This window comes from Variovorax sp. MHTC-1, assembly GCF_003984645.1.
In the GTDB taxonomy this organism is placed as follows: Bacteria; Pseudomonadota; Gammaproteobacteria; order Burkholderiales; family Burkholderiaceae_C; genus Variovorax.
This window is the reverse complement of record NZ_RWKI01000003.1, coordinates 328,921-383,061: the sequence shown is the minus strand read 5'-3', so window position 1 is coordinate 383,061 and position 54,141 is coordinate 328,921. Positions and strand designations below refer to the sequence as shown.

58 protein-coding genes, 2 tRNA genes and 1 pseudogene (1 of these 61 only partly in view) are annotated in these 54,141 nt (G+C 65.5%); 25 read left to right on the top strand and 36 right to left on the bottom strand.

The annotated features are described in order from the left end of the window. Positions 1-135: 135 nt before the first annotated feature. The 6 genes from rplI to ppsA all read right to left on the bottom strand — a co-directional run bounded on the left by rplI (position 136) and on the right by ppsA (position 4,790). The gene (rplI, locus tag EJI01_RS07640; RefSeq protein WP_126836496.1) at positions 136-588 is read right to left on the bottom strand and encodes a 50S ribosomal protein L9; all 453 of its coding nucleotides are present in this window, start codon (positions 586-588) and stop codon (positions 136-138) included. A 13-nt stretch (positions 589-601) separates the two neighbouring features. Further along, the gene (rpsR, locus tag EJI01_RS07635; protein WP_007830781.1) at positions 602-883 is read right to left on the bottom strand and encodes a 30S ribosomal protein S18; all 282 of its coding nucleotides are present in this window, start codon (positions 881-883) and stop codon (positions 602-604) included. Between the two features lie 21 nt (positions 884-904). Then, the gene (priB, locus tag EJI01_RS07630) at positions 905-1,207 is read right to left on the bottom strand and encodes a primosomal replication protein N (protein WP_260602366.1); all 303 of its coding nucleotides are present in this window, start codon (positions 1,205-1,207) and stop codon (positions 905-907) included. A 4-nt stretch (positions 1,208-1,211) separates the two neighbouring features. Next, complete coding sequence (gene rpsF, locus EJI01_RS07625) at positions 1,212-1,586, bottom strand: 30S ribosomal protein S6 (protein WP_093109828.1); 375 nt, start codon at positions 1,584-1,586, stop codon at positions 1,212-1,214. Positions 1,587-1,707: 121 nt separating this feature from the next. Then, a complete protein-coding gene (locus EJI01_RS07620; RefSeq protein WP_126836591.1) occupies positions 1,708-2,187 on the bottom strand; it encodes a hypothetical protein in 480 nt (159 codons plus the stop codon). A 209-nt stretch (positions 2,188-2,396) separates the two neighbouring features. Then, positions 2,397-4,790, bottom strand: a complete 2,394-nt coding sequence (gene ppsA, locus EJI01_RS07615) for a phosphoenolpyruvate synthase (protein ID WP_126836495.1) — start codon at positions 4,788-4,790, stop codon at positions 2,397-2,399. Between the two features lie 193 nt (positions 4,791-4,983). On the opposite strand from ppsA, the gene EJI01_RS07610 reads away from it, so the two are divergent. Next, positions 4,984-5,805, top strand: coding sequence for a pyruvate, water dikinase regulatory protein (locus EJI01_RS07610; protein ID WP_093109831.1), 822 nt, complete (start codon positions 4,984-4,986; stop codon positions 5,803-5,805). Positions 5,806-5,826: 21 nt separating this feature from the next. Here EJI01_RS07610 and ahpF read toward each other — a convergent pair whose 3' ends face one another. Then, the gene (gene ahpF, locus EJI01_RS07605; RefSeq protein ID WP_126836494.1) at positions 5,827-7,404 is read right to left on the bottom strand and encodes an alkyl hydroperoxide reductase subunit F; all 1,578 of its coding nucleotides are present in this window, start codon (positions 7,402-7,404) and stop codon (positions 5,827-5,829) included. Positions 7,405-7,485: 81 nt separating this feature from the next. Continuing rightward, a complete protein-coding gene (ahpC, locus tag EJI01_RS07600) occupies positions 7,486-8,058 on the bottom strand; it encodes an alkyl hydroperoxide reductase subunit C (protein WP_126836493.1) in 573 nt (190 codons plus the stop codon). Between the two features lie 242 nt (positions 8,059-8,300). Between ahpC and bfr the strand changes: the two genes are divergently transcribed. The 7 genes and pseudogenes from bfr to hemP all read left to right on the top strand — a co-directional run bounded on the left by bfr (position 8,301) and on the right by hemP (position 11,706). Further along, complete coding sequence (gene bfr, locus EJI01_RS07595; protein WP_126836492.1) at positions 8,301-8,777, top strand: bacterioferritin; 477 nt, start codon at positions 8,301-8,303, stop codon at positions 8,775-8,777. 41 nt (positions 8,778-8,818) lie between these two features. After that, positions 8,819-9,078 (top strand): annotated as a pseudogene (locus EJI01_RS07590) (PKHD-type hydroxylase); the annotation flags it as partial. Positions 9,079-9,181: 103 nt separating this feature from the next. Then, positions 9,182-9,454, top strand: a complete 273-nt coding sequence (locus EJI01_RS07585; RefSeq protein ID WP_126836590.1) for a bacterioferritin-associated ferredoxin — start codon at positions 9,182-9,184, stop codon at positions 9,452-9,454. A gap of 95 nt (positions 9,455-9,549) precedes the next feature. After that, entirely contained in the window at positions 9,550-10,251 is a 702-nt protein-coding gene (locus EJI01_RS07580) for an energy transducer TonB (protein WP_126836589.1), read from the top strand. A gap of 19 nt (positions 10,252-10,270) precedes the next feature. Beyond that, positions 10,271-10,984 (top strand): MotA/TolQ/ExbB proton channel family protein, encoded by a 714-nt coding sequence (locus EJI01_RS07575; protein ID WP_126836491.1) that lies wholly within the window; start codon positions 10,271-10,273, stop codon positions 10,982-10,984. A 5-nt stretch (positions 10,985-10,989) separates the two neighbouring features. Further along, the gene (locus EJI01_RS07570) at positions 10,990-11,403 is read left to right on the top strand and encodes an ExbD/TolR family protein (RefSeq protein WP_126836490.1); all 414 of its coding nucleotides are present in this window, start codon (positions 10,990-10,992) and stop codon (positions 11,401-11,403) included. Positions 11,404-11,496: 93 nt separating this feature from the next. Continuing rightward, on the top strand, positions 11,497-11,706 hold the full coding sequence (gene hemP / locus EJI01_RS07565) for a hemin uptake protein HemP (RefSeq protein WP_126836489.1): 210 nt from the start codon (positions 11,497-11,499) through the stop codon (positions 11,704-11,706). A gap of 179 nt (positions 11,707-11,885) precedes the next feature. Here hemP and EJI01_RS07560 read toward each other — a convergent pair whose 3' ends face one another. Further along, positions 11,886-12,293, bottom strand: coding sequence for a GlcG/HbpS family heme-binding protein (locus EJI01_RS07560; protein ID WP_093109849.1), 408 nt, complete (start codon positions 12,291-12,293; stop codon positions 11,886-11,888). A 177-nt stretch (positions 12,294-12,470) separates the two neighbouring features. On the opposite strand from EJI01_RS07560, the gene EJI01_RS07555 reads away from it, so the two are divergent. After that, a complete protein-coding gene (locus EJI01_RS07555; RefSeq protein ID WP_126836488.1) occupies positions 12,471-13,172 on the top strand; it encodes a Bax inhibitor-1/YccA family protein in 702 nt (233 codons plus the stop codon). Between the two features lie 44 nt (positions 13,173-13,216). Here EJI01_RS07555 and rlmD read toward each other — a convergent pair whose 3' ends face one another. The 5 genes from rlmD to surE are packed head-to-tail and all read right to left on the bottom strand — an operon-like array spanning position 13,217 to position 18,244. After that, positions 13,217-14,653, bottom strand: a complete 1,437-nt coding sequence (rlmD, locus tag EJI01_RS07550) for a 23S rRNA (uracil(1939)-C(5))-methyltransferase RlmD (RefSeq protein WP_126836487.1) — start codon at positions 14,651-14,653, stop codon at positions 13,217-13,219. A gap of 43 nt (positions 14,654-14,696) precedes the next feature. Beyond that, the gene (locus EJI01_RS07545) at positions 14,697-15,737 is read right to left on the bottom strand and encodes a sigma-70 family RNA polymerase sigma factor (RefSeq protein ID WP_126836486.1); all 1,041 of its coding nucleotides are present in this window, start codon (positions 15,735-15,737) and stop codon (positions 14,697-14,699) included. Positions 15,738-15,745: 8 nt separating this feature from the next. Further along, positions 15,746-16,693, bottom strand: a complete 948-nt coding sequence (locus EJI01_RS07540) for a peptidoglycan DD-metalloendopeptidase family protein (RefSeq protein WP_126836485.1) — start codon at positions 16,691-16,693, stop codon at positions 15,746-15,748. Between the two features lie 11 nt (positions 16,694-16,704). Next, entirely contained in the window at positions 16,705-17,478 is a 774-nt protein-coding gene (locus EJI01_RS07535) for a protein-L-isoaspartate(D-aspartate) O-methyltransferase (RefSeq protein WP_126836484.1), read from the bottom strand. Position 17,479: 1 nt separating this feature from the next. Beyond that, entirely contained in the window at positions 17,480-18,244 is a 765-nt protein-coding gene (gene surE, locus EJI01_RS07530) for a 5'/3'-nucleotidase SurE (protein WP_126836483.1), read from the bottom strand. 126 nt (positions 18,245-18,370) lie between these two features. On the opposite strand from surE, the gene EJI01_RS07525 reads away from it, so the two are divergent. Further along, the gene (locus EJI01_RS07525) at positions 18,371-19,357 is read left to right on the top strand and encodes an NADPH:quinone oxidoreductase family protein (protein WP_126836482.1); all 987 of its coding nucleotides are present in this window, start codon (positions 18,371-18,373) and stop codon (positions 19,355-19,357) included. A gap of 63 nt (positions 19,358-19,420) precedes the next feature. On the opposite strand, the gene EJI01_RS07520 is transcribed toward EJI01_RS07525, so the two are convergent. The 7 genes from EJI01_RS07520 to EJI01_RS07490 all read right to left on the bottom strand — a co-directional run bounded on the left by EJI01_RS07520 (position 19,421) and on the right by EJI01_RS07490 (position 24,542). Beyond that, the gene (locus tag EJI01_RS07520; RefSeq protein WP_126836481.1) at positions 19,421-19,759 is read right to left on the bottom strand and encodes an H-NS family nucleoid-associated regulatory protein; all 339 of its coding nucleotides are present in this window, start codon (positions 19,757-19,759) and stop codon (positions 19,421-19,423) included. 117 nt (positions 19,760-19,876) lie between these two features. Then, a tRNA-His gene (locus EJI01_RS07515) sits at positions 19,877-19,952 on the bottom strand. 30 nt (positions 19,953-19,982) lie between these two features. Continuing rightward, positions 19,983-21,896, bottom strand: coding sequence for a SurA N-terminal domain-containing protein (locus EJI01_RS07510; RefSeq protein ID WP_126836480.1), 1,914 nt, complete (start codon positions 21,894-21,896; stop codon positions 19,983-19,985). Positions 21,897-21,970: 74 nt separating this feature from the next. After that, a tRNA-Val gene (locus tag EJI01_RS07505) sits at positions 21,971-22,046 on the bottom strand. A gap of 17 nt (positions 22,047-22,063) precedes the next feature. After that, positions 22,064-22,336, bottom strand: a complete 273-nt coding sequence (locus EJI01_RS07500; protein ID WP_007830705.1) for an HU family DNA-binding protein — start codon at positions 22,334-22,336, stop codon at positions 22,064-22,066. A gap of 227 nt (positions 22,337-22,563) precedes the next feature. Beyond that, positions 22,564-23,649, bottom strand: a complete 1,086-nt coding sequence (locus tag EJI01_RS07495) for a tartrate dehydrogenase (RefSeq protein WP_126836479.1) — start codon at positions 23,647-23,649, stop codon at positions 22,564-22,566. Then, positions 23,646-24,542 (bottom strand): alpha/beta fold hydrolase, encoded by an 897-nt coding sequence (locus EJI01_RS07490; RefSeq protein ID WP_126836478.1) that lies wholly within the window; start codon positions 24,540-24,542, stop codon positions 23,646-23,648. The genes EJI01_RS07495 and EJI01_RS07490 overlap by 4 nt, the downstream gene beginning before the upstream one ends. A gap of 74 nt (positions 24,543-24,616) precedes the next feature. Between EJI01_RS07490 and EJI01_RS07485 the strand changes: the two genes are divergently transcribed. Beyond that, positions 24,617-25,561 carry a LysR family transcriptional regulator gene (locus EJI01_RS07485; protein ID WP_126836477.1) on the top strand — a complete coding sequence of 315 codons (945 nt, stop codon included), beginning with the start codon at positions 24,617-24,619 and terminating at the stop codon, positions 25,559-25,561. 24 nt (positions 25,562-25,585) lie between these two features. Here the strand turns inward: EJI01_RS07485 and EJI01_RS07480 are convergent, their stop codons facing one another. From EJI01_RS07480 to uvrC, 3 genes are read right to left on the bottom strand one after another with little or no spacing between them, the layout of a single operon-like run. Then, complete coding sequence (locus EJI01_RS07480) at positions 25,586-26,467, bottom strand: DMT family transporter (RefSeq protein ID WP_126836476.1); 882 nt, start codon at positions 26,465-26,467, stop codon at positions 25,586-25,588. Beyond that, complete coding sequence (pgsA, locus tag EJI01_RS07475) at positions 26,464-27,030, bottom strand: CDP-diacylglycerol--glycerol-3-phosphate 3-phosphatidyltransferase (protein WP_093109863.1); 567 nt, start codon at positions 27,028-27,030, stop codon at positions 26,464-26,466. Before pgsA ends, EJI01_RS07480 begins: the two co-directional genes overlap by 4 nt. A 43-nt stretch (positions 27,031-27,073) precedes the next feature. Beyond that, complete coding sequence (uvrC, locus tag EJI01_RS07470; RefSeq protein ID WP_126836475.1) at positions 27,074-29,035, bottom strand: excinuclease ABC subunit UvrC; 1,962 nt, start codon at positions 29,033-29,035, stop codon at positions 27,074-27,076. A gap of 17 nt (positions 29,036-29,052) precedes the next feature. Here uvrC and earP point away from each other — a divergent pair, with 17 nt between their 5' ends. From earP to EJI01_RS07450, 4 genes are all read left to right on the top strand, one after another. Beyond that, positions 29,053-30,123 carry an elongation factor P maturation arginine rhamnosyltransferase EarP gene (gene earP / locus EJI01_RS07465; RefSeq protein ID WP_126836474.1) on the top strand — a complete coding sequence of 357 codons (1,071 nt, stop codon included), beginning with the start codon at positions 29,053-29,055 and terminating at the stop codon, positions 30,121-30,123. A 107-nt stretch (positions 30,124-30,230) separates the two neighbouring features. Then, complete coding sequence (gene efp / locus EJI01_RS07460; protein WP_093109866.1) at positions 30,231-30,785, top strand: elongation factor P; 555 nt, start codon at positions 30,231-30,233, stop codon at positions 30,783-30,785. A gap of 60 nt (positions 30,786-30,845) precedes the next feature. Continuing rightward, positions 30,846-31,622: a crotonase/enoyl-CoA hydratase family protein gene (locus EJI01_RS07455; RefSeq protein ID WP_126836473.1), complete on the top strand. Its 777-nt coding sequence runs from the start codon at positions 30,846-30,848 to the stop codon at positions 31,620-31,622. Positions 31,623-31,663: 41 nt separating this feature from the next. Beyond that, complete coding sequence (locus EJI01_RS07450; protein WP_126836472.1) at positions 31,664-32,530, top strand: TIGR00730 family Rossman fold protein; 867 nt, start codon at positions 31,664-31,666, stop codon at positions 32,528-32,530. Here EJI01_RS07450 and EJI01_RS07445 read toward each other — a convergent pair. The 5 genes from EJI01_RS07445 to pncB are packed head-to-tail and all read right to left on the bottom strand — an operon-like array spanning position 32,518 to position 38,699. Beyond that, complete coding sequence (locus tag EJI01_RS07445; RefSeq protein WP_126836471.1) at positions 32,518-33,699, bottom strand: MFS transporter; 1,182 nt, start codon at positions 33,697-33,699, stop codon at positions 32,518-32,520. The genes EJI01_RS07450 and EJI01_RS07445 overlap by 13 nt on opposite strands. Positions 33,700-33,712: 13 nt before the next feature. After that, positions 33,713-35,065, bottom strand: coding sequence for a DNA recombination protein RmuC (rmuC, locus tag EJI01_RS07440; protein WP_126836470.1), 1,353 nt, complete (start codon positions 35,063-35,065; stop codon positions 33,713-33,715). A 6-nt stretch (positions 35,066-35,071) separates the two neighbouring features. Further along, positions 35,072-36,058 (bottom strand): 2-hydroxyacid dehydrogenase, encoded by a 987-nt coding sequence (locus EJI01_RS07435; RefSeq protein WP_126836469.1) that lies wholly within the window; start codon positions 36,056-36,058, stop codon positions 35,072-35,074. Between the two features lie 2 nt (positions 36,059-36,060). Next, positions 36,061-37,473: a sodium:proton antiporter gene (locus tag EJI01_RS07430; RefSeq protein WP_126836468.1), complete on the bottom strand. Its 1,413-nt coding sequence runs from the start codon at positions 37,471-37,473 to the stop codon at positions 36,061-36,063. Continuing rightward, positions 37,470-38,699, bottom strand: coding sequence for a nicotinate phosphoribosyltransferase (pncB, locus tag EJI01_RS07425; RefSeq protein ID WP_126836467.1), 1,230 nt, complete (start codon positions 38,697-38,699; stop codon positions 37,470-37,472). The genes EJI01_RS07430 and pncB overlap by 4 nt, the downstream gene beginning before the upstream one ends. A gap of 186 nt (positions 38,700-38,885) precedes the next feature. Between pncB and EJI01_RS07420 the strand changes: the two genes are divergently transcribed. Then, positions 38,886-39,119: a CsbD family protein gene (locus tag EJI01_RS07420; protein WP_126836466.1), complete on the top strand. Its 234-nt coding sequence runs from the start codon at positions 38,886-38,888 to the stop codon at positions 39,117-39,119. Positions 39,120-39,147: 28 nt separating this feature from the next. Further along, complete coding sequence (locus tag EJI01_RS07415) at positions 39,148-39,555, top strand: hypothetical protein (protein WP_126836465.1); 408 nt, start codon at positions 39,148-39,150, stop codon at positions 39,553-39,555. A gap of 45 nt (positions 39,556-39,600) precedes the next feature. On the opposite strand, the gene EJI01_RS07410 is transcribed toward EJI01_RS07415, so the two are convergent. Together EJI01_RS07410 and EJI01_RS07405 are read right to left on the bottom strand one after the other, a co-directional pair. After that, the gene (locus EJI01_RS07410; protein ID WP_126836464.1) at positions 39,601-40,050 is read right to left on the bottom strand and encodes an acyl-CoA thioesterase; all 450 of its coding nucleotides are present in this window, start codon (positions 40,048-40,050) and stop codon (positions 39,601-39,603) included. Beyond that, complete coding sequence (locus EJI01_RS07405; RefSeq protein ID WP_126836463.1) at positions 40,047-40,988, bottom strand: histone deacetylase; 942 nt, start codon at positions 40,986-40,988, stop codon at positions 40,047-40,049. Before EJI01_RS07405 ends, EJI01_RS07410 begins: the two co-directional genes overlap by 4 nt. Positions 40,989-41,171: 183 nt before the next feature. On the opposite strand from EJI01_RS07405, the gene EJI01_RS07400 reads away from it, so the two are divergent. After that, on the top strand, positions 41,172-41,729 hold the full coding sequence (locus EJI01_RS07400; RefSeq protein ID WP_126836462.1) for a phasin family protein: 558 nt from the start codon (positions 41,172-41,174) through the stop codon (positions 41,727-41,729). Between the two features lie 105 nt (positions 41,730-41,834). Continuing rightward, positions 41,835-42,593, top strand: a complete 759-nt coding sequence (locus EJI01_RS07395; RefSeq protein WP_126836461.1) for a 3-hydroxyacyl-CoA dehydrogenase — start codon at positions 41,835-41,837, stop codon at positions 42,591-42,593. Here the strand turns inward: EJI01_RS07395 and EJI01_RS07390 are convergent. Next, positions 42,541-43,494: a YihY/virulence factor BrkB family protein gene (locus EJI01_RS07390; RefSeq protein WP_126836460.1), complete on the bottom strand. Its 954-nt coding sequence runs from the start codon at positions 43,492-43,494 to the stop codon at positions 42,541-42,543. The two genes, EJI01_RS07395 and EJI01_RS07390, sit on opposite strands and share 53 nt — an antisense overlap. 90 nt (positions 43,495-43,584) lie before the next feature. Between EJI01_RS07390 and dnaG the strand changes: the two genes are divergently transcribed. Next, on the top strand, positions 43,585-45,477 hold the full coding sequence (gene dnaG, locus EJI01_RS07385; RefSeq protein ID WP_126836459.1) for a DNA primase: 1,893 nt from the start codon (positions 43,585-43,587) through the stop codon (positions 45,475-45,477). Positions 45,478-45,590: 113 nt separating this feature from the next. Here dnaG and EJI01_RS29250 read toward each other — a convergent pair whose 3' ends face one another. Then, positions 45,591-45,902, bottom strand: a complete 312-nt coding sequence (locus EJI01_RS29250) for a hypothetical protein (protein ID WP_260602372.1) — start codon at positions 45,900-45,902, stop codon at positions 45,591-45,593. On the opposite strand from EJI01_RS29250, the gene rpoD reads away from it, so the two are divergent. The 4 genes from rpoD to sugE all read left to right on the top strand — a co-directional run bounded on the left by rpoD (position 45,817) and on the right by sugE (position 50,890). Then, positions 45,817-48,069 carry an RNA polymerase sigma factor RpoD gene (gene rpoD, locus EJI01_RS07380; protein ID WP_409513938.1) on the top strand — a complete coding sequence of 751 codons (2,253 nt, stop codon included), beginning with the start codon at positions 45,817-45,819 and terminating at the stop codon, positions 48,067-48,069. The two genes, EJI01_RS29250 and rpoD, sit on opposite strands and share 86 nt — an antisense overlap. Before the next feature lie 100 nt (positions 48,070-48,169). Beyond that, positions 48,170-49,408: a multidrug effflux MFS transporter gene (locus EJI01_RS07375; protein WP_126836457.1), complete on the top strand. Its 1,239-nt coding sequence runs from the start codon at positions 48,170-48,172 to the stop codon at positions 49,406-49,408. A 5-nt stretch (positions 49,409-49,413) separates the two neighbouring features. Next, positions 49,414-50,544: an HPP family protein gene (locus EJI01_RS07370; RefSeq protein ID WP_126836588.1), complete on the top strand. Its 1,131-nt coding sequence runs from the start codon at positions 49,414-49,416 to the stop codon at positions 50,542-50,544. Between the two features lie 25 nt (positions 50,545-50,569). Next, positions 50,570-50,890: a quaternary ammonium compound efflux SMR transporter SugE gene (sugE, locus tag EJI01_RS07365; RefSeq protein WP_126836456.1), complete on the top strand. Its 321-nt coding sequence runs from the start codon at positions 50,570-50,572 to the stop codon at positions 50,888-50,890. Between the two features lie 3 nt (positions 50,891-50,893). On the opposite strand, the gene EJI01_RS07360 is transcribed toward sugE, so the two are convergent. The 3 genes from EJI01_RS07360 to EJI01_RS07350 are packed head-to-tail and all read right to left on the bottom strand — an operon-like array spanning position 50,894 to position 54,020. Continuing rightward, the gene (locus EJI01_RS07360) at positions 50,894-51,871 is read right to left on the bottom strand and encodes a Bug family tripartite tricarboxylate transporter substrate binding protein (RefSeq protein ID WP_126836455.1); all 978 of its coding nucleotides are present in this window, start codon (positions 51,869-51,871) and stop codon (positions 50,894-50,896) included. 31 nt (positions 51,872-51,902) lie between these two features. Continuing rightward, entirely contained in the window at positions 51,903-53,057 is a 1,155-nt protein-coding gene (locus EJI01_RS07355) for a CaiB/BaiF CoA transferase family protein (RefSeq protein WP_126836454.1), read from the bottom strand. Positions 53,058-53,069: 12 nt separating this feature from the next. Then, positions 53,070-54,020 (bottom strand): hydroxymethylglutaryl-CoA lyase, encoded by a 951-nt coding sequence (locus EJI01_RS07350; protein ID WP_126836453.1) that lies wholly within the window; start codon positions 54,018-54,020, stop codon positions 53,070-53,072. Between the two features lie 110 nt (positions 54,021-54,130). Here EJI01_RS07350 and EJI01_RS07345 point away from each other — a divergent pair, with 110 nt between their 5' ends. After that, positions 54,131-54,141, top strand: the 5' end (the start) of a protein-coding gene (locus tag EJI01_RS07345) for a LysR family transcriptional regulator (RefSeq protein ID WP_126836452.1). Its footprint extends 895 nt past the window's final position; only the first 11 of its 906 coding nucleotides appear in the window; it begins with the start codon at positions 54,131-54,133; its stop codon lies off the right edge, out of view.

The window sequence follows — 54,141 nt, the reverse complement described above, 5'->3', positions numbered from 1 at the left end:
ACAAGGCTGTGAATAACTGGTGATCTTCCGGTGCAGCACGCGGGACAACCGCAGGCCCAAAAGAAAAGGCCGCCCGAAGGCGGCCCCACAAGGACAAGATCGCGCAGCGATCTTGTTTTCTCCTTGTTGACAGACTTACGCGCTTTCGCCGTACACAGTGACGGTGATGTCGACCACCACGTCGGTGTGCAATGCAACGCTCACGGTGCTGTCGCCCACGGTCTTGATCGGGCCGTTGGGCATGCGCACTTGCGACTTCGCGACCTTGTAGCCCTGCTTGTTGAGCTCGTCGGCAATGTCGTTGTTGGTAACCGAGCCGAACAGCCGGCCGTCGACGCCGGCCTTCTGCGTCAGCTTGACGGTGGTGCCGCCGAGCTTCTCGCCCTGGGCTTGCGATTCGGCCAGCTTGGCGGCCGCGGCCTTTTCGAGCTCGACGCGCTTGGCTTCGAATTCGGCCTTATTGGCTTCGGTGGCGCGGCGTGCGCGGCCCGAGGGAATCAGGAAGTTGCGCGCGTAGCCGTCCTTGACCTTGACGATCTCGCCGAGCACGCCGAGGTTGACGACCTTGTCCAGAAGAATGACTTGCATGGTGTCTTGCTCCTTAAACGCGGTGTTGGTCGCTGTACGGCACCATCGCGAGGAAGCGTGCGCGCTTGATCGCGGTGTTGAGCTGGCGCTGGTAGATCGCGCGCGTGCCGGTCAGGCGCGCGGGGATGATCTTGCCGTTTTCGCTGATGAAGTCGCGCAGCGTGTCGATGTCCTTGTAGTCGATCTCTTCGACGCCAGCGACGGTGAAACGGCAGAAGCGCTTGCGCTTGAACAGCAGCGACTGCGTGTTGCGCTTCGGGCGCTTGTCTTTGTTGAATTTCTTGAACGTGGCCATTTGGGGACCTCTCTTCGAAAATTAATCTTGCTGAAAATCCTGGATGTGCAGCACTGGGTGTTTGCCGTTGCCCGGTGTCGCAAGGAAGCCCTGAAAACGCCAGAGACTTCCCAACGTCTGCCTCGCGAGCCGCTCGGCCACCGCGCCGAACGCCACGGCCTTGAGTGCCGCCTTGATCTGCCGAGGCTGGGCCGCTTCGGTCACCGTCGACTCGTGTTCGAGGCGCAGATCGATGGCGGGCAGGCCGGCAGGCGTGAAGCGCAAGGTACCGAGTTCGGCGACGCAGGCAGTCAGCACGAGGCTGTTGACTGCGGCAGCGCTCACATCATCAGTTGTTGTTGGCGGCGTACTCCGCCTGCTGGGCCTTGCGGGCCTCTTCGCGCTCGACTGTCTTCATCATCGACGACGGGCCGGTTTCGGCCTTCTTCTTGACCACGGTGAGGTGGCGCAGAACGGCGTCGTTGAACTTGAAGGCGTGCTCGAGTTCGGCCATCACGGCTTGCTCGGCCTCGATGTTCACGCACAGGTAGTGCGCCTTGTTGAGCTTGTTGATCTGGTAGGCCAGCTGACGGCGGCCCCAGTCCTCAACGCGGTGGACCTTGCCGCCGCCGGCCGTGATCAGGCCCTTGTAGCGCTCCAGCATGGCCGGAACTTGCTCGCTTTGATCCGGATGGATCAGCAGAATGATTTCGTAGTGACGCATGGCACTCCTTGTGGATCTTCCGTGGAAGGGATAAAGCCACCTGCAGCGTCGGTCGCAGTGTGGCAAGGCAAAGCCAGCTATTGTAGCAGGGTATCGCCGTCCGAGAAGTGCCTGCGGATCGTCAAAGACCCAGGGCGCGATCGAGTGCGGCCGCCTTCTCCGGCCCCACCGCATCGCGGATCTTGGGCGCCAGCGCCATCAGCTCCTCGTAAGTGGACGTACCCTCGACCGACAGATTGAGCCGGAAACCCCGCAGCCCGAGGCTGCCGGTGAGTTGGGTAGCGATCGGATAAGCGTCCTTGTAGCGCTGCTGGTTCGAGCGCCCGGGAGCCGGATGCGCGGCTTCCTTCAGGACTTCAACGGCCGGCACCGAAACCGCCGGCGCGTTGGCTGCCTCGGCCGTTCCGCCCACATGGCCAAGCAAGCCGAGTTCGACCATCTGCTCGATGTCCTCGCGTGCGATACCCATGCCAGCCTCGAGCACTTCGCTTACCGAGCGTTTGCCGTCGCACAGGATGAATGCCGAGCGTTGGCGCGGCGTGAGCCGGATCGAACGGTCCTTGAGCGCCTGCTGCCCGGCTTCCGTCTTGACAAGAATCATGCTGTTCTCCATCGCGAATTTCCCGAGAGCGATCGAGGTTCTATCTCTGTCCTCTGTCTACGCTTTCGGAGCTGCGCCTCCCTAGGTCATAAGTTTGACACCAAAGATTCATCTGGTTGCAATTACACCCAGCTGACGCGTGAATTGCAGGCCGAACCGTGACGGAATTCGTAGCGCGGCGGGGATAGGGCCCCGCCACGCTCCGGGCTTCAGCGTTGCGCGAGCTGCTGCCAGGTGTCGATCACGCTGTCCGGGTTGAGGGAGATCGACTGGATGCCCTCTTCCGCCAGCCAGAGCGCGAAATCGGGATGATCGCTGGGGCCCTGTCCGCAGATGCCAACGTACTTGCCCTGGGCCTTGCAGGCCTTGATCACGCGGCTCAGCAAAGCCTTGACTGCAGGGTCGCGCTCGTCGAAGTCGGCCGCGAGCAGTTCGAGACCGGAATCGCGGTCCAGACCCAGCGTGAGCTGCGTCAGGTCGTTCGATCCGATCGAGAAGCCGTCGAAATACTTCAGGAACTCCTCGGGCAGGATCGCGTTGCTCGGCACCTCGCACATCATGATCAGCTTGAGTTCGTTCTCGCCCCGCTTCAGGCCATGCTCGCCCAGCAGTCCCGTCACACGCTCGGCCTGGCCCAGCGTGCGAACGAACGGCACCATGATCTGCACGTTGGTCAGGCCCATCTCGTTGCGTACGCGCTTGAGCGCCTCGCATTCCATTGCGAAGGCTTCGCCGAAGTCCGCGCTCAGATAGCGCGCCGCGCCGCGGAAGCCGAGCATCGGGTTCTCTTCTTCCGGCTCGTAGCGGCTGCCGCCGATCAGCTTGCGGTACTCGTTGGACTTGAAGTCGGACAGGCGCACGATCACCTGCTTGGGCCAGAACGCGGCAGCAATGGTGGCGATGCCCTCGGCGACCTTGTCGACGTAGAAGGCGCGCGGCGAGGCGTGGCCGCGTGCGACCGATTCGACGGCCTTCTTGAGGTCGGCGTCGACATTCGGGTAGTCGAGGATCGCCTTGGGATGCACACCGATGTTGTTGTTGATGATGAACTCGAGCCGCGCCAGTCCGACGCCGTGGTTCGGCAGCTGGGCGAAGTCGAAGGCGAGCTGCGGATTGCCCACGTTCATCATGAGCTTGATGTCAATGTCCGGCATTTCGCCGCGCTGGACCTCGGTCACTTCGGTCTCCAGCAGGCCGTCGTAGATGAAGCCGGTGTCGCCCTCGGCGCAGCTCACCGTGACCAGGGTGCCCTCCTTCAGCAAGTCGGTGGCGTCGCCGCAGCCGACCACGGCCGGAATGCCGAGTTCACGCGCGATGATCGCCGCATGGCAGGTGCGGCCGCCGCGGTTGGTGACGATGGCGGCGGCGCGCTTCATCACCGGCTCCCAGTTCGGGTCGGTCATGTCGGTCACCAACACATCGCCGGGCTGGACCTTGTCCATCTCGCTGATGCTGTGGACCAGGCGCACCGGGCCGGTGCCGATCTTCTGCCCGATGGCGCGGCCTTCGGCCAGCACGGCTCCCTTGGCCAGCAGCTTGTAGCGCTGCTCGGCCTTGCCTTGCTGCTGGCTTTTCACGGTTTCGGGACGCGCCTGGAGGATGTAGAGCTGGCCGTCGGTGCCGTCCTTGCCCCATTCGATGTCCATCGGACGGCCGTAGTGCTCCTCGATCACGAGGGCGTACTTCGCAAGTTGCTCGACGTCGGCGTCGCTCAGCGAATAGCGGTTGCGCTGCTCGGTGGGTACGTCTGTGGTCTTCACCAGCTTGCCGCTGGCCGCCTTCTCTTCGGCGCTCGCGAACTCCATCTGGATGAGCTTGGAGCCAAGGTTGCGCCGGATGACCGCGCGCTTGCCGGCCCGGAGGGTGGGCTTGTGCACGTAGAACTCGTCGGGATTCACAGCGCCCTGCACCACCGTCTCACCCAGGCCGTAGCTCGAGGTGATGAAGACCACGTCCTCGAAACCGGACTCGGTATCGATCGTAAACATCACGCCCGCGGCGCCCAGGTCGCTGCGCACCATGCGCTGCACGCCGGCGGACAGTGCCACGACGTCATGGGCGAAGCCCTTATGAACCCGATAGCTGATGGCGCGATCGTTGTAGAGAGAGGCGAATACCTCCTTCATCTTGTGAAGCACGTCGTCGATGCCCACGACGTTGAGGAAAGTCTCCTGCTGGCCCGCGAAGGAGGCGTCGGGCAGGTCTTCCGCCGTGGCCGAGGAACGGACGGCAAAGGAGGCGGCGGAGTTTTCCGCACTGAGCTTGGCGAAGGCTTCGCTGATCGCCTGCTGCAGATCGGCCGGAAAAGGCTGGGCCTCGACCATCGCGCGGATTTCGGCGCCGGCTGCGGCCAATGCGCGCACGTCCTCGGTATTCAGGCTCTTGAGTTTCGCGTTGATCCGATCTGCCAGGCCATCATGGGCAAGGAACTGCCGGAACGCGTGAGCGGTGGTCGCGAACCCGGTAGGCACGCGCACCCCCTGGGGCAGTTGGGAAATCATCTCGCCGAGGCTGGCGTTCTTGCCGCCGACCGACTCGACGTCTGTCATCCTCAGGTTTTCAAACGGTACGACCAGGGCGGTCGCTTCGAAGAGTGCAGACATGGGAAAGCTCCAGAAGTTAAAACCGGGGCAACATGCAGACGGCGCGACGCGATCGTTCTTTTTGCTCTGGGCGCAGGGGCGGTGTGCATGAAAGAAGGCATTGGGGGTGGGGAACGCGAGAGCGCATTCCCGATAATGGGCCGGATTGTAGGCGCCGCCCGCTTCGGCGCGCCGCAGGACAAGGCCGCCAACCATGCACACGCGCACCGTATTCTTCGTTTCCGACGGCACCGGCATCACAGCCGAAACCTTCGGTAACGCCGTTCTTGCCCAGTTCGAGATGAAGCCCCGCCATGTGCGGCTGCCTTTCACCGACACGGTCGACAAGGCCCACCAGGCCGTGCGGCGAATCAACCACACGGCAGAAATCGAAGGCCTGCGCCCGATCGTCTTCACGACGCTGGCCAACATGGACGTGCTCGAGGTGATCGAGACCGGCTGCAAGGGCATGCTGCTCGACATGTTCGGCACCTTCGTGCGGCCGCTCGAGATCGAGCTGGCGATGAAGTCGAACCATCGCATCGGCCGCTTCAGCGACGTGAGCAAGAGCAAGGAATACAACGCGCGGATCCAGGCTATCGACTTCAGCCTGGCGCATGACGACGGCCAGAGCAACCGCGACCTCGACGGTGCCGACGTGATCCTGGTCGGCGTGAGCCGCAGCGGCAAGACGCCGACCTCGCTCTACCTCGCCATGCAGCACGGCCTGAAGGCCGCCAACTACCCGCTGATTCCCGAAGACTTCGATCGCCGGCAGCTGCCGCCGGCCCTGATGCCGCATCGCAAGAAGATCTTCGGGCTCACGATCCAGCCCGAGCGCCTGAGCGAGATTCGCAACGAACGGCGCCCGAACTCGCGCTACGCGAGCATCGAGAACTGCCGCCACGAAGTGAGCGAGGCCGAGGCGATGATGCGGCGCGCCGGCATCCGCTGGCTGTCGACCACCACCAAGTCGATCGAGGAAATCGCGACCACCATCCTGCAGGAGCTGCGGCCCGAGCGGCTGACCTACTGATCGCGATCCTGTTCCTGAATCTCAGGCGGCGACGGCTTCCTCCGCCGGCGCCGAGGTCCGGATCAGATGATCGAAGGCGCTGAGCGCTGCCTTCGCACCATCGCCGGCCGCGATGATGATCTGCTTGAACGGCACGGTCGTCGCATCGCCCGCCGCGAACACGCCGGGCACAGAGGTCTGGCCCTTCGCATCGACCACGATCTCGCCGTGCTTCGAGAGCTCGACCGTGCCCTTGAGCCAGTCGGTGTTGGGCACCAGGCCGATCTGAACGAACACGCCTTCGAGTTCCACCTGGCGGCTCTCGCCCGTCGCGCGATCCTTGTAGACCAGGCCGTTGACCTTCTGCTTGTCGCCGGTGATCTCGGTCGTCTGCGCATAGGTGATGACCTTGACGTTGGCGAGACTCTTCAGCTTGCGCTGCAGCACCGCGTCGGCGCGCAGTTGCGTGTCGTACTCGATCAGCGTTACGTGGCCGACGATGCCGGCGAGGTCGATGGCCGCTTCGACGCCCGAGTTGCCGCCGCCGATCACCGCCACGCGCTTGCCCTTGAAGAGCGGACCGTCGCAGTGCGGGCAATAGGCCACGCCCTTGTTCTTGTACTCGTGCTCCCCGGGCACGTTGATGTTGCGCCATCGCGCGCCGGTCGAGAGCACGACGGAGCGACTCTTGAGCGAGGCGCCGCTCTCGAGCTTGATCTCGATGAACTCCTTGCCCGGCACCAGCGCGGCGGCACGCTGCAGGTTCATGATGTCGACCTCGTAGTTGCGCACGTGCTCCTCGAGCGCCAGCGCGAACTTGGGTCCTTCGGTTTCCTTGATCGAGATGAAGTTCTCGATGCCCATGGTGTCGAGCACTTGGCCGCCGAAGCGCTCGGACGCCACGCCCGTGCGGATGCCCTTGCGCGCCGCATACACGGCGGCCGCCGCGCCGGCCGGCCCGCCGCCGACGATAAGCACGTCGAACGGATCCTTGCCGGCAATCTTCTTCGCCTCGCGCTCGACGCCGCTGGTGTCGATCTTGGCGAGGATTTCTTCCAAGCTCATGCGGCCCTGGCCGAACTCGGTGCCGTTCAGGAACACGGTCGGCACGGCCATGATCTGGCGCTCCTTCACCTCGTCCTGGAACAGCGAGCCGTCGATCATGGTGGCCTTGATGCGCGGGTTCTGGACCGCCATGAGGTTGAGTGCCTGCACGACGTCGGGACAGTTGTGGCAGGTGAGCGAGATGTAGATCTCGAACTCGAAATCGCCCTCGAGCGCGCGAATCTGCTGCAGCACGGCCTCGTCGACCTTGGGCGGATAGCCGCCGACCTGCAGCAGCGCCAGCACCAGCGAGGTGAACTCGTGGCCCATCGGTATGCCGGCGAAGCGCGGGCCATGGCTCTGGCTCGGCCGGTTGATCGAGAACGAAGGCTTGCGATGGTTGTCTTCGCGGCTCTCGATGACCTTCACCAGCGCAGACGAGTCGGCCACGTCCTTCAGCAACGATTGCAGATCGCCCGACGCCTTGCTGTCATCGAGCGAAGCGACGATTTCGATCGGCTGCGTGATGCGGTCGAGATAGCTTTTCAGTTGTGCCTTGGTGCCGGCGTCGAGCATGGTGAACTCACTTTGAAGATGCGAAGGGAACAAAAAAGCCCGGGAGCGAAACGCGCCCGGGCTGCGGCGCGAACGAGCGGCTTAGATCTTGCCGACGAGGTCGAACGAAGGCTTGAGCGTTTCGGCGCCTTCGGTCCACTTGGCCGGGCAGACTTCACCAGGGTGGGCAGCAACGTACTGGGCAGCCTTCACGCGGCGCAGCAATTCGGCAGCATCGCGGCCGATGCCGTTGTCGTGCACTTCGATGGTCTTGATCTTGCCCTCGGGGTCGATCACGAAGGTGCCGCGATAGGCGAGGCCTGCGTCTTCGCCTTCTTCGATGAGGACCTGGAAGGCACGTGCGAGCTGCTGGCTGGGGTCGCCAATGAGCGGGTACTGGACCTTGCCGATGGTTTCCGAGGTGTCGTGCCAGGCCTTGTGGGTGAAATGAGTGTCGGTCGACACGCCGTACACCTCGACGCCGAGCTTCTGGAATTCGGGGTAGTGATCTGCGAGGTCACCCAGTTCCGTCGGGCACACGAAGGTGAAGTCGGCCGGGTAGAACACGACGACGGACCACTTGCCCTTGAAGTTCTCGTTGCTGACCGGGACGAACTTGCCGTTGTGGTACGCGGTGGCCTTGAACGGGATGATTTCGGTGTTGATCAGGGACATTCAGTTTTTCCTTAGGGTGGCTGATGAAAGAAAGTGGCGAGCGATTAGTATAACTACCGATTAAGCCAAATTCATAGCTATGAGCTATGAAAAAAATTGGAATGGCCTATGAGCTCGACGGAGGGCGCCAAATACGAACACCTATCACGATCAAACGCATGCAGACCGTGAGCGCAGGGGTTTGCTTGCGCGTTGTCGCGAGCGGCTCCCACAATTGACGCTTTCAAGAACAAGGAAGAACCATGAAGGGCGACCCTCAAGTCATCGATCATCTCCAGGCGCAGCTCAAGAACGAGCTCACCGCGATCAACCAGTACTTCCTGCATTACCGCATGCTCAAGCACTGGGGCCTGGACAAGCTGGCCAAGAAGGAATACGAGGAGTCGATCGGCGAAATGAAGCACGCCGACAAGCTCATGGATCGCATCTTCATGCTCGACGGCCTGCCGAATCTTCAGGATCTGGCCAAGCTCAACGTCGGCGAAGACGTACCCGAGATCCTGCAGTGCGACCTGATGGCTGAAACCGGCGCACAAGCCACCATCAAGGCCGGCATCGCCCACTGCGAATCGGTGCGCGACTATGTCTCGCGCGACCTGCTGCAGGAGATTCTGGACGACACCGAAGAACATATCGATTTCCTCGAAACCCAGATCGATCTGGTCGACAAGGTCGGGCTGCAGAACTATCTGCAGTCGCAAATGGGCGAGATCGAGTAAGGCGTCTGGCGCCATGCATGCGGGCTGCGGCCCGCTTTTTTTTGCCCGCATCGCGTCTTGCAAATAGTGCCCTGTATCCCTCCAGCAGCCTGCACCGCGTGCATCCGGTGACGCAAGGCGCGCGGATATGCGCCTTCTTCTGGCTCCAGAGCATGGTGCGCGAACGAACCGTCAGCGCGCCTTGCTGTTCGAACTTGATCAGACCATTCAGAAATTGCGGACGCGCCTGGGCGAGTCCGAAGAGTGCGTCGCCCTGACGGGCCACTATCACAATCTGCTGCGGATGTGGGCCGAGGTATAGACGGGGATTCCCACTGCGGGCGCAATAGTTATTGCAAATGCGAGGAATTCGTATTTATAATCAAGCCTCTTACCAACAGCCAGCCAACCGCCGCCTCACCGCCATGATCGTTTGCGTATGTCGCCGAGTGTCAGACCGCGAAATCGCACGCCATGTGCGCGCCGGCATGACCTTCGACGAAGTGCAGTTTGAACTCGGCGTGGCCACCCAGTGCGGCCAATGCGAAGGCTGCGCGCGCGATGTGGTCGCGCAGTGCAGCGCTTCCCATCCAGTTGCCGCGCTCAACCGCGAATCGGAACCGAGGTCGATCCAGCTTGCCAACTCCATCACGGAAAGCAGGGCATGGAACTCTTCTCGACAATCGGCGGCAGCCTGATTCTCGTCACCGGCTCGGTCTGGTGGATTCTTCGTAAGTAGTCGGCGGTTCCGCTGCACCGGGCACCTTTCGCAAGGGCCGGCACTCCATAGTTGATCGTGTCTGACCGCTTTTCCTCGCCTCCTCCCTCCGTTCTGGGCCTCTCGCGCAACGCCGTCATCGCAGGCGGCGTGGTGCTGTTTCACGTCGCGGCCCTGTGGGCGCTGCAAAGTGGTCTGCTCCGCCGCGCTGCCGAGGTGGTCATCCCGGTGGAAATCCTGAGCGAGTTCATCGAGCCGCCCAAGCCGAAAGAAGTACCGCCTCCCCCGCCTCCCCCGCCTCCGCCGCCACCACAGGCGCCCAAGCCACGAATCGCCAAGGCGCCGCCACCGCCGCGCCCCATGGCTATCCGGGAACCGACGCCCGCTCCCAGCGCACCTGTAGGCGTTGTCGAGCCCCCTCCCCCCGCACCGGTCGTTGCGCCCGCGCCGCCGGCGCCTCCCGCACCGCCGCCAGCTCCACCGGCACCGCCCACCGTGCAATTGCCATCGAGCAACGCCGAATATCTGCAAAACCCGAAGCCGGCATATCCCGCCATGAGCAAACGCCTCGGCGAGCAGGGAAAGACCGTTGTGCGGGTGCTTATCGGAGTTGATGGACTTCCCAAGAAGGCCAGCGTGCGCAACTCGAGTGGATATGACCGGCTGGACGAAGCGGCCCGCGCTGCCGTGATGAGTTGGCGCTATGTGCCGGGCAAGAAAAATGGGGTCGTCGAAGAAATGGAGTTCGACGTGCCGATCAGCTGGGTTATCAACTAATTTTCTGGAGTAGCTGCGTATGGATTCTCAATTTGGCCTGATGAACGTATGGGCGCAGGGCGACTTCGTCACCAAGGCCGTCGCCTTGCTGCTGATCGGCATGTCGCTCGCATCGTGGATCGTGATCCTGATCAAGGCGCTGGACGTCATCAAATACAAGCGCCTCGCGAAGCACTCGCAGGACTTCTGGCACAGCGAAGACTTCGCCACTGCGCTCAACAAGCTCGGCAAGGACGACAGCAATCCGTTCCGCGCATTGGCGCTGGAGGGGCGCGAGGCGGCGGCGCATCATCGCAACACGAAGGCCCACCTGCACGATGCGCTCGACGTGAGCGACTGGATCACGCGCGCGCTGCGCAACGGCATCGACGAATTCACCGCGCGCCTTCAGACCGGCCTGGCCATCCTGGCTTCGGTCGGCTCGACGGCGCCTTTCATCGGTCTGTTCGGCACGGTCTGGGGCATCTATCACGCCTTGATGAGCATCGGATCGGCCGGCCAAGCGACTATCGACAAGGTGGCGGGCCCGATCGGCGAAGCGCTGATCATGACGGCGCTGGGCCTGGCGGTCGCCATTCCTGCGGTGCTGGGCTACAACGCGCTGGTGCGCGGCAACAAGTTCGTGCTGACCAAGCTCAACAGCTTTGCGCACGACCTCCATGCCTATTTCGTGACCGGGGCGCGCGTCCAGAGCGGCGTCGAGGCCACCGTCGTCCCGCTCAAGAAAGGCTGAGCACCATGGCTTTCGGAACCCAGGACGAACCCGACGAGGTGATGAATGAGATCAACATGACGCCGCTGGTCGACGTCATGTTGGTGCTCTTGATCATCTTCATCATCACCGTGCCGGTGATGAAGCACGCCGTGAACATCGACCTGCCCCGGGCGAGCAGCGAGCCGGAGCAGACCAAGCCCCAGAACATCCTGTTCACCGTGGCCGCCGACGGCAGCTACTACTGGAACGAGCAGAAGATCAACGACGCCGAACTGAAGACTCGACTGGCGGCGGAAGCGGCAAAGGATCCGCAACCCGAGTTGCATATCCGCGGCGACAAGGAGGTTCGCTACGAGCGCGTCGCTCAGGCGATGTCGGCCGCGCGCGAGACTGGCGTGCGCAAGATAGGCTTCATCACGGAACCCCAGGCGAGGTAGATCTGCTTTGCAAGGCAAAAAGTTCGATCGGGGCGATTGACTTTTTATTGCGAATCATTATCATTCACTCATCGCTTCCAAAAGGGATTTCCAATGCCAGCAGCTCCCAACGCATTCACCGTCCTGAGCCATCCCTCGCTCGACCATTCGGGCGGCGGCCGCGCCGCCGAGGCGCCCCGCCCTGCGGCCCTCTTCGAAAGCACGGAACTTCTCAAGGGCAGCAAGATCGTCGGGATCATGCATAACGGCTCGCTCTACCGCCTGCAAGCCACCAAACTCGGCAAGCTGATCCTGACCAAATAGGATCAGCCCGCCCCTCGCGCAAGTTTCATCGTGGGGCGACTCGAGGAGATTCATCTCCGAAGGGTCGTTTTTTGCTAGCCAACGGTTCGCCGACTAGCCAAGCTTTTTTTTTCACCTTGAACCCCCAAAAAAGAAACGCCGACCCACAGGTCGGCGTCTTTGTTTTGGAAGCTCCGCGATCAGAGGCCGAGCGCGGCGATGCCCGCCTTGGCGATCTGGGCGTCTTCATTCGACTTGACGCCGCTGACGCCGACCGCACCGATCACCTGGCCATCCTTGACGATGGGCACACCACCTTCGAGCAGGCCCTGCACCCCCGGCGCCGTCAGGAACGAAGTGCGGCCGCCGTTGATCATGTCTTCATAGATCCGGCTCTCGCGCCTTCCCATCGCTGCGGTGTGGGCCTTTGCCGGCGCGATGTGCGACGACAGAGCCGCCGCGCCGTCCAGCCGCTGCAGCCAGAGCAGGTTGCCGGCATCGTCGGCGATGGCGATGGTCACGGCCCAGTTGTTCTTGAGCGCTTCGGCCTCGGCCGCGGCGGCAATGGCCTTGACGTCGGCGAGTTCGAGGAAGGACTTGGTCTTCATGGTCTTGCAAAAAGTGAGCTAAGTCCTGGAGCATAGCGCCCGCGGCCACACGCACCCGCCAGCGCCGGAAAGCGCTTTAGGGACATCCCGAAGCGGGTTTTTGTCGCGGGCACCTCTTGCAGCCACCTAGAATGAGCCCCAACTGCAGCATCGCAGCAAACATCAGGAGCTTCAGCAATGAACGACCGCGTCAACACCCTCGACACCACCGTCGGCTACGGCCAGACGCTGCCGCAGGCAGAGCGCCAGCGCGTCCTGCGCAATACCTACTGGCTGCTCGCCCTGAGCCTGCTGCCCACCGTGCTGGGCGCATGGCTGGGCGTGGCCACCGGCATCACCCGATCGCTCAGCGGCGGTCTCGGCCTCATGGTCTTCCTGGGCGGCGCCTTCGGCTTCATATTTGCCATCGAGAAGACCAAGAACTCGGCCGCCGGCGTACCGGTGCTGCTGGCCTTCACCTTCTTCATGGGCCTGATGTTGTCGCGTCTGATCGCGATGGTGCTGGGCTTCAAGAACGGCTCCGAGCTGATCATGACCGCCTTCGGCGGCACTGCCGGCGTGTTCTTTGTCATGGCCTCGCTGGCAACCGTGATCAAGCGCGACCTGTCGGGCATGGGCAAGTGGCTGTTCGTCGGCGCAGTTGTGCTGATGGTCGGCGCGATCATCAATGTCTTCGTCGGCTCCAGCGCCGGCATGATGGCGATCTCGGTCGCCGCCATCGGCATCTTCTCGGCCTTCATGCTGTATGACCTGAAGCAGATCATGGACGGCGGCGAGACCAACTACATCAGCGCCACACTCAGGCTTTACCTCGACCTGTTCAACGTGTTCCAGAGCCTGCTGGCCTTGCTCGGCATCTTCGGCGGCGAGCGCGACTGAGCGGCCGGTCGGCTTCACGCGCAAGGGCCCCTCGGGGCCCTTTTTCATGCCAGATCGAATACCGCGATCGACTCGACATGCGCCGTGTGCGGGAACATGTTGACCACGCCCGCGAAGGTGCAGCGATAGCCGGCCTGGTGTACCAGGAGGCCGGCATCGCGCGCCAGCGTCGAGGGATTGCAGCTCACATAGACGATCCGCTTCGGGGGCGACCAGCCGCCTTCGTGCAGTTCGACCTGCTGATGAAGGTCGGCGAGCGCCTTGGCAAGCGCAAACGCACCCTCGCGCGGCGGATCGACCAGCCACTTGTCCGCCGCGCCATCGGCCACCAGGATTGCGGGTGTCATCTCGAACAAGTTGCGCGCGACGAAGCGGACAGGGGCCAGCGCGCCTCGACCGGGCACCGCGGGCCGGTTGCGCTCGAAGTTGTCGGTCGCCCGCCCCACCAGCGTGTCGCTGCCCTCGATCCCCAACACCTCGCGGGCGCGGCTCGCCAACGGCAACGTGAAGTTGCCCAGGCCGCAGAACCAGTCGATCACGCGCTCGTCCGGCTGCACGTCGAGCAGGCGCAAGGCGCGGCTGACCAGCGCACGGTTGATGTGCGGATTGACCTGCGTGAAATCGGTCGGCTTGAAGGGCATCGTGACCCCGAACTCCGGCAGTTCGTAAGCCAGCGCGGGGCCATCGGGTTCCAGGAGCTTCACCGTCTCCGGCCCTTTGGCCTGCAGCCACCATTGCACGCCGGGGTGCTGCGCTGCAAAAGCCTGGAGCCGCCCGATGTCCGCGGCGGACAGCGGCTGCAGATGCCTCAGCACCAGCGCGATCACGCCGAGCCCGGCGCCGTCCGGCGCATCTCCGCAAGCCAGTTCGATCTGCGGGCAGGTGTCGCGCGCCTCCATCGAGCCGATGACTTCGCGCAAGGGCATGAGCATGGCGCTGACCCGGGCGGGCAGCACGGGGCACACCTGCATGTCCGCCAGGTAGCGGCTCTTGCGCTCATGAAAGCCGATCAGCACCGTGCCCTTCTTGACCACGTAACGCATCGACAGGCGGGCACGATAGCGGTAATGCCAGGCAGGCCCTTCCAGCGGTCGCAGCATGTTCTCGGGGCGCACCTTGCCGAGATGCCACAGGTTGTCTTCGAGCGCACGCTGTTTCACTGCCACCTGCGCTGCGGCATCCAGGTGCTGCATCTTGCAGCCGCCGCAGGCGCCGGCGTGCAGGCCGAAATGCGGACAGCCGGGTCGCACGCGCTGCGACGATTCGCGCCGGATCGCGGCCACGGTGCCCTGCTCCCAGTTGTTCTTCTTGCGGTGCACGCTGAACTGCACCTCTTCGAAAGGCAATGCGCCTTCGATGAACACCACCATGCCGTCTGCCTTGTGCGCTACGCCTTGTGCGTCGAGGTCGAGCGACTCGACGTGCACCCATTCATCGCGGGCTTGTTGCTGCGCCGCTTTTTTCTCTATCGAATCCGTCATGCACGGATTGTCTCAGGGCCGCGGTGCGCCCTCGGCCCGAAGGCTACAAAAGTGCATCGCGCTGCACGCCGGCGCGCGCGAGCTGGCGGCGCATCTTGGCGAGCGCCTCGTTCTGGATCTGCCGCACGCGTTCCCGCGTCAGGCCTAGGCGCACGCTCAGCACCTCGAGCGTTTCGGGATCGCGGTCGTGCAGGCCGTAGCGGCCTTCCAGCACCTCGCGCTCGCGTTCGCTCAGTGCGAGGATCCATCTATCGAGAAGCTTCTCGACCTCGTGCGTCTGCGTCACGCCTGTCGGGTCTCCGCCCTCGTCTTCCGAGGCCACCGTATCGGCCAGGCTGAAGCTGTCGTCGCCGCGCTCGCTGCCGGCGTCGAGCGAACGTGGTGCCTCGGAGAGCGCCATCAGCTCGGCCACCGCCTGCACCTCGCGGCCCAGCAACGCCGCGACATCTTCGACCCGAACGCCGTCGGGCCGCCGCGCAATGAAGTCGGCGTCGCCCTCCAGCGCACGGCGCGCGCGCATCACCTGCTGCAGTTCACGAACCACATGTACCGGTAGGCGGATCGCACGGGCCTGCATCATCGCAGCTCGTTCGATCGATTGGCGGATCCACCAGGTTGCATAAGTGGAAAAGCGAAAGCCCCGCTCCGGTTCGAATTTGTTGATCGCATGCATCAGGCCGAGGTTGCCTTCTTCGATCAGATCCGCGAGCGGAACGCCGCGGCCGAGATAGGCCTTGGCGATGTTCACCACGAGCCGCAGGTTGTGCTCGATCATCGATTGCCGCGCCGCGAAGTCGCCGCGGCGCGCGGCGCAGGCGGTCTGGTATTCCTCGTCGGGGGTGAACAGTTCTGTGCGCCGGATCTCGCGCAAGTAGAGCGTCAGCGAATCGCCGCCTTCACCGCCTAGATCGGCGGGCGCCGCGTCATGCGAAATCTCGGCCAGTGCGCCCTTGTCCGCGCGATCAACGACGTCATCCGCAGGAGCGGGCAGGCTCGCAGGCTTGTAGGACCGGAAGGTCGAGATGCTGCCGTTGCCCGCCGCGCGCCGCACGACCGGAATGCGACGCGGGACGGAGGCAGCCATGCATGATCCTAGCGCGCGGGCAGGTAGCGCGCCGGATCGACCGGCTTGCCCTGACGGCGAATTTCGAAATGCAGCTTCACGCGGTCTGCGTCGCTGTTGCCCATCTCGGCAATCTTCTGGCCCTTCTGCACGGACTGGTCTTCCTTCACCAGCAGGGTCCGGTTGTGCGCATATGCGGTCAGGTAGGTGTTGTTGTGCTTGAGGATGATCAGGTTGCCGTAGCCCCGCAGGCCGGCGCCGGCATACACCACTCGCCCATCGGCTGCAGCAAGCACCGAATCGCCGGCCTTGCCTCCGATGTCGAGGCCCTTGTTCTTGGCTTCATCGAAACCTGCAATCAGGGAGCCCTGCGCGGGCCAGATCCAGCCCACATCTTCATCGCCGGATGCCGTGGCAGCCGGTGCAGAAGGCGAAGCGGTGACGATGGGTGGCGTAGGTTTGGCAGCCGCACTCGCCGCGGCCGCGGCCGCGGGCGCCGCTGCGGCGCCGGAAGACGGTGCGACGGCAGCCTGCGTGACCGGCCGCGTGACAGCGCCCGACGCATCGGTGATACCCGCTCCAGGTGCCTGCGCCGCCGCGCTTGTGGCGCCAGCCGGCGGGATCACGCGCAGCACCTGACCGACTTCGATCAGGTCGGGATTGTCGAGATTGTTCCAGCGGGCGATGTTCTGCCAGCTCTGGCCGGTTTCGGTGCCGATGCGGCGAATGGTGTCACCGGGACGCACCGCGTAGTAGCCGGGCTTGCCGTAGTTTTCGATGCCCGGCAGCGGCTTGCCCGAAGCGTCCGTGGTGATGAGTGGGACACCGGGCCCGCTGGGCGCGGCAACCGGCGCGCTGGTCATCGTGCCGCGGTCCTCGACCGGTACGGGGCCGCGCCTTGCAGCACACCCCGCAATCAAGAGCGCGACCAGCAGCGTCACGCCGGCAAGCCAGCCCCGATTGCCAATACCCAGCATGTGTTCTTCCTTCAAGCAATTCCCGATTTTAGGGGGACAAAGTGAACCGCCTCAAGAATGCGGCGCTCCAATCCCCGCGCTGTTTTGTCGATCACGACAAGGGCTTGTTTACCGACCGCGGACTGGGTCGGCGCGACGATCCGGCCGCCCACGGCCAGCTGCGCGATCCAAGCCTCCGGCACCGCTTCGCCGCCGGCTGCTGCGATGATGCCCGCGTAAGGCGCACCCTTCGCATAACCCACCATACCGTCACCCAGCAGCAGATGAACCGTGGCCAGCCGGAACGAGCGGAGATTGGTGCGCGCTCGCTCGTGCAATCCGCGCAGGCGTTCGATGCTGTAGACCTCGGTCGCGATGTGGCTCAACACCGCCGCCTGGTAGCCGCAGCCAGTCCCGATCTCGAGCACGCGGCCCAGGCGATCGGTGGGCTTGTTTGCCAATGCGGGAGCGCCGAGCAGGAGTTCGATCATGCGGGCCACCACGTTCGGCTTCGAGATGGTCTGGCCCAGACCGATCGGCAGGCTCGTGTCTTCGTAGGCCTGATTGACCAGCGCGCTGTCGACGAAAAGATGACGCCCGACCGTGCCCATCGCGCGCAGCACCCGCGCGTCGGCAATGCCCTGCGCAGCGAGCCGCTGAACCATGCGCGCACGCACGGCGTCCGAGGCCATCGAAGGTGTGTGATGGACGAGCGGCTTGGCAGGCACGGCGGACGTGCGCCCGCGCGTCACGGCCGACGCGGTGGGTGTGAGCCGAACGGGGAATCCGGGTCGCTGGCTCGCCATTTCAGGAGGACTCGCCCAGGCGAGCCACCGTCTCGCGCCACTGACCCAGGTTGGCATGGTCGGTCAGATCGATCTGCAATGGCGTGAGTGCAATGTGGCCAGCCGCCGTCGCATGGAAGTCGGTGCCCTCGCCGCTGTCCTTGGCGCTGCCCGCCCCCGCGATCCAGTACATGGTCTCGCCGCGCGGGCTGTCCTGCGTAATGACCTTTTCGGCTGCATGGCGGCGCCCCAGCCTGCAAACCTTGATCGATTTCAGCTTGTCGAAGGGCAGGTTCGGCACGTTGACGTTGAGCAGGAACGCGCCGCCCTCGAGCATGCGTTCGCGTTCGATCTGCTCCACCAGTCGCCGGGCCGCGCGGGCGGCGGCATCGACATGGGCCCAGCCCTTCTCGATCTGGGAGAACGCGATCGCTGGAATGCCGAAAAGGTAGGCTTCCATCGCAGCACCGACGGTGCCCGAGTAGATGGTGTCGTCCCCCATGTTGGCGCCGTTGTTGATGCCGGAAACCACGAGATCGGGCCGATAGTCGAGCAGTCCCTTGAGTGCGATGTGCACGCAGTCGGCGGGCGTACCGGTCACGTAGCGAAAGCCGTTGTGCGCGGTGTGCACGTAAAGCGGCGCCGCCAGCGTGAGCGCATTCGACTTGGCGCTGTTGTTGTGCTCGGGTGCGACCACTTCGACTTCCGCCACCTCCTTCAGTGCATCGTGCAGCGCAACGATGCCGGGCGCCTGGAAGCCATCGTCGTTCGAAATAAGTATCTTCATGTCGTCTGTGAGTGCGCGCGATTGTAGGCGGGCGATGCGTCACGACAGGGACAATGCCGACCTGTCGGGCCGCCTATCATGACCCGGATTCATTGCCCCAGAGTACCCCCTCAAGGAGATACGAGCATGCACGCATGGCTCTGCGAAAAACCCACCGGCGTCGACGCCCTGACCTGGAAAGAACTGCCGACCCCAACCCCCGGCCCGGGCCAGGTGTTGATCGAAATCAAGGCGGCCAGCCTCAACTTCCCCGATCTGCTGATCGTTCAGAACAAGTACCAGATCAAGCCGCCGCTGCCCTTCGTGCCCGGGTCCGAATATGCAGGCGTGGTGGCAGCTCTCGGCGACGGAGTGACTCATCTGCAAGTCGGCCAGAACGTCGCCTGTCTTTCCGGCACCGGCGGCTTCGGCACCCACACGCTGGCGCCGGCGGCCCTCTGCATGCCGCTGCCCGAGGGCTTCGGCCATGTCGATGCGGCGGCTTTCATCATGATCTACGCGACATCGTGGCACGCGCTGATGGACAGGGCGCAGCTCAAGGCCGGCGAAACCGTGCTCGTGCTCGGCGCAGCCGGCGGCGTCGGAACGGCCGCGATCCAGATCGCCAAGGCTGCCGGCGCCAAAGTGATCGCTGCCGCCTCCACCGATGAAAAATGCGAGCTCTGCAAATCCATCGGCGCCGATCTCACGATCAACTACACCACGCAAGCGCTGCCCAGCGGCTTTCGCGAGGCCATCAAAGCGGCGACCGAGGGCAAAGGTCCGGATGTTATTTACGACCCCGTCGGTGGCGAATTCGCCGAACCTGCATTCCGTTCGATCGGTTGGCGCGGACGCTATCTGGTCGTGGGCTTCGCCGCCGGCCCCATTCCCTCGCTGCCATTGAATTTGACGCTGCTCAAAGGCGCATCGCTGGTCGGCGTGTTCTGGGGGGATTTCGCCAAGCGCGAACCCAAGGCCAATGCGCAGATGATGGCCGAATTGGCAAAGTGGTACGGCCAAGGCAAGATCAAGCCGGTGATCGACCGCACCATGCCAATGGCAGAGTTGAAGGCCGCCTACGCACACATGGGTTCGCGCGGCGTCAAAGGCAAGCTCGTGATGGTCAACTGAGGCCTGCCGCACCCAATAAAAAAGCCCGCACCTGCGGGCTTTTTACGAGGACTCACAAACCGTCTACTTGATCTCGAAGTCCGACAGCGACTTGCCGGCGGCCAGTGCCTCCGTGATCCAACGCGGCTTGCGCCCGCGCCCACCCGACCACGTTTCACCGGTTGGGCTGCGATACTTTGCAGCCGCCTTGGTCCCGACCACCGCTGTACTGCGCTTGCTACCACGCGTGCCGAGTTTCAGATCGGCAGCAGTCAAACCGTATTCTGCGACCTTCTTGCGCAGTTCCTCGATCACACCCGCGCGCTCCTGATTGCGCAGTTCCTCGGCTTGTTTGCGCAATTGCGCAATCTGCTCGTCGTGCTTCTTGATCTGGGAATTGATGTCGGCAAGGGTTGAGGCCATTGGTGAAATCCTCTGAATTGGAAAGTAAAAATTCTAATTCAAATCCCAATTGCCGCAAGTGAGGCCGCGCCAAAAAAAAGCGCCGATCGAATGATCGGCGCTTTCGTCAAAGGGGGTTGGGGTGGCTGATGGGACTCGAACCCACGACGACCAGAATCACAATCTGGGACTCTACCAGCTGAGCTACAGCCACCACAGAGCCTGCAATTGTAGCGGCAAAAAACTAGCGTCCGCCGACAGCGATGGGATCCGCCGGCTTTGGCACCAGGATCTCCGCCTTGAATCTGCTCTTCAGCATGTCGTAGTACGCCGCATTCTCAGCCGCGGCAACGGCCTGCGCGACCTGCTGGGTCTCCTGCTGTGCCGCCTCGGGCGGCGGCGGTGTCCGGGGCACCGTTTTGTTGACCCGCACGACGGCATAGCCTTGCGCGCCCAGATCGACTCCAACCAGTGAAGGAAGCTTGGCGGGATCGGCCCGCAAGGCACTTTCGATGACAGGCAGCGGCTGCGACTGCGTCTCGAGCCGCGAAACCGTCACCGCCGCGCCGAAGCTTGCATCGTCCGGCTTGGCTTGCCAGGCCGCGAGCTTGGCCTCGCCCTCGGTCTTGGCGAGCGCGGCTGCACGCTCGGTGACAAGCTGGGTACGAACCCTGTCCTTGACCTCTTCGAAAGGCAGTGCCCGCGCAGGGCTGTATTGCGTTACGCGCCCCGACGCGAGCTGGTTGGGCCCGATCTCGATCGCCTCGGTGTTGTGCTTGCGCTGGAGCGAATCGGCGGCAAACAGCGCGTTCAGGAAGTTGCGGCTTGCCAGCGCCCCCGTGGCGCCCGGCGCCGGCATGCGGCCGACATTGCTCGCGGTCTGGATGGTGAGCTTCAACTTGTCGGCGGCCGGCTTCAGGCTGTCGGGCTGTTGGTAGACGATGTCGGTAAAACTCTCAGCCGCCTTGGCGAACTCCTGCGTGGCCTGCTGGCCGCGCACTTCGTTCTCGATGGCGGCGCGCGCCTGCTCGAAGGGCTGGATCACCGCGGGCTTGATGTCGTTGAGCTGGATGATGTGATAGCCGAACTCGGTTTCGACAACATCACTGATCTCGCCCTTCTTCAGCGCGAACATCGCATCCTCGAATGGCTTGACCATGGCGCCGCGCGTCACGAAGTCAAGGTCGCCGCCCTTTTCCGCCGACCCGGGATCTTGAGAATTTTTGCGCGCAACATCGGCAAAAGTGCCTGGCGCCTTCTTGACTTCGGCCAGCAGCTGCTGCGCCTTCGCACGCGCGCTCTCGCGCTCTGCAGCGGGCGCGCTCCCGGGCGCGGTGATCAGGATGTGGCTTGCACGGCGCTCTTCCTTGGTACCGAAGCGCGCGGCGTTCTGGTCGTAGTAGCTGCGAAGATCGGCTTCATTGATCGCGATGTTCTTCTTCGCCGCTTCGAGGTCGAGCACCAGGTATTCGACGCTCGCCTGCTCGGGCACCTGGAATTGCGCAACATGCTGCTTGTAATACGCCTCGAGATCGGCATCGCTCACATTGACCTTCGGCGCGAACTCGCTCGGATTGAAGCGCGCGACCTGCACTTCGCGGCGGTCATAAAAGGCATTGAGCGTGGCTGCTGCCTGGGCGGGCGTGGCGAATGCCGTCCCCGAAATGCCCAGCAGCACCTGCTGCGTCGCCAGATCGGCGCGTACCGAAGCTTCGTACTGCTCGGGTGTGCGGCCCGTCGCACGCATGAAGCGCTCGCGATCGAACTTGCCGTCGGCCGTGCGGAAAGAAGCCAGGCCCGTATCTTCGGCGAACAAACGCGCGAGCCGCTCTTCCGACACCGTCATGTTCGACTTGGAAGCGGCTGCCGCGAGCACGCGGTCGCGCACCATGCGCTCCAGCGTCGCGTAGCGGGCGGCGTCCGAATCGAGCAAGCCCGGCTCGATGTTGGGCGCCTGCTGCCGGATCCTGTCTACCTCGTTGCGATGCTGCGCATCCCATTCCGGCCGGGTGATGTCGGTGCCGTCTACACGGGCAACCGTCTCTCCTTGGCCGCCGCCCTGGTAGCGATCGACGCCGAACAGCACGAACGACGGAATGATCAGCAAGAACAAGAGCCCCATGATGACCTTGTTGTACTTGCGGAAGGAATCAAACATGCTTGGACACTCTCTGCGGGATGAACGAAACAGCAAACAAAAAAGGCGAACTCAGTGTTCGCCTTTGCATCGGGTGGTGGGTGCTGAGGGGTTCGAACCCCCGACCTACGCCTTGTAAGGGCGCCGCTCTACCAGCTGAGCTAAGCACCCCACCGGGAACCAGTGTCTCAGTTCAGCGCGTCTTTGAGCGCCTTGCCGGGACGGAACTTCGGGATCTTGGCGGCCTTGATTTTAATCGCGTCGCCGGTGCGTGGATTGCGACCGGTGCGCGCAGCGCGTTTGCCGACTGCAAAGGTGCCGAAACCGACGAGCGATACGGAACCGCCCTTCTTGAGCGTGGTACGAATGGCGCCGATGGTCGATTCAAGTGCCCGCGTGGCAGCGGCTTTGGAGATGTCGGCGTTTTTTGCGATGTGCTCAATCAGTTCGGTTTTGTTCACAAGGGCCCCTTGCAGGAAAAATTGTTGATCGGGTAACGTCAGAAACAATGCCGGCCCCATGGCGACGCCATGGGGTGCGATAGATGGAAAAGGATGGCAGTTCTGACGCGCCGGCAGCGCACTGCCGACAAGGATTACAACCACTGGTCCACGGGGTGTCAATACGACACTCGGCCGCGCAACCCAGCGAGGACCGCGATTTTAGTGTTGTTTTGCGCCGGCTCTTTTCAGAGCGCCTGCGCGATCGCGCGGCCGAGGTCGCTCGTGCCTGCGCTGCCGCCGATGTCAGGCGTGCGCGGTGCGCCACTCGCAGGTGTCAGCACTTTCTCGATCGTCGCCAGGATGGCATCGTGCGCGGGCTTGTGGCCGAGGAACTCCAGCATCATCGCGCCGCACCAGATCTGCCCGATCGGATTGGCAATGCCCTTGCCGGCGATGTCCGGCGCCGAGCCGTGCACGGGCTCGAACAGCGAGGGCGCGGTGCGATCCGGATTGAGATTCGCACTCGGTGCGATGCCGATCGTGCCGGTGCATGCGGGGCCGAGGTCGGACAGGATGTCGCCGAACAGATTGCTCGCCACCACGACATCGAAGAAGTCGGGGCGCTGCACGAAGTGCGCCGTCAGGATGTCGATGTGAAACTTGTCGAGCTTGATGCCCGGATAGCTCTTTGCCATTTCGGCGACGCGCTCGTCCCAGTACGGCATGGTGATCGAGATGCCGTTGGATTTGGTCGCGCTGGTGAGGTGCTTCTTCGGCCGCGATTGCGCGAGCTCGAAGGCGAACTTGAGCACGCGGTCGACACCGACGCGCGACATCACGGTCTCCTGGACGACGATCTCCCTCGCCGTCCCCTCGTACATGCGGCCCCCGATGCTGGAGTACTCGCCCTCGGTGTTCTCGCGCACGATGTACATGTCGATCTCGCCGGGCTGCCGCGGCGTACCGTCCCGCCGAACCACGGGCGCGACGATGCCCGGCATAAGGCGCGCGGGACGCAGGTTGATGTATTGATCGAACTCGCGACGAAACAGCAGCAAGGATCCCCAGAGCGAGACATGGTCCGGAATCTTCTCGGGCCAGCCGACCGCGCCGAAATAGATGGCGTCGTGGCCGCCGATCTGATCCTTCCAGTCGTCCGGCAGCATCTTGCCGTGCTTCTCGCAGTAGTCCCAACTCGAAAAATCGAAGTGGTCGAAATGGAGGTCGATGCCGAACTTGCGTGCCGCGGCATCGAGCACGCGCAGGCCTTCAGGCATGGTTTCCTTGCCGATGCCGTCGCCGGCGATGACGGCGATTCGTTGGGTGCTCATGTCTCAGATCCTTGGGGTACGTTGAAAAAGGGCAGCGCCTCGGCCAGCAGCTCGCGCGGCGCTTCTTCGGGAATGTAGTGGCCGCACGGCAAGCTTGCGCCCGACACATCGAGAGCGCGTTCGCGCCAGAGCGAAAGTACGTCGAAGCAGCGCCCCACGGCGCCATGTTCGCCCCACAGCACGCGCAGCGGCTGGGCCAGTTGGAGGCCGGCGGCGATGTCCGCCCGGTCGTGTTCCAGATCGATCGCGGCCGAGGCTCGATAGTCCTCGCAGATACCTCGCGCGGAGCCGTCTATCGCGGCGCAGCGCTCGTACTCGGCCAGGGCCTCGGGCGCAAAGGGCGTGAGACCGGCATGGCGGCTGCCCATGACGCTGCGAACGTAGCGCACCGGATCGGACTCGATCAGCGCCTCGGGCAAGGGCGGCGGCTGAACCAGAAAGAACCAGTGCCAGTAGGCGCGCGCAAAGGCTTCCGACGTGTTCTGGTACATCGCGAGGGTCGGTGCGATGTCGAGCAGCATGAGCCGTTCGACCGCCTGCGCTTGGTCCGCCGCGAGCCGATGGGCCACGCGCGCGCCGCGGTCGTGTGCCAGCACCCCGAAGCGGGAGAAGCCGTGCTGCTGCATGGCGTACAGCGCATCGAGCGCCATCTCACGTTTGCTGTAAGCGGCGTGGTCCGCCTCAGCCGCCGGCCGGCCCGAATCGCCGTAGCCGCGCAAGTCGACCATGACGACCGTGAACTGCTCCGCCAGCGCCGGCGCCGTGCGATGCCAGATCGCATGCGTCTGCGGATGGCCATGAAGCAGCAGCAATGGCTTGCCCTGTCCGCCGATGCGGCCGTGCACCCGCACGCCGTTGCGCGACAGTTCGAAGGTGGAGAACGAAGCGAACACGGGCCGATTGTGCGTTGCGCACCGCGCAGCATCAAGCAACAATTGGCCAATTGATACTTTCCAATTTGGCAGCAATGGATCGAAGAGACCTGGAGCTGGTGATCGCCATCCGCGACCGCGGCAGCCTCGCCGGCGCGGCGTCGGCGCTGGACGTCGTTCCCTCGGTGGTGACCAAGCGGCTGGGCGCACTCGAGCTGCGTCTCGGCCAGCGCCTGTTCGACCGCACCACGCGCCGGCTCAATCTCACCGCCGAAGGCGAAGCCGTGTGCCTGCATGCCAGAGGTTTGCTGGCCGGCTTTGCGGCGCTCGAGAACGAGCTCGGCGAGCGCCAGAACGAGTTGGCCGGCACGATCCGCCTCGTTGCCACTTTCGGATTCGGCCGCCGCTGGCTCGGTCCGGCGCTCGCGGCTTTCCGCGAGCAGCATCCCGCGTTGCAGCTCCAGTTGCAGTTGATGGAGCAACTCCCGGACCTCGGCGCTGAAGGCTACGACGGCGCGCTCTGGTTGTGGCCGGTGCAGCGCCGTCACGCGGGCGACTGGGTCACGCGCAGGATCGCGCGCAACCAGCGCGTGCTGGCCGCCGCGCCGAGTTACGTCGAGCGGCGCGGCAAGCCCGCAGACGTCGCCGCGCTGGCCGCGCACGACTGCCTGGTGGCCCGGGAGAACGGCGACGGCAGCGAGCGAGAGGCCGCACTTTGGACGCTGCGTCACGTCAGGGACGGCAGCGCGGCGCGTGTGCGCGTGGGCGGCCCGCTGTCGAGCAATTCGGGAGAGATGGTGCGCGACTGGTGCCTCGCCGGTGAGGGCATCATGCTGCGCAGCCTGTGGGATATCGCCCCGCAGCTCGCATCGGGCGAACTGGTGCATGTGCTGCCGCAGTTCGCCATGCCGGACGCCGACATCCAGTGGATCGCACCCTGGCGCCCGAAGACGCCCAAACGAGTGCGCGTCCTGGTCGACTTCCTGATCGAGCGCTTTCGCAGCGAGCCCTGGAAACCCGAGGGCAGGCGTTCGCGCTGAGGGTGACGGGAGCGCGGGGCCCGTTCACCTTTCTGCGCGCACGACCAGGCTCACGCCGACGGCCGTCATCGCGATGCCCGCCAAGGTCATTCCCGTGATCGGTTCCTTGAAGAGAAGCCAGGCCATCACCGCGGTGCAGGGCGGCACGAGATAGAGCAGGCTCGTGACCGCCGTCGCGGTACCGCGCTGGATCAGCATGTAGAGCAGCGAGCTGCCACCCAGCGACAGCGCCAGCACCGACCAAGCCATCGCGCCACCCGAGGACGGATTCCATTGGATGCTGTCGGCCTCCAGCGCCGCGAAGGGCATCGTGACGACCAGCGCGGCAGCGAGCTGAATGGCGCCCGCGCAGCGCACGTCGCAGGGCGCCACGAAGCGCTTCTGGTACAGCGTGCCGGCCGTGATGGAGAACAGTGCCATCAGCGCCAGGGCCATGGTCAGGGCGTTCACCTCGCCGCCCTCGCCGAACTTGCGTGACACCACCAGCACCAGGCCTGCGAAACCCAGGGCCAGCCCGGCCCACTGGCGGCGCGTGATCGAGCCGCCCCACATGGACAACCAAACGGCGGTGAGCACCGGCTGGATGCCGACCAGCAAGGCGACCAGCCCCGAGCCCATGCCGGCCCGGACCGCGGCCCAGACGCCGCCAAGGTAGCCCGCCTGCATCAGCACGCCGGTGGCCGCGAGATGCCACCACTGCGCGCGCTCCTGCGGCCAGGCGGCGCGCGCGAGGCGTACCCAGACGAGGAAGCAGACCACCGACAGTGCATAGCGCAGGGCCAGGAACTTGAACGGCGGGGCATAGGGCATGCCGTAGCGCGCGACGATGAAGCCGGTGCTCCAGATGAGCACGAAGACCGCGGGCATGGCGCGCACCCAGGCCGACGGCCGGGCCGTACCCGTCATTTCGCGCGGGCCCGGATTTCGGGAATGGCCTTCTGCAGGTAATAGACCATCGACCAGACAGTGAGCACGGCCGAGATCCAGATCAGCCATTGGCCCCAGGCGCCGGTGTCGATCAGGCCGAACAAGGTGCCGTTGAAAAGCAGGAAAGGGATCGCGACCATCTGCACCACGGTCTTGATCTTGCCGATCATGTGGACCGCCACGCTCTTGCCGGCGCCGATCTGCGCCATCCATTCGCGCAGCGCGGAAATGGCGATCTCGCGCCCGATGATGATCAGCGCCACGAAGACGTCGGCGCGGTTCAGGTGCACCAGCACCAGCAGCGAAGCGCACACGAGGAATTTGTCGGCCACCGGATCGAGGAAGGCGCCGAAGGCCGAGGTCTGGTTGAGCCTGCGCGCCAGAAAGCCGTCGAGCCAGTCGGTCGCGGCGAACACGATGAACATCACCGTGGCGATGAGATTGCGCATCGGCTCGGCCAGCGGCAGGTAGAACACGCCCACGATCAGCGGAATCGCGACGATGCGCGTCCAGGTCATGATCGTTGGGAGCGTCCAGAACATGCCGGCGATTGTGTCATGGGGCTGACCTTCCCTCGGACGCGGGTCAATGCAGCGCGCGATAGATCTCTTCGGCCAGATCGAGCGCAATGCCGTCGACCGACGCGATGTCTTCCACGCTCGCCGCCGCCACGCCGCGAATGCCGCCGAAGCGCTGCAGCAGGCGCGCGCGCCGCTTGGGGCCGATGCCCGGAATGTCTTCCAGCTGGCTGCCGCCCACCCGCACCTTGGCTCGCCTGGCGCGCATGCCGGTGATCGCGAAGCGGTGCGCCTCGTCACGGATCTGCGCGACCAGCATCAGCGCGGCCGAATCGCGACCCAAGTAGACCTTCTCACGGCCGTCGGCGAACACCAGCTCTTCGAGCCCGACCTTGCGGCCCTCGCCCTTCTCCACGCCGACGATCAGCGAGAGCGGCAGACCCAGTTCGCCGAAGACCTCGCGCGCCATCGACACCTGACCCTTGCCGCCGTCGACCAGCACGAGGTCGGGCATGCGCGCCGCCCGCGTGCCCGGGCGCGCGTCGGTGCCGGCGCCGCCCGCGTCGCCAGCCGGCGGCGCGTCCGTCTCCACCGCCATTGCCTCGGCCAGCTTGCCGTAGCGGCGATGCAGCACCTGGCGCATCGCCGCGTAGTCGTCGCCGGGCGTGATGCCTTCGATGTTGTAGCGGCGGTACTCACGGTTCTGCATCGTGTGGTGCTCGAACACCACGCACGAGGCCTGGGTCGCCTCGCCGGCGGTGTGCGAGATGTCGAAGCATTCGACGCGGAAGTTGTCGAGCTCGTCCGGCGCGAGTTCCAGCGCATCGACCAGCGCGCGCGTGCGCGCCTGCTGCGAGCCCTCCTCGGCGAGCAGGCGCGCGAGCTGGAGGCCGGCATTGGTCTGCGCCATTTCGAGCCAGTGCCGGCGCTGCTCGCGCGGCTGGAACACTGCCGTAATGCGGGTGCCGGCCTGCTGGGCGACCGCCTCGATCAGTTCGCGGCTCACGAGTTCGCTCAACACCAGCGTGGGCGGCACCGGCACATCGATGTAGTGCTGCGCGATGAAGGCTTCGAGCACCTGCACCTCGACGGATTCGATGGGCGGCACGGCCTCGTCGCCTTCCATGGCGCTCTCGCCATGCTGGATCTGTGTCGCGTCTTCGACGTGCACCGGAAAATAGGCGCGATCGCCCAGGTGCCGGCCGCCGCGCACCATCGCGAGGTTGACGCAGGCCTTGCCGCCCTGCACCTTGACGGCCAGGATGTCGACGTCCTTGTCGGAGGCGATCTCGACCGACTGCTGGTGCAGCACGCGCGACAGCGCCGACATCTGGTTGCGCAGCTCGGCCGCCTGTTCGAACTCCAGCTTCTCGGCATGCGCCATCATGCGTGCCTCGAGCTGGGTGAGCACGGCCTGCGTGTCGCCCATCAGGAAGGCCTCGGCGTTGGCCACGTCCTGCGCATAGGCCTCGGGCGTGATGTAGCCGACGCAGGGCCCGGTGCAGCGCTTGATCTGGTAGAGCAGGCAAGGCCGCGTGCGGTTGGCGTAGACCGTGTCTTCGCAGGTGCGCAGCTTGAACACCTTTTGCAGCAGCTGGATCGATTCCTTCACCGCCCAGGCGCTGGGGTACGGACCGAAGTAGCGATGCTTGCGATCGACCGCGCCGCGGTAATAGGCCAGGCGCGGGAAGGTGTGCGACGCGATCTTGAGGTAGGGGTAGCTCTTGTCGTCGCGAAACAGGATGTTGTAGCGCGGCTTGAGCGTCTTGATCAGGTTGTTCTCGAGCAGCAGCGCCTCGGCCTCGGAGCGCACCACCGTGGTCTCCATGCGGGCGATCTTCGAGATCATGTGGCCGATGCGCGTGCCGGCGTGATTCTTCTGGAAATAGTTGGCGACGCGCTTCTTGAGATTGCGCGCTTTGCCCACGTACAGCACGGCGCCTGCCGCATCGAAGTAGCGGTAGACACCCGGCAGTTGCGGCAGTGCCGCCACCTCGCTGAGCAGTTGATCGGAATGCGTCTCGGACATCTGTAGAGTATCTCGCGATGCGCTGGGACATCTTCTGCAAGGTCATCGACAACCACGGCGACGCCGGCGTCTGCTGGCGGCTGGCCTGCGGCCTGGCCGCCGGGGGCGAAGCGGTGCGGCTCTGGATCGACGATCCGTCGGCGCTGGTCTGGATGGCACCCGGCGGCTGCAAGGAGGTCGAGATCGTCACCTGGAACAACAGGGATGCGGCGCAACAGGTCGCGTCCAGCCCGCCGCCGGACGTCCTGATCGAGGCCTTCGGCTGCGATCCCGCGCCCGAGCTGATCGCGCGCTTCGCCGAGCCCGTGCATCCGGGCGGCCCGCGCCGCGTGTGGATCAATCTCGAATATCTTTCGGCCGAGTCCTATGTCGAGCGGCTGCACGGACTGCCCTCGCCCGTGTTCAAGGGGCCTGGGGCCAGCCTGACCAAGCACTTCTTCTACCCCGGCTTCACGCCCGCGACCGGCGGGCTGCTGCGCGAACAGGACCTGCTCGAACGCCGCCAGTGCTTCGACCGCGCCGCGTGGCTCGCGCACCAGGGCATCGCATGGCGCGGCGAGCGCCTCGTCTGCCTGTTCTGCTATGAGCCGCCCGCGCTCGAAGCGCTGCTCGCCCAGTTCGAGCGCGCCGGCGAGCCCACGCACCTGCTGGTGACCGCGGGCCGCGCGGCCCGCGCCCTGCCGCCGGGGCCGGCCCAGCGTGGCGCGCTCTCCATCAGTTGGCTGCCCTATCTGCCGCAGACTGACTTCGACCACCTGCTCTGGGCCTGCGACCTGAATCTGGTACGCGGCGAAGACTCGCTGGTACGCGCCCTCTGGGCCGGCTCGCCCTTCGTCTGGCAGATCTATGAACAGGACGACGACGCCCACCACACCAAGCTGGGCGCCTTCCTCGACTGGCTGGAAGCCCCGCCTTCGTCGCGCCGCTTCCACCACCTGTGGAACGGGATGGCCGAGGGCGAACTGCCGGCGCTGGACGATGCGGCGCTGGCCTCGTGGGGCGCAGCCTGCGCCGCCGCGCGCGCGCGCCTGCTCGCGCAGGACGATCTCCTGGCCCGCCTGCTGCGCTTCGTCGCCCAAAAAAGCTAAAATTGTGGGCTTTGCGGATTTCCGGCCGGGTCACCCCGTTTGCCGCGCCTTCCGCTGAACCCGCCGCGGTGAAAGTCACGAGCGGCCAACATCCAGAGACCTTGTTTATGAAAATCGCTCAAGAAATCCGCGCCGGCAACGTGATCATGCACGGCAAAGACCCGATGGTCGTCCTCAAGACCGAATACAGCCGCGGCGGCCGCAATTCCGCCACCGTGCGCATGAAGCTGAAGAGCCTGATCGCCAACTTCAACACCGAAGTCGTGTTCAAGGCCGACGACAAGATGGAGCAGATCGTGCTCGACAAGAAGGAGTGCACCTACTCCTACTTCGCCGACCCGATGTACGTCTGCATGGACACCGAGTACAACCAGTACGAAGTCGAAGCCGAGAACATGGGCGACTCGCTGAACTACCTCGAGGACGGCATGCCGGTCGAAGTGGTGTTCTACGACGGCAAGGCGATCTCGGTCGAACTGCCGACCAGCGTCGAGCGCGAAATCACCTGGACCGAGCCGGCCGTCAAGGGCGACACCTCGGGCAAGGTCATGAAGCCGGCCAAGATCGCCACCGGTTTCGAGATCGGCGTGCCGCTGTTCGTGGCCCAGGGCGACCGCATCGAAATCGATACCCGCACCGGCGAATACCGCAAACGCGTCTAAACGCCCGTTACGCCGGCAAGGAAGGCTCCCGAGGGAGCCTTTTTTGCGTACGCTCGCGCCATGAGCACACCCTCTGTACGCACCGAGATCGACGGCCCCGTCAGCACCATCGTCATGAGCCGCCCCCGCCAGCGCAATGCGGTGGACCGCGAGATGGCGGCGCAGCTGCGCGCTGCCTTCGAGCGCTTCGAGGCCGACGACAGCCAGCGCGTGGCGGTGCTCTGGGGCGATCACGGCGTGTTCTGCGCCGGCGCCGACCTGGGCGCGGTGAACGATCCGGCGCGCCGCAACGAGGTGGACCCCGAAGGCGGCGGCACCGGCCCGATGGGCCCGACGCGCATGGCGCTGGCCAAGCCGCTCATCGCGGCCATCAGCGGCCACGCCGTGGCCGGCGGCCTCGAGCTCGCCCTGCTGGCCGACCTGCGCGTGGCCGAAGACAGCGCAGTGCTCGGCGTTTTCTGCCGCCGCTGGGGCGTGCCGCTGATCGACGGCGGCACCGTGCGGCTGCCGCGCATCGTCGGCATGGCGCGAGCGCTCGACCTGATCCTCACCGGCCGGGCCGTGCCCTCCGGCGAAGCGCTCGCCATGGGCCTGGTCAATCGCGTGGTGCCCGACGGCGGCGCGCGCCGGGCGGCCGAACAGCTCGCGCACGAACTGGCCGCCTTTCCGCAGCAATGCATGCTGGCCGACCGTGCTTCCGCCTATGCCCAGTGGGACCTGCCCCTGGCCCGAGCCTTGCAGCAGGAAGGCAGGCTGGGCGCGCCGATCGTCGCTGCCGAGGGTGCGGCCGGTGCGGCCCGCTTCGTCGGCGGCGCGGGCCGGCACGGCCGGTTCTGAGCGGCCGCGCGCACAATCCAAGAAAAACCCTTCGCCAGACCATGCACAACAGCACGCACGACCTCCACGACAAGCGCCTCGCCGACGCCTGGGCCACCCTCCAGTCCCACGCCGACAAGGGCCTTCCCCTCCATTCCGACCCCTCGCGCCTCGCCTTTGCCGACCCCGAGTTCCTGCTGCGCCGCGAAACCCGCGGGCTGCGCATGCAGCTCGAGCTGATGAAGCCCGACCTCGAGATGCGCGCGCACGGCATCGAGAACACGGTGGTGGTGTTCGGCAGCGCCCGCTTCCGCAGCGAGGATGAGTCCGGCGCGCTGATCGCCCAGGCCGAAGCCGCCGGCGACACGGCCGCGGCGGCACGCTGGCGCAGGCTGGCGCGCAGTTCGCACTACTACGAGAAGGCGCGCGCCTTCGGCAAGCTGGTCGCGCAGTACAGCGACGACAAGGACCCGGCAGACAAGCTCTTCGTGTGCACCGGCGGCGGCCCCGGCATCATGCAGGCCGCCAACCGCGGCGCCTATGAAGGAGGCGGGCTCTCGGTCGGTCTCGCGATCGCGCTGCCGATGGAAGAGGAAGCCAATCCCTACGTCACGCCGGCGCTGAGCTTCAAGTTCCACTACTTCGCGATCCGCAAGATGCATTTCATGATGCGGGCGAAAGCGCTGGTCGCGTTTCCGGGCGGGTTCGGCACGCTCGACGAACTGTTCGAGGTGATCACGCTGGTGCAGACCCGCAAGGCCAAGCCGGTGCCGATCGTGCTGTTCGGCTCGGACTACTGGAAGCAGCTGATCAATTTCGACTTCCTGGCCGAGGAAGGCGTGATCTCGCCCGAGGACACGAAGCTGATCGAGTACGTGGACGCGCCGCAGGACGCGTGGGACGCGATCAGGCGCTTCTACAAGCTCTGATCGCGCCGGGGCAGCTGCAAGCCCCACACCGCCCGCGCGCCCAGCGCCACCACGCCGCCGACCAGCCAGAAGACGCCGGCGACGCCGATCAACGCACCGACGGAGCCGAACAGCATCGGCATCGCGACGCTCGATGCATTGATGGTCATGAGCCGCAGTCCGAGCGCTTCGCCATGGCGTGCGTGCGGGGTGATCTGGTGCAGCATGCTCATCACCATCGGCTGCACGGCACCGAGCGCGAAGCCCAAGACCACCGAGCACATGCCCATCGCGAGCGCCGACGACAGCAGCGGATAGACCGCGAACACCAGGGCCGTGACGACCGTCGACGCGGCAATCACGCTGCGCTCCGACGCACGCGAGGCCACGAGCGGCAGCACGATCCGTATCGCTGCGGCCGCGATCGCGAAGGCGCCGAGAATCGAGCCGATCACCGAAGCGCCCAGGCCGCGCTCGTGGCCGAGGATGGGCAGCACGAAGGCATGCACGTCCCAGGCCGAAGACTGCAGCCAGTTCACGAACAGCAGGCGCCGAAACATCGACTCGCGCAACAGATCCCAGGCGCGCGGCCTGACACCGCCGGCCGGCAAGGGCACCCGCGGCAGTTCGCGGGTCTTGCGCGCGAAGAACCAGCCCGCGAGCGGCAGCAGCGCCAGCGCCGCGAATGCGATCCGAAAGCCCGGCAGGTCGGCAGGCGTGCGACCCGCATGATCGATCAACAGCCCGGCGCAGAAGGGCCCGACGAAGTTCGCCACGGCCGGTGCGATCGCCAGCCAGCTGAACACCTTCTTGAGCTGCACCGGATCGGCCGCGGCGCGTCCGACGTGGCGCTGCAGCGCGATGACCGCCGCGCCGGTGGCGCCGCCGGTCATCAGCGCCGCGAGGCACATCACGGAGAACCATGGAACGACGGCGACGAGCGCAGTGCCCACGGAGGCGGCAATCACCGACAGCATCAGCGGCCGCTTGAGCCCATGGCGGTCGGCAAAGCGCCCGGCCGGCAGCGCCAGAAAGACCTGCGTGAGCGCGAACAGCGCGATCAGCAGGCCTACGGCCGCCGCGCTGTAGCCCTGCTGGAGCGCGAGCAAGGGGCCCGCAAGCCGCAGCCCGGTCATTGCCGCATGCAAACAGATCTGGGCCGCGATGAGCTTCAGCAGCTCGGGCGTCATGCAGTCTTGGGGCTCACGGGGCTCCGTCGTCGGTGTCTTCGGCCGATGGCAACAAGGCCTGCGACTGCGCCTCGGGCAGCGCCTCCACCTTGCGAAGCGCCAGGCGCATCTGCTTGGCGCGCGTGTCGGCCTTGTCGAGCGTATCGGAGGCCTTGGCCACCTGCTCCTTGATGCGCGCGACCCATTCGCCGTAGCGCTCGAACTCGGTCTTGACCGCACCGAGCACCTTCCACACTTCGGAGGCCTGCTGCTCCAGAGCCAGCGTGCGGAAGCCCATGTGCAGGCTGTTGAGCATGGCCAGCAGCGTGGTCGGTCCGGCCAGCGTCACGCGGTGCTGGCGCTGGATCGCATCCATCAAGCCCGGGCGGCGCAGCACTTCGGCATACAGGCTCTCAACCGGCAGGAACAGGATCGCGAAGTCGGTGGTGTGCGGCGCGGCCAGGTAGTTCTCGGCGATAGACCGCGCCTCGCTGCGAATGCGCGCCTCCAGCGCCTTGGCGGCGAGATCGGCAGCGGCCGGATCGACGCGCTCGTGGGCATCGAGCAGCCGCTCGTAGTCGTCGCGCGGAAACTTTGCATCGATCGGCAGCCAGACCGGCGCGCCATCGCCGCCGCGGCCCGGGAAGCGAATCGCGAAGTCCACGCGCTGCCCGCTGCGCGGCTTGGTCTCGACCTGCTTCGCGTACTGGTCGGGCGTGAGCACCTGCTCGAGCAGGGCCTCGAGCTGCACCTCGCCGAACACGCCGCGCGTCTTCACATTGGTCAGCACGCGCTGCAGGCTGCCGACGCCGACGGCGAGGGTCTGCATCTCGCCCAGGCCCTTGTGCACCTGCTCGAGCCGGTCCGCCACCTGCTTGAAGCTCTCGCCCAGGCGTGCCTCGAGCGTGCTTTGCAGCTTTTCGTCGACCGTCTTGCGCATCTCGTCGAGCTTGGCGGTGTTGCTCTGTTGCAATTGCCCGAGCTGGGCTTCCATGGTCGCGCGGACCTCGGCGAGCCGCCGCGCGTTCGATTCGGAAAGGCCCTGCAGTTGGGTGTTGAGCGTGTCGGCCAACGTCTTCTGCAGCATCGTCAGCTGCTGCGCGAAGGCGTCGATCTGCGCGTTCTGCGTGCGCGTGGCTTCGGCGCTCTGCTGCACCAGCGCCTGCTGGAAGGTCGCGAAGGACTGGGCGGTCTCCTGGCGCGCGCCGCGCGAGGACTCGCCGATCTCGTGGCGCAGCTCGCGCTCGATGCGTTCGTTGGCGGCGCCCAGCGTGGCGATCAGCGTGCTGTGGTCGAGCGCCGGCGGCTTGCGCAGCAGCAGCCACACGACGAGGATGAAAGTCAGGGCCGCGAGGGCTAGCAGGATCCAGGGTTCCAAAGGAGGCATTGGCGTCTACTTGCTCGCGAGCACTGCAGGGTTGAGCGGCGTCACCGGCTTGTCGTGGACCAGAAAGCCGATCAGGTTGTCCGCTGCCAGATCGGCCATCGCGCGCCGTGTCGGCACGGTGGCGCTCGCGATATGCGGCGTGAGCACGACGTTCGGCACCTGGAGCAGATCGGGGTGCACCTTGGGTTCGCCCTCGAACACGTCGAGTCCTGCCGCGGCGATGCGCTTGTCGCGCAGGGCAGCGGCGAGCGCCGCATCGTCGACGATGCCGCCGCGCGCGATGTTCACCAGCGTGGCGGTCGGCTTCATCAGCGCAAGCTCGGCGGCGCCGATGGTGTGATGCGAGGCCGGCGTGTAAGGCACCACGAGCACGATGTGGTCGGCGGTCTTTAGCAGGTCTTGCTTGCTCACGTAGCTGGCCTTGCATTCGGCCTCGAGCTGCGGGTCGAGCCGCGAACGGTTGTGGTAGATCACCTTCATGCCGAAGCCCAAGGCACCGCGCCGCGCAATGCCCTGCCCGATGCGCCCCATGCCGATGATGCCGAGCGTGGAACCGTGAATGTCGGAGCCGGCAAACATGTCGTAGCTCCATTTCTCCCACTTACCTGCGCGCAGGAAATGTTCGCTCTCGGTGATGCGGCGCGCGGTGGCCATCAGCAGCGCGAAGCCGAAATCGGCCGTGGTCTCGGTCAGCACGTCCGGCGCGTTGGTGGCGAGCACGCCGCGCGCGGTCATGGCGTCGACGTCGAAGTTGTTGTAGCCGACCGCCATGTTGGCGCAGATCTTCAGCTCGGGACAGGCAGCGAGCACCTCGGCATCGATGCGCTCGCTGCCGGTGGTGAAGGCGCCCTGCTTGCCCTTGAGCTTGTCGATCAGCTGGGCCTTGCTCCAGCCTTGGTCGCCCTGATTGGATTCGACCTCGAAGTGTTCTTCGAGGCGGGCGATGGTCTCGGGAAAGATCGAACGGGCGACGAGGACTTTGGCTTTGTTCATGATCAACGGAAGAAGATGAAGGTGGAGACGACGAACAACGGCACCAGGATGGCGCCCGACCACAGCATGTAGCCGAAGAAGCTCGGCATGCGGATGCCGCGGCTTTCCGCGATGGCCTTGACCATCAGGTTGGGCGCGTTGCCGATGTAGGTGTTGGCGCCCATGAACACGGCGCCCGCCGAGATGGCGGCCAGCGTGGTGGCGTAGGTGGTCATCAGCGCCTGCGGGTCGCCGCCTGCGGTATTGAAGAACACCAGGTAGGTCGGCGCATTGTCCAGGAAAGAACTCAGTACGCCGGTGGCCCAGAAGTACATTGCGGGATCGGGCTGGCCGTCGGGCCGGGTCACGGTGGAGACGACCGCGCCGAAGGGGCCGTCCACACCGGCTTTGAGCATCGCGATCACCGGGATGATGGTCAGGAAGATGCCCGCGAACAGCTTGGCGACCTCGGCCATCGGGGCCCAGGCGAACTGGTTGTCGGCATGCACCTGGGGCGCCGTGGTCTTCAGTGAAAGCAGCGTGATTGCGATCAGGCCCGCATCGCGCACGAGACCCGGCAGGCCGACTTCGGTGCCGTAGATGTCGAAGCTGACGGGCGACTTCCAGAAGCCGCTGAGCAGCACGAAGAAGATCACGCCCGCCAACAGCCAGAAGTTGCGCGCGCCGTCGAAACCGACCATGCGCGTGTCGGGCGTGGGGTCGATCGTCAACACGCCTTCCTTGCGGTAGTACCAGGTATCGATCGCATAGAACACTGCCAGCAGGAGGCTGACGAGAAACAGCGTCTCCGGCAGGATGTTTTTCGCGGTCCAGAAGAACTCGACGCCCTTGAGGAAACCCAGGAACAGCGGCGGATCGCCCAGCGGCGTCAGCGAGCCGCCGACGTTCGCCACGATGAAGATGAAGAACACGACCACATGCGCCGTGTGCACGCGGTTGTCGTTGGCTCGGATCAAGGGACGGATCAGCAGCATGGAGGCGCCGGTGGTGCCCATGAGGCTCGCGAGCACGGCGCCGATCGCGAGGATCGCCGTGTTCAACCCCGGCGCACCGTGCAGGTTGCCGCGCAGATGGATGCCACCGGCCACGGCGAACAGCGCAGTGAGCAGGATGACGAACGGGATGTACTCGGCCAGCAGTGCATGAACGATCTGCGCCCCCGCCAGCGGGACGCCGTAGATCGCGGCAAAAGGCAGCAGGAAGGCCAGCGCCCAGCCGGCGGAAACCTTGCCGTAGTGGTGATGCCAGAACGACGGCACCAGCAGCGGCATCAACGCGATCGACAGCAGGAGTCCGGCGAAGGGCACGCCCCACAGCGGCGACAGCACACTGCCGTCGAAATCGGCCGCGAAGCCCGTTGCGGGGGCCAGCGCCGGCAGCGCGATGGCTGGCAGCCTGCGCAGAACGCCCCTCATGGCGCCGAGCCAGGCCGGCCGGCAGGCTGGGCGATCTCGAAGACCTGCCGCAGATAGGCCAGATACCTCTCGTCGTCGCACATGTTCTTGGAAGGCGTGTCGGACAGCTTGGCCACCGGCTGATCGTTGCAGCGGACCATCTTGATCACGATCTGCAGCGGTTCGTAGCCCAGGTCGTTGGTGAGGTTGGTGCCGATGCCGAAGGCCAGCTGGCAGCGGCCGCGGAACTGCTGGTAGAGCTCGATGGTTCGCGGCACTGTGAGGCTGTCGCTGAAGATCAGGGTCTTGGTGCGCGGATCGACGCGATTAGCGATGTAGTGGGCCAGCATGCGCTCGCCCCACTGGAAGGGGTCGCCGCTGTCGTGGCGCGCGCCGTCGAACAGTTTGCAGAAATACAGGTCGAAGTCGCGCAGGAAGGCGCTCATGCCGTAGACGTCCGACAGCGCGATGCCAAGGTCGCCGCGGTACTCGCGCGCCCACGACTCGAAACCGAAGACCTGGCTGTCGCGCAGGCGGGGCCCGAGCGCCTGGCAGGCCTGAAGGTATTCGTGCGCCATGGTGCCCAGCGGGATCAGTCCGAGCTTCATGGCGTACAGCACATTGCTGGTGCCCGCGAGCTGCGGCAGCTTGGCGGCCCGCTGCGGCGGCGAACTGACGGCGCCGAGGCTGGTGGCGAGCGTGCGCAGCACTTCCTCGTGCCAGTCCTTGGAGAAGCGCCGGCGCGTGCCGTAGTCGGCGATCTTGAGGTCCTCGAGGCCTTCGCCCTGCAGCTGCCCGATCTTGGTTTCGAGGCGCCGGCGCCCTTGGGCGATATCCGGCTTCGGATGCGTGTTGCGGAAATAGACCTCGTTGACGATCGCCAGCACCGGGATCTCGAACAGGATGGTGTGCAGCCAGGGTCCCTCGATGCGGATGTCGAGCTCGCCCGAGGCTTGCGGAATGATCTTGATGTACTTCTCGTTCAGGCGGAACAGGCCGAGAAAGTCGACGAAGTCGCTCTTGATGAAGCGCATGGAGCGCAGGTAGCTCAGCTCGGGATCCCTGAACTGGAGCGAGCAGAGGTGGCGGACCTCTTCGCGGATCTGCGCCGCGAACTGTGCCAGGTCGACGCCGGGGTTGCGGCACTTGAAGCGGTACTCGACGCGGGCGCCCGGAAAGTAGTGCAGCACGACCTGCATCATCGTGAACTTGTACAGGTCGGTGTCGAGCAGGCTTTGAATGATCATGGTGCGGCGCGCTGGTGTCCGGGTTCGGCGTGCGGTCGATTATCACGGGCCGCGTCGGCATGTGCCTACGACCCCTTCCCCGGGCGTCCTACCGTTCGATCCACCCCCCCGAGCCAGAGTCGTTTCACGCCGACCCCATGCATTCGGGCCGGCGAGAAAACCCGCTTATCTGAAGGAGATACGTCAATGAACAAGGACACCGTCGAAGGCAACTGGAAACAGCTCAAGGGCAAGGTCAAGGAGCAGTGGGGCAAGCTCACCGACGATGACTTCGACGTCATCGCCGGCAAGCGCGACCAACTGCTGGGGCGCATTCAGGAGCGGCACGGCATCAGCAGGGAAGAGGCCGAGAGGCAAGTCAGCGAATGGGAGACCCGCGATGGCCGCACCCCCGCAGCGCTGTGGTTCGAGAAGTACTGAATTCAGTAACGCCTAAGGAGTACATACCATGAAGAAACATCTGCTCATGCTCGCGATCGCATCGTCGTGCCTTGTCGCAACGCAGGCCGGCGCGATGAGCCAGGACGAGTACAAGGTCGCCAAGGAAAAGATCGAAGCCACCTACAAGGTCGACAAGGCCAAGTGCGATCCCATGAAGGACAACGCCAAGGACGTCTGCGAGAAGGAAGCCAAGGGCAAGCAAAACGTTGCCAAGGCGGAGCTCGAACAGCAGTTCAAGCCGAGCGACAGCAACTCCCGCAAGGTGGCTGAAGAGAAGGTGAAGGCCACCTACGACGTCGCCAAGGAAAAGTGCGAGGACCAGAAGGGCGACGCCAAGAACGCTTGCGAGAAGGAAGCCAAGGCTGAAGAGGCCAAGGGCAAGGCCGACATCAAGGCCATGACCGCGAAGAAGTAACCGGCACGGGCCGGCCATGACAGCGGCGCCTTCGGGCGCCGTTTTTCATGGGCTGTCGGAGGTGCGAAGCTCGTCGACAACGGCCTTCAATGCGGGCGGCAACGCCACCGGGCGCTGCGTCGCCCGGTCGACATACACGTGGACGAAGTGCCCCTGCGCGGCCGCGGTCTCGGCTCCTTCGGCGAACAGCGCGATCTCGTAGCGCACGCTGGAGCTGCCCACATGCGCCACCCGGACGCCCGCCTCAACCGTCTGCGGAAACGCGAGCGGCGCAAAGTAGTTGCACTGCGTCTCGACCACGAAGCCGATGGTGTCGCCCTGGTGGATGTCGAGCACGCCGCGCTCGATCAGGAGCGCGTTGACGGCAGTGTCGAACCAGCCGTAGTAGACGACGTTGTTGACATGCCCGTACATGTCGTTGTCGGCCCAGCGCGTCGGGATGCTGCGAAAGGCGCGGTAGCGGCTGCGGCGGTGGGGCGTGGGTCTGGCGCTCATGGGTGCGATCTCGGCGCGGCATTCTGCCACCGCCGCCAATAATCGAAGGCGACGCGAAAGGTACCGAGCTGCACCTGCACGGTCTCCGCAATATCGCTCGCATAGCCGCCGGCCATCGCGAACGCGAGCGGAATCCGGCGCTGCCAGGCAAAGTCGAACACGCGCCGGTCGCGCGCCTCCAGGCCATCGAAACTCAGCTTGAGGCGTCCCAGCCGGTCTCGCTCGAAGGGATCGGCGCCCGCTAGGTAGATCACCAGAGCGGGCGAAAAGCGTCGGTCGAGCTCGTCGAGCGCATGCTCGAGCGCCGTCAGGTAGTCGGCATCGCCGCAGCCGTCGGGCAGTTCGACGTCGAGATCGCCGGCTTCCTTGCGGAACGGGAAGTTCTTCTGGCCGTGCATCGACAGCGTGAACACGCTCGGGTCGTCGCGGAAGATGCGCGCGGTGCCGTTGCCCTGATGCACGTCGAGGTCGATCACTGCCACCTGGAAAGGCAGGCGCCCCCGCCGGCCGTGCTCCGCCTGCATGAGCCGCGCTGCAACCGCCGCATCGTTGAAGACGCAGAAGCCCCCTCCTCTGTCGGCACTCGCATGGTGGGTGCCGCCGGCCATGTTGGCGGAGATGCCTTCCGCCAGGGCCGCCCTGCAGGCGGCGATGGTGGCGCCGGTCGAGCGGCGCGAGCGCTCCGCCATGGCTTCGCTCCAGGGAAAGCCGATCTCGCGCATGGCCTGCGCATCGACGCTGCCGTCGCTGATGGCCGCAATCCATTGCGGCGCGTGGGCCAGCGCCAGTTCGCCGTCGCTGGCACGAGGTGCCTCGAACATCTGCACCGCGGGCAGATGTTGCACCAGCCGCTCGCGCAGCATGGCGTACTTCCCCATCGGAAACCGGTGCCCGCTGGGCAACGGCAGCACGAACTGGCCGGAATAAAACGCACGCATAGGAACATTGTCGGCGGCGCCTCTCCCTTTTAGAAAGCACGTTCTAAATTGCTGCATAGCAACAAAAATTCACTTGATTGCGACGCTTGGCTGCCTATACTTCAGGCCATGCTGCACCGCAACAAAAATGAAGAGGGGCAGCTCATCCGCGACCTACCTCATTCATTCAACTGGAGCTCCCACATGGCACTGACCGCTGACCAAATCATCGCTTCCCACAAAGCCAACCTCGAGACCCTGTTCGGCCTCACCACCAAGGCCTTCGAAGGCGTCGAGAAGCTGGTCGACCTGAACGTCACCGCCTCCAAGGCTGCGCTGACCGAAGCCGCCGGCACCGCGCAAGCGATGCTGAGCGTCAAGGACGCGCAAGAGCTGCTCGCCCTGCAAGCCGGCCTGTTCCAGCCCCTCGCCGAGAAGACCGCCGCCTACAGCCGTCACCTGTACGACATCGCCCAAGGCACCGGCGCCGAGTTCACCAAGGCTTTCGAAGTGAAGGCCGCTGAAGCCCAGCAAGCCTTCGTCGGCCTGGTCGACAGCGCTGCCAAGAACGCTCCCGCCGGTTCGGAAACCGCCGTCGCCGTGATGAAGAGCGCCGTGGCTGCCGCCAACAACGCTTTCGAATCGGTCCAGAAGGCCGTCAAGCAAGCGTCCGACGTCGCCGAAGCCAACTTCCAGGCTGTCTCGACCACGGCCGTGAACGCTGCCAAGAGCACCGCTCAAACCGCTTCGCGCAAGCGCTGATTGTCTCCTTGGGTCCTTCGGGATCCAATTCAGGGCCCTGTCCTCGGACGGGGCCTTTTTTTTGCGCTCTATGATCGCCGGCAAGGTTTTTTCAGGAGACATTCCATGCAGATCGACGGCAAGGTTTTCATCGTCACCGGCGGCGCTTCGGGCCTCGGCGAAGGCACGGCGCGCATGCTGGCGGCGAACGGCGGCAAGGTGGTCATCGCCGACATGCAGGCGGACAAGGGCAAAGCGGTCGCCAGAGAAATCGGCGGCACCTTCGTCAAGTGCGACGTGAGCCAGGAGCCCGACGGCCAGGCTGCGGTGGCTGCCGCCCAGAAGCTGGGCAAGCTGGTGGGCCTGGTCAACTGCGCCGGCATCGCACCGGCCGAAAAAACGGTCGGCAAGAACGGGCCGCACGCCCTCGCTGTGTTCAGCAAGACGGTCACGGTCAACCTGATCGGCAGCTTCAACATGATCCGGCTCGCGGCCGACGCCATGAGCAAGAACGAGCCCGAGGCCACAGGCGAGCGCGGCGTGCTGATCTCGACCGCCTCGGTCGCGGCCTACGACGGCCAGATCGGCCAGGCCGCCTACAGCGCATCCAAGGGCGGCGTGGTCGGAATGACGCTGCCGATCGCACGCGACCTTGCGCGCAACGGCATCCGCAACATGACGATCGCGCCCGGCATCTTCGGCACGCCGATGCTGTTCGGGATGCCGCAGGAGGTGCAGGACGCGCTGGCCGCCAGCGTGCCCTTCCCTTCGCGCCTGGGCACGCCCGAGGACTACGCGAAGCTCGCCAAGCACATCATCGAGAACGACATGCTCAACGGCGAGGTGATCCGACTCGACGGGGCGATCCGGCTGGCGCCGCGCTGACCTCCGAGATTTCGGCCGGCAGCGGCGGCGCGCGGCCGGTGCGCTCCAGGCGTTCGTACTGCGCGATCACTTGGGCGCCGAACAGCACCAGCGTGGCGGCGATCTCCAGGCTCAGCAGCACCACGATCGCGGTGGTCAGCGAGCCGTAGACCACGTTCACCTGCGACAGCGTGGCGAAGTAGAGCACCAGCAAGCGGCGCGTGATCTCCCACAGCAGCGCCGCAGTCACGCCGCCCAGCAGCGCATGCCGCAGCCGCAGCCGCCCCACCGGCATCACCAGGTAGAGCGAGGTCAGCATGAAGATCTCGCCGCCCAGCCCGAGCAGGTACAGCAGCACCCCCGACACGCCCGAGAGCGACCAGCTGCGGCCGAAAAGCTCGACGCTTTCCTGCCCGATCACCTGCAGCGCGCCGGACACCAGGGTCACCAGCAGCAACCCGACGCACAGGCACAGGATGTAGACATAGGGCATCACCGCCGAGATCAGGAAGTGGCGGGAATGGTCGGCCTTGCGGTGGTGGAAGATCACCGCCATGGCGCTTTCCAGCACCGTGAAGGCGAGCGAACTGAAGAAGATCATCGTCACCACCAGCACCGGCCCCAGCACGTCCCGATGGGCCAGGAAGTTCGACAGCTCGGCGACGATGGCCCGCGACTGGCCCGGCAACAGCCATTCCAGATACCGTCCGACCGCGCTCAGCAGGTCCCCCTGGTCGATGAAGTGCGACATCGCGATCACGCTCAGGATCAGGATCGGAACGATCGACAGCAGCGCGTAATAGGCGACCGCGCCCGCCAGCAGCAGGCCCTGGTTGGCCCGAAAGGCCTTGAGTGCCTCCCAGGTGAATCGCAGGGGATGGCGCAGCAAGGGCACTGCGTGACGGGCGGTGTGGCGAATCATGCGGATACGGCGCTGGATTCGAAGCGGCCAGTATGCCGCCGGCCCGCGGTGGCATGAGGTCTTGCGTATGATTTGCCGCTCTCCGCCTACATGACCATCCCCGCCTCTTTCATCCAGGAACTGATCGCGCGCGCCGACGTGGTGGAAATCGTCGGCCGCTACGTCCAATTGAAGAAGGCCGGCGCCAATTTCATGGGCCTGTGCCCGTTCCACGGCGAGAAATCGCCTTCGTTCTCGGTCAGCCCCACCAAGCAGTTCTATCACTGCTTCGGCTGCGGAGCGCACGGCAACGCCATCGGCTTCCTGATGGAGCACGCCGGCATGGGCTTCGTCGAGGCGGTGCACGACCTGGCTGGCCAGTACGGCCTGCAGGTGCCCGAGGACGATGCCTCGCCCGAGGAGCGCGCCCGCGCCGCCGGCCAACGCCAGAAGCAGGCCACGCTCTCCGAGGTGCTCGAGAAAGCCGGCGAGGCCTACAGGAAGCAGTTGCGCCAGTCGCCCGCCGCCATCGGCTACCTCAAGGGCCGCGGCGTCTCCGGCGAGGTCGCCCGGCAGTTCGGCATCGGCTACGCACCGGCCGGCTGGCGCACGCTGGCGGGCGTGTTCCCCGACTACGACGATCCGCTCCTGGCCGAAAGCGGGCTGGTGATCGTCGGCGAGCCGGACGACAACGGCGACGGCAAGCGCTACGACCGCTTCCGCGACCGCGTGATGTTCCCGATCCGCAACGTCAAGGGCGAGTGCATCGGTTTCGGCGGCCGCGTGCTCGGCGACGAGAAGCCCAAATACCTCAACTCGCCCGAGACGCCAGTGTTCAGCAAGGGCCGCGAGCTCTACGGACTCTACGAAGCCCGCGCCGCCTTCCGCGAGCGCGGCTACGCACTCGTGACCGAAGGCTACATGGACGTGGTGGCGCTGGCGCAGCTGGGCTTCCCGAACGCGGTCGCGACGCTGGGCACCGCCTGCACGCCGGAACACGTGCAAAAGCTGTTCCGCTTCACCGAATCGGTGGTGTTCAGCTTCGACGGCGACGCGGCCGGGCGGCGCGCCGCCCGCAAGGCGCTCGACGGCGCCCTGCCCTATGCCAGCGACGTGCGCAGCGTCAAGTTCCTGTTCCTGCCGGCCGAGCACGACCCCGACAGCTTCATCCGCGAGTTCGGCGCCGACGCGTTCGCGCGCTTCGTGAACGAGGCCACGCCGCTGAGCCGCTTCATGCTCGAAGCCGCGCGCGAAGGCTGCGACCTCGGGACGGCCGAAGGACGCGCCCACATGGCCAGCAACGCCCGCCCCCTCTGGAGCGCGCTGCCGGAAGGCGCGCTCAAGCGCCAGCTGCTCGGCGAGATCGCCGAAATGGTCCAGTTGAGCACCCAGGAACTGAGCGAACTGTGGACGCCCGCGGCTGCCGCACGCTCCCCGGCCCCCTCGACGCGCGACCGGGGCGAAAGCGAGGGCTATGGCCGTCCGCGGGAGAGTCGCCGCGCTTCCGCCCCCCGACGTCCTCCGTCCCGCGGCCGCACGCTGCCGCCGGGCCGGGCGGATGTGGCCGCGCGGCTGCTGCTGTCGAACATGGCCGAGTGGGAGGGGCTTTCCCATGAGCTGCACGGCCTGCTGTGCGACCTTCCGGGCGAGCACGGGCAGCTCTTCGCCTGGCTCGACAGCCAGTTGCACGAGCACGGCGTGCAGCCCTGGGCCGCGCTGCGCGAAGGCATGCGGGGCACGGCCTTCGAGGCGTTGGCCGACCGCGTCATGACCGACCCCGATGGCGGGCCGATCGGCGAGGCGGAGGGAGAACAGGCGGCCGATGCCGCCCGGGAGCTGAGCAACGTGCTCGACTTCATGCTGGACGACCTGCTCAAGGCCCAGCAGAGCGAGGCCATTGCCGCCGTCGGGAGCGATCCGCGCGCGCTGGAGCGGTACAAGGCGCTGGAAGCGCGGCGCCTGGAGCTGCGCGCACGGCTCCAGCCCGGGTCGACCCTTGCTTGAAAAATGCGCAGCACGCTATAATTTAAGGCTTCGCCATACGCGAAACGGCAAGAGCGACAGCAGCACCTCCGGGCCGACCCTCCAGCGCAATGCACTTCCCCACGGGAAAAGGGTCAATACACCGCAAGGACTGCACACCAAATGTTCGCCCGACATCTTGCCTTTTTGAAGAGTGCTTGAGGAGTCGCCTCCTCTTCGCCCCATTGTTTGTGCTCCCGCCCGCGCCGGCTTGTTGGCGCCTGTGATTCCGCTTGTTCATTCTTGTTGTACCGAGGTTGTATGCCCAGTTCAAAGAAGCCTGCCGTGTCCGCTGCCAAGAAGCCGATTGCAGAAAAACCGTTGAAAGCGGCCGCCCTGGCGGCAACTAAGTCGAGTGCCGCCGCGTCCAAGGCGACAGCCGCAACGAAAGTGAAAACCGTGCCCACGAAATCGTCCCCCATCGCCGAAGCCATCAAACCCGCCGCCAAGAAGGTCGGTCGTCCTCCCAAGGCCGCCGGCGCGCCCGCCGCTGCAGGCGGCGCCAAGCGCGGTCGCAAGCCCAAGGCCGGCAACGAGGCGCCGGCGAGCGACGTCGACCTGTCCGACATCGAGGACGAGCTGATCGGCGACGAGCCGGCGGCGACGACGACCGAAGAAAAGGTCAAGCCGCTGCGCATGAAGATCAGCAAGGCGAAGGAGCGCGCCTTGATGAAGGAGTTCGGCCTCGACGAGACCGTGCTCTCCGAGGAAGACCTGGCCAAGCGCCGCTCGCGCCTGAAGACCCTGATCACGCTGGGCAAGACGCGCGGCTACCTGACGCACGGCGAAATCTCCGACCACCTGCCCGACAAGCTGGTCGACGCCGAGACCATGGAAGTAGTGGTCACCATGCTCAACGACATGGGCGTGGCCGTCTACGAGCAGACGCCGGACGCCGAAACCCTGCTGCTGAACAACACGGCGCCCACCGCCACCACTGTCGAAGAAGCCGAAGAGGAAGCCGAAGCGGCCCTCTCGACCGTCGACAGCGAATTCGGCCGCACCACCGACCCCGTGCGTATGTACATGCGCGAGATGGGCACGGTCGAGCTGCTGACGCGCGAAGGCGAAATCGAGATCGCCAAGCGCATCGAGGGCGGCCTGATGGCCATGATGGAAGCCATTTCGGCTTCGCCCGCGACCATCGCCGAGATCCTGCGCCTGGGCCAGGAAATCCGTGACGGCAAGGTCGTCATCTCGACCATCGTCGACGGCTTCTCGAACCCGAACGAGGCCGACGACTACGTGGCCGAAGAAGACTTCGACGAGTTCGACGAGGAAGACGACGACGACGGCAAGGGCGGCTCCAAGGCGCTGACGAAGAAGCTTGAGGAACTCAAGCGCGACGCGCTGGAGCGCTTCGACCGCATCGCCGCGCTGTTCGAGAAGGTCCACAAGATCTACGACAAGGAAGGTTACGGCACGCCGGCCTACCAGAAGGCGCAGCACGCGCTGTCCGAAGAGCTGATGACCATCCGCTTCACGGCCCGCACGATCGAGAAGCTGTGCGACCTGGTGCGCACGCAGGTCGACGACGTCCGCAAGAAGGAGCGCGAGCTGCGCCGCATCATCGTGGACAAGTGCGGCTTTCCGCAGGAAGAGTTCATCCGCGACTTCAGCGGTTACGACAAGAACGGCAATCGCGTGGCCTCCAACCTGCTCAACCTCAAGTGGGTCGAGAAGCAGGCCGCCGCCGGCAAGCCCTGGAGCACGGTGCTGGCGCGCAACATCCCGCCGGTGCAGGAACTGCAGCAGAAGCTGGCCGACATCCAGTCGCGCGTGGTGGTGCCGCTGGCCGAGCTCAAGGACATCAACAAGCGCATGAACGAAGGCGAGTCGTCTTCGCGCGATGCCAAGAAGGAAATGATCGAGGCCAACCTGCGCCTCGTGATCTCCATCGCCAAGAAGTACACCAACCGCGGCCTGCAGTTCCTCGACCTGATCCAGGAAGGCAACATCGGCCTGATGAAGGCGGTCGACAAGTTCGAATACCGCCGCGGCTACAAGTTCTCGACCTACGCGACGTGGTGGATCCGCCAGGCGATCACGCGCTCGATCGCCGACCAGGCGCGCACCATCCGCATTCCGGTGCACATGATCGAGACCATCAACAAGATGAACCGCATCAGCCGCCAGCACCTGCAGGAGTTCGGCTTCGAGCCCGACGCCGGCATCCTGGCCGCGAAGATGGAGATCCCGGAAGACAAGATCCGCAAGATCATGAAGATCGCCAAGGAGCCGATCTCGATGGAGACCCCCATCGGCGACGACGACGATTCGCACCTGGGCGACTTCATCGAGGACAGCAGCAACACCGCGCCCATCGAGGCCGCGATGCAGGCCGGCCTGCGCGACGTGGTCAAGGACATCCTCGACAGCCTGACGCCGCGCGAAGCCAAGGTGCTGCGCATGCGCTTCGGCATCGAGATGTCGACCGACCACACGCTGGAAGAAGTGGGCAAGCAGTTCGACGTGACACGCGAGCGCATCCGCCAGATCGAAGCCAAGGCGCTGCGCAAGCTCAAGCATCCGAGCCGTTCCGACAAGCTGCGCAGCTTTATTGATACGCTCTGATCCTTCAGCGGATCTTCGAGCCCGAACGCCCGCTTCGCCTTCACCGGCGGCGGGCGTTTTCTATTCCCGCGCACAACAAGCAAGAACGGACACCTCTCGCATGAACCCCGACGCAGACAAACTGTGGCACGCCCCGCGCTGGGCGCTGGCCGTGCTGCTGGCGGTGCTCGGCATGCTCGGGCCCTTCTCGATCGACACCTACATCCCGGCCTTCTCGGGCATCGCCAGCAGCATCGGCGCGACGCCGGCCCAGATGCAGCAGACGCTCTCGGCCTACCTGTTCGGTTTCGCCTTCATGAACCTGTTCCACGGCGCGCTGTCGGACAGCTTCGGCCGGCGACCGGTTGTGCTGTGGGGCCTGGCCGTGTTCACCATCGCCTCGCTGGGCTGCGCGCTCGCGCAGACCATCGGCCAGTTGGTGTTCTTCCGCGCCCTGCAGGGCCTGTCGACCGGCGCCGGCATCGTGGTCTCGCGCGCCGTGATCCGCGACATGTTCCCGCCCGCCGAAGCGCAGCGCGTGATGAGCCAGGTCACGATCTATTTCGGCATCGCGCCCGCGATCGCGCCGATCGTGGGCGGCTTCCTGTTCGTGCACCTGGGCTGGCACAGCGTGTTCTGGTTCCTGGTGGCGGTGGGCGTGGTGCTGTTCGCCGCCAACTGGAAGCTGCTGCCCGAAACGCTGCACCTGAGCCAGCGCCAGCCCTTCGAGGTTCGGCACCTGATGCGCGGCTACTGGGACCTGTGCTCCGACGCGCGCTTCCTGCTGCTGGCACTGGCGAGCGGCGTGCCTTTCAACGGCATGTTCCTCTACGTGCTGGCCGCGCCCGCCTTTCTCGGCGACCACCTGGCGCTCGCGCCTACCCAGTTCTTCTGGTTCTTCCTGCTGACCATCGGCGGCATCATGGCCGGCGCCTGGGCCAGCGGCCGCATGGCGGGCAAGGTGGCGCCCAAGCGGCAGATCCGCGACGGCTTCGTGATCATGCTGCTGACTTCCATCCTCAACGTGATCGCCAATGCCCTCTTCGCGCCGCACGCCGCCTGGGCGCTGTGGCCGATCGCGGTGTTCGCCTTCGGCTGGGCGCTGATGGTGCCGGTGGTGACGCTGCTGGTGCTCGATCTGCATCCCGAGCGCCGCGGCATGGCCTCTTCGCTGCAGGCCGTGATCGGCTCGACCGCCAACGGCATCGTGGCCGGCGTGATCGCGCCGCTGGTGATGCATTCGACGCTGGCGCTGGCGCTGACTTCGCTCTTCATGATGAGCGTGGGCTTGGTCGCCTGGGTCTGGCTGCACGGGCGCTGGCCCGAGATCGGGCGCAGGGTCGCCGGCGAAGCGGCTTGACGGCGATGGGCTGGGACGATCTGCGGACCTTTGCACGCGCCTGGCTGCCGGCGCGAACCAACGTCAACGCACGCGAAAGGCTGCGCGCCGTCGGCGGCGCCGGAATCGGTCTCTTGCTGACCGCCCTGCTCTCCCAGATGGCGGGCTCCGCGATCGACAGCCGCTGGCTGGTCGCGCCGCTGGGCGCCAGTGCGGTGCTGGTGTTCGCGCTGCCGGCCAGCCCCCTGGCCCAACCCTGGTCAGTGATTGCCGGCAACACGTTCTCGGCGCTGGTCGGCGTGGCCTGCGCGCGCTGGATGCCGGACCCGGTATGGGCCAGCGCACTCGCGCCCGCGCTGGCCATCGCGCTGATGTTCGCGATGCGCTGCCTGCACCCTCCCGGCGGTGCGGTGGCGCTGTTCGCCGTGCTGAGCCAGACGACGCACTTCCCGTTCTCGCTCTATCCGGTGCTGACCAATTCCGTGCTGCTGGTGCTGGCCGGCGTGCTCTACAACAGCCTGACCGGCCGGCGCTACCCGCATGTGCAGCTCGCGCCGCGCGAACCCAGGGCCGACGCGCGCTTCAGCTCGGCCGACATCGATGCGGTGCTCGCGCGCTACAACCAGGTGCTCGACATCAGCCGCGACGACCTCGAGTCGCTGATCCAGCAGACCGAGCTCGAGTCGTACAAGCGCCGCCTCGGCACCGTGCGCTGCGCCGACATCATGTCGCGCGACCCGGTGGTCGCCGAGTTCGGCACGCTGCTGCAGGAAGCATGGTCACTGATGCAGGAGCGGCGCATCAAGGCGCTTCCGGTGATCGACCGGACGCGCCGCGTGGTCGGCATCGTGACGCAGTCCGATTTCTTCCGGCAGATCGACCTGAAGCATCACGACGGGCTCGGCGGGCGGCTGCGCGACTTCGTCCGCGCGACGCGAACCGTGGTGTCGAGCAAGCCCGAGGTCGTCGGCCAGATCATGACGCGGCAGGTGCGCGTGGCCAGCGAGGAGCGGCCGATGGTCGACCTGGTGCCGCTCTTTTCCGAGGGCGGCCACCACCATATCCCCATCATCGATAGTGAAAGGCGGCTCACGGGCATGATCACTCAGTCCGATTTCGTGCGCGCGTTGTACCGCGCCGTGCGGCCGGAAAACTGATCCCTTCATACCCAGGAGATGCCGCATGGCATGGATCGTCTTGTTCATCGCAGGCTTGCTCGAGGTCGGCTGGGCCATCGGCCTGAAGTACACCGAAGGCTTCACGCGGCTGTGGCCCTCGGTCGGCACCGCCGTGTCGATGGTGCTCAGCGTGGTGCTGCTGGGCTGGGCGATGCGCACCCTGCCCGTGGGGACGGCCTATGCAGTGTGGACAGGCATCGGCGCGGTGGGCACCGTGGCGCTGGGCATCGTGCTGTTCCACGAGCCAGCCACGGTCGCGCGGCTGGCCTGCGTGACGCTGATCATCGCCGGCATCCTCGGGCTCAAGCTCACCAGCGCAGTCTGAGCCTCACTCCAGCGTCACATTCGCCTTCTTCACCAGCGCCGCGTAGCGCGCCGCCTCGCTGCGGAAGTACGTCGCGGCATCTTCCGGCGTGCTCGGCTTGATGATGTTGCCCTGCTTGGCCATCGCCTCCTGCACCTCGGCGCTGGAGAACGCGGCGACGACGGCATCGTGTGCGCGCTTGACCTCGGCCGCCGGCAGCTTGGCCGGCCCGATGACGGCGAACCAGCCTTCGACGCTGTAGTTGGGCAGCCCCTGCTCGGCGATGGTCGGAATTTCGGGCGCGGCCGGCGAGCGCGCGGAGCCGCACAGGCCGATCGCGCGCAAGGCGCCGCTCTTGATGTGCTGCTGCACCGCCGGCAGCGCCACCACGCCCATCTCGACCTGGCCGGCGATCATGTCGATCACCATCGGACCGGTGCCCTTGTACGGAATGTGGCGCGCCTTGACGCCCGCCTCGTCCAAGAACATCTCGCCGGCCAGGTGAATGATGGTGCCGTTGCCCGATGACGCGTAGTTGTAGCCGTCGGGCTTGGCCTTGAGCAGCGCGACCAGTTCCTTCACGTTCCTGGCCGGCACCTTCGGGTTCACCAGCAGCACCAGCGGCGTCGCGCCGACCACGCTGATGGGCGTGATGTCGTCGATGGCGTCGAAGGGCATCTTCTTGTAGACGCTCGGGTTGATCACATGGTTGTTCGACACCATGCCGAGCGTCATGCCGTCCGGTGCCGCCTTGACGACGACCGAGGTGCCGGTGAGACCGCCGGCGCCCGGCAGGTTCTCGATCACGACCGGCTGGCCGAAGGCCTTGCCGAGCGCCGGTGCGGCGGCGCGCGCAATGGTGTCCACGCCCGAGCCGGCGCTGATCGGCAGGACGATGCGCACCGGCTTGTCGGTGCCCTGGGCGAATACCGGAATCGCGGACAGGCCCAGCGCGGAAGCGCCGAGGCCGAGCACCGTTCGGCGCGAAAGGGTGGGGTTCATCTTTTGTCTCCTTGGTCTTCGAAAACTCATGTCAGATTGCTTCGCGCGCCGCCAGTTGCGACAGCACCTCCTCAGTGTGCTCGCCCACGCGCGCCAGCGCCCGCCGCACGCCGGGGCGACGGCCGCCCATCAGGAGCGGCAGCAGCACCACTTCGGTCATGCCGCCATCGTCGCACTCCATCGGCACCAGGCCCCCGCTGGCCTTGAGGTGCGGATCGTCCATCAGCTGGTCGGGCCGCACGATCGGCGCGTAGGGAATGCCGGCTTCCTCGAGCCTGGGCGCCAGGTCCTCCACGCGATGCCGGGCGAAGATCTCGCCCAGCCGCTTCAGGAGGGCCGGCCGCACCGCGACGCGCAACGCATTGGTGGCCAACGCCGGATCCGCAGCGAGTTCAGGCGCATCGATCACGCGGCAAAGGGTGAGGAACTGCTTGTCGCTCACCGCGCCGATGAAGAGCTGCTCGCCTTCGGCCAGCGTGAAGACGTCGTAGACGCTCCAGGCCGACACGCGCGAGGGCATCGGCGGCGGCGGCTCGCCGGTCATCGCGAACTGCTGCATGTGCTGCGACGAGAGGAACACGCAGTTCTCGAACAAAGCGCTCTGCACTTCCTGTCCCCTGCCGGTACGCTCGCGCTCGCGCAGCGCGGCCAGCACGCCGATCGCGCCGAACATGCCGCCCATGATGTCGTTGACCGAGGTGCCGGCACGCAGCGGCCTGCCCTCGGGGCCGGTCATGTAGGAGAGCCCGCCCATCATCTGCACCACTTCGTCGAGCGCCAGCCGGTTCTCGTAGGGCCCGGGCAGGAAGCCCTTGTGCGTGACATAGATCAGGCGCGGGTACTTCTTCGACAAGATCTCGTAGTCCAGGCCGAGCTTGCTCATCAGCCCCGGACGGAAGTTCTCCAGCACCACGTCGCACTGGCCGACCAGCTCGGTGGCCGTGGCGCGGCCTTCTTCGGTCGTGATATCGAGCACCACGCTCTTCTTGTTGCGATTGAAGGAGCGGAAGAAGCCGATGCCCAGGCCCGGCAGCTTGCGCGTCTTGTCGCCGCCGGGCGGCTCGATCTTGATCACCTCGGCACCGAGGTCGGCCAGGATCATGCCGCACGTCGGGCCCATCACCATGTGCGTGAACTCGACGACGCGGACGCCGGCGAGCGGGAGCTTGTTGTCTTCAGCGTTCATGAAGGGCTTCGGTCAGGCGAGCGCGGTTTCGGGGGCGAAGGTCTTGGGCAGGCCGGCGCGCCAGAGCGTGCCGTGCAGCGTCTCGCCGCCGAGCCACTCGGCCACGCGCTGGCGCAGCGCGAGCAGCTCATCGATGTCGACGCCGGCGGCGATGCCCATGCTGCCCAGCATGTAGGCCAGGTCTTCGGTCGAGACATTGCCGCTCGCGCCGGGCGCATGCGGGCAGCCGCCGATGCCGGCCAGGCAGGCATCGAAGCGCGCGACGCCGACTTCGAGCGCGGCGTAGACGTTGGCCAGGCCCAGGCCGCGCGTGTCATGGAAGTGGCCGCACCAGAAGCGATCGCCCGCGATCTTCAGGGCCTCCTCGAAGAGCTCGCGCACCATGGCCGGGTCGGCATAGCCGACCGTGTCGGCCAGGCTCACGCGGTCGGCGCCGGCATCGAGCAAAGCCTGCATCAGGCGCAGTACCTCGCTCTTCTCGACCCGGCCCTGGATCGTGCAGCCGAAGGCCGTGCCGACACCGCCTTCGATCAGCGTCGCGGAACCGGCCGCGTCGCGCGCCGCGCGGATGCGGGCGACTTCCGCCACCACCTCGTCGGGCGTCTTGCGCAGGTTGGCGAGGCTGTGGGCATGGCTGGCCGAGAGCGGCACGATCATGAGGTCGGCGCCGCTTTCGATCGCGCTCTCGGCGCCGCGCAGGTTGGGCACCAGCACCGAGACGAAAAGATCTGGCAACTTTTTTGCGAACGTGACCAGCTCGGCCGTGTCGGCCAGCTGCGGCAGGAGCCGCGCCGGCACGAAGGAGCCGACCTCGATCTCGCGCTGGCCGGCGGCATGCGCCGCGCGGACCCATTCGCGCTTGTGCTCGGTGGGCAGGATGGTCGCGATGCTCTGCAGGCCGTCGCGCAAGCCGACTTCGCGAATGACGGCGCTGCGCGGCAGCCGCGGATTGGGTGCTGGCATGTTGTCTCCGGACATCGGCATGGGCGCCGATGCATGCATGGACTCTAGACATTCCGTTTTGATTGCAAAAGCGGTAATCTGGAACGCCCAACATTCCGAATCGGAACTTCATGCGCGACCT

Coding starts and splice junctions, on each gene's coding strand:
- EJI01_RS07555 (WP_126836488.1), top strand. CDS start 12,471: ATGAACGACCGCGTCAACACCCTCGACACCACCGTCGGCTACGGCCAG.
- EJI01_RS07355 (WP_126836454.1), bottom strand. CDS start 53,057: ATGAACGCTGAAGACAACAAGCTCCCGCTCGCCGGCGTCCGCGTCGTC.
- EJI01_RS07455 (WP_126836473.1), top strand. CDS start 30,846: ATGAGCACACCCTCTGTACGCACCGAGATCGACGGCCCCGTCAGCACC.
- EJI01_RS07450 (WP_126836472.1), top strand. CDS start 31,664: ATGCACAACAGCACGCACGACCTCCACGACAAGCGCCTCGCCGACGCC.
- EJI01_RS07390 (WP_126836460.1), bottom strand. CDS start 43,494: ATGATTCGCCACACCGCCCGTCACGCAGTGCCCTTGCTGCGCCATCCC.
- rpsR (WP_007830781.1), bottom strand. CDS start 883: ATGGCCACGTTCAAGAAATTCAACAAAGACAAGCGCCCGAAGCGCAAC.
- EJI01_RS07400 (WP_126836462.1), top strand. CDS start 41,172: ATGGCACTGACCGCTGACCAAATCATCGCTTCCCACAAAGCCAACCTC.
- EJI01_RS07360 (WP_126836455.1), bottom strand. CDS start 51,871: ATGAACCCCACCCTTTCGCGCCGAACGGTGCTCGGCCTCGGCGCTTCC.
- EJI01_RS07510 (WP_126836480.1), bottom strand. CDS start 21,896: ATGTTTGATTCCTTCCGCAAGTACAACAAGGTCATCATGGGGCTCTTG.
- bfr (WP_126836492.1), top strand. CDS start 8,301: ATGAAGGGCGACCCTCAAGTCATCGATCATCTCCAGGCGCAGCTCAAG.
- EJI01_RS07525 (WP_126836482.1), top strand. CDS start 18,371: ATGCACGCATGGCTCTGCGAAAAACCCACCGGCGTCGACGCCCTGACC.
- EJI01_RS07430 (WP_126836468.1), bottom strand. CDS start 37,473: ATGAGGGGCGTTCTGCGCAGGCTGCCAGCCATCGCGCTGCCGGCGCTG.
- EJI01_RS07495 (WP_126836479.1), bottom strand. CDS start 23,649: ATGAGCACCCAACGAATCGCCGTCATCGCCGGCGACGGCATCGGCAAG.
- EJI01_RS07420 (WP_126836466.1), top strand. CDS start 38,886: ATGAACAAGGACACCGTCGAAGGCAACTGGAAACAGCTCAAGGGCAAG.
- ahpF (WP_126836494.1), bottom strand. CDS start 7,404: ATGCTCGACGCCGGCACCAAGGCACAACTGAAAAGCTATCTCGACCGC.
- EJI01_RS07480 (WP_126836476.1), bottom strand. CDS start 26,467: ATGACGGGTACGGCCCGGCCGTCGGCCTGGGTGCGCGCCATGCCCGCG.
- EJI01_RS07575 (WP_126836491.1), top strand. CDS start 10,271: ATGGATTCTCAATTTGGCCTGATGAACGTATGGGCGCAGGGCGACTTC.
- EJI01_RS07570 (WP_126836490.1), top strand. CDS start 10,990: ATGGCTTTCGGAACCCAGGACGAACCCGACGAGGTGATGAATGAGATC.
- sugE (WP_126836456.1), top strand. CDS start 50,570: ATGGCATGGATCGTCTTGTTCATCGCAGGCTTGCTCGAGGTCGGCTGG.
- rlmD (WP_126836487.1), bottom strand. CDS start 14,653: ATGACGGATTCGATAGAGAAAAAAGCGGCGCAGCAACAAGCCCGCGAT.
- surE (WP_126836483.1), bottom strand. CDS start 18,244: ATGAAGATACTTATTTCGAACGACGATGGCTTCCAGGCGCCCGGCATC.
- pncB (WP_126836467.1), bottom strand. CDS start 38,699: ATGATCATTCAAAGCCTGCTCGACACCGACCTGTACAAGTTCACGATG.
- EJI01_RS07410 (WP_126836464.1), bottom strand. CDS start 40,050: ATGAGCGCCAGACCCACGCCCCACCGCCGCAGCCGCTACCGCGCCTTT.
- rplI (WP_126836496.1), bottom strand. CDS start 588: ATGCAAGTCATTCTTCTGGACAAGGTCGTCAACCTCGGCGTGCTCGGC.
- EJI01_RS07610 (WP_093109831.1), top strand. CDS start 4,984: ATGCACACGCGCACCGTATTCTTCGTTTCCGACGGCACCGGCATCACA.
- EJI01_RS07585 (WP_126836590.1), top strand. CDS start 9,182: ATGATCGTTTGCGTATGTCGCCGAGTGTCAGACCGCGAAATCGCACGC.
- ahpC (WP_126836493.1), bottom strand. CDS start 8,058: ATGTCCCTGATCAACACCGAAATCATCCCGTTCAAGGCCACCGCGTAC.
- EJI01_RS07445 (WP_126836471.1), bottom strand. CDS start 33,699: ATGACGCCCGAGCTGCTGAAGCTCATCGCGGCCCAGATCTGTTTGCAT.
- uvrC (WP_126836475.1), bottom strand. CDS start 29,035: ATGTCCGAGACGCATTCCGATCAACTGCTCAGCGAGGTGGCGGCACTG.
- EJI01_RS07375 (WP_126836457.1), top strand. CDS start 48,170: ATGAACCCCGACGCAGACAAACTGTGGCACGCCCCGCGCTGGGCGCTG.
- EJI01_RS07435 (WP_126836469.1), bottom strand. CDS start 36,058: ATGAACAAAGCCAAAGTCCTCGTCGCCCGTTCGATCTTTCCCGAGACC.
- earP (WP_126836474.1), top strand. CDS start 29,053: ATGCGCTGGGACATCTTCTGCAAGGTCATCGACAACCACGGCGACGCC.
- dnaG (WP_126836459.1), top strand. CDS start 43,585: ATGACCATCCCCGCCTCTTTCATCCAGGAACTGATCGCGCGCGCCGAC.
- EJI01_RS07620 (WP_126836591.1), bottom strand. CDS start 2,187: ATGATTCTTGTCAAGACGGAAGCCGGGCAGCAGGCGCTCAAGGACCGT.
- EJI01_RS07545 (WP_126836486.1), bottom strand. CDS start 15,737: ATGGCTGCCTCCGTCCCGCGTCGCATTCCGGTCGTGCGGCGCGCGGCG.
- EJI01_RS07405 (WP_126836463.1), bottom strand. CDS start 40,988: ATGCGTGCGTTTTATTCCGGCCAGTTCGTGCTGCCGTTGCCCAGCGGG.
- EJI01_RS07395 (WP_126836461.1), top strand. CDS start 41,835: ATGCAGATCGACGGCAAGGTTTTCATCGTCACCGGCGGCGCTTCGGGC.
- efp (WP_093109866.1), top strand. CDS start 30,231: ATGAAAATCGCTCAAGAAATCCGCGCCGGCAACGTGATCATGCACGGC.
- EJI01_RS07560 (WP_093109849.1), bottom strand. CDS start 12,293: ATGAAGACCAAGTCCTTCCTCGAACTCGCCGACGTCAAGGCCATTGCC.
- rpsF (WP_093109828.1), bottom strand. CDS start 1,586: ATGCGTCACTACGAAATCATTCTGCTGATCCATCCGGATCAAAGCGAG.
- hemP (WP_126836489.1), top strand. CDS start 11,497: ATGCCAGCAGCTCCCAACGCATTCACCGTCCTGAGCCATCCCTCGCTC.
- EJI01_RS07540 (WP_126836485.1), bottom strand. CDS start 16,693: ATGCTGGGTATTGGCAATCGGGGCTGGCTTGCCGGCGTGACGCTGCTG.
- EJI01_RS07350 (WP_126836453.1), bottom strand. CDS start 54,020: ATGCCAGCACCCAATCCGCGGCTGCCGCGCAGCGCCGTCATTCGCGAA.
- ppsA (WP_126836495.1), bottom strand. CDS start 4,790: ATGTCTGCACTCTTCGAAGCGACCGCCCTGGTCGTACCGTTTGAAAAC.
- EJI01_RS07485 (WP_126836477.1), top strand. CDS start 24,617: ATGGATCGAAGAGACCTGGAGCTGGTGATCGCCATCCGCGACCGCGGC.
- EJI01_RS07520 (WP_126836481.1), bottom strand. CDS start 19,759: ATGGCCTCAACCCTTGCCGACATCAATTCCCAGATCAAGAAGCACGAC.
- rmuC (WP_126836470.1), bottom strand. CDS start 35,065: ATGCCTCCTTTGGAACCCTGGATCCTGCTAGCCCTCGCGGCCCTGACT.
- EJI01_RS07535 (WP_126836484.1), bottom strand. CDS start 17,478: ATGGCGAGCCAGCGACCCGGATTCCCCGTTCGGCTCACACCCACCGCG.
- EJI01_RS07370 (WP_126836588.1), top strand. CDS start 49,414: ATGGGCTGGGACGATCTGCGGACCTTTGCACGCGCCTGGCTGCCGGCG.
- pgsA (WP_093109863.1), bottom strand. CDS start 27,030: ATGTTCTGGACGCTCCCAACGATCATGACCTGGACGCGCATCGTCGCG.
- EJI01_RS07415 (WP_126836465.1), top strand. CDS start 39,148: ATGAAGAAACATCTGCTCATGCTCGCGATCGCATCGTCGTGCCTTGTC.